This is a genomic window from Collimonas fungivorans, assembly GCF_028292705.1.
In the GTDB taxonomy this organism is placed as follows: domain Bacteria; phylum Pseudomonadota; class Gammaproteobacteria; order Burkholderiales; family Burkholderiaceae_D; genus Collimonas; species Collimonas fungivorans_B.
The window spans coordinates 1-47,706 of the sequence record NZ_JAQGLV010000083.1 but is presented as its reverse complement, the minus strand read 5'-3'; the positions used below and the strand labels follow the sequence as shown (position 1 = coordinate 47,706).

The following is a 47,706-nucleotide window of genomic DNA, read 5'->3' as shown; positions in this document are numbered from 1 at the left end:
CGCATACGCGCGCCCAGATCAAGGCCGGCTGGAGCGAACCTTACGGCGACCGGCATCAGGAAATCGTGTTCATCGGACAGGACATGGACCAGGATGAAATCCGCAGGAAGCTGCAAGCCTGCCTGCTGGATGCGGCGGAAACCGGCCTCGGCATGGCTGCCTGGCGCCGCTTCGACGATCCGTTTCCGGGCTGGCAAAGAACCGCCGCGGAAGGGCATTGAGCATGGCCGCCGCTCCCACCATGCTGGCTCGTTCGGCATGGATACGCCTGTTGCTGGTGCTGCCGGTATGCCTGTTGTTCTGGCTTGGGGTCTGGTGGGCGCTGGCTGGAGATATCGGATGAAACCGGCCGTCGCAGTTCACGAGTTGAGTGTCGCCTATCGCCGGCATCCGGCCTTGCATTGCATCAGCGGCAGTTTTGCGCGCGGCTCCCTGACGGCTGTGGTTGGACCCAACGGCGCCGGCAAAAGCACCTTGCTGAAGAGCTTGCTGGGCCTGGTGCCGGTCGATAGCGGCCAGGTCGCGCTGCATGTGGCGCGCAAGCGCATCGCCTATCTGCCGCAGCAAGCCGAGATCGACCGCAGTTTTCCGATTTCGGTGCTGGATTGCATTTGCCTGGGTTACTGGCAACGGCTTGGCATTTTCGGCGGCGTCGGTCCGGCGCTGGCCGAGCGGGCAACAGACGCGTTGCTGGCGGTTGGTTTGCAGGGATTTGCACAGCGCTCTGTCGGCAGCCTGTCGGCCGGGCAGATGCAGCGGGTACTGTTTGCGCGCATCCTGGTCCAGGACGCCGACCTGATCTTGCTGGACGAACCGTTCAATGCAGTGGACGCCAAGACCACCGAGGACCTGCTGGCGATTATCCATGCCTGGCATGCGCAGCAGCGTACCGTCATCGCCGTGCTGCACGATCATGAACAAGTACGCCGCCACTTCCCGCAGGCAGTCCTGCTGGCGCGGCGTCTGGTGGCCTGGGGCGCTACCGAGCAAGTGCTGAGCGAGCCGCATCTGCATCTGGCCAAGCACATGCCGGACACAAACGCAGCGGAGGCTGCGGCGTGACGCCGGCAGCGTGGCTGGGCGGCGCGCAGCAGCTTGCATGGGCCCCATTTTCCGAGTTCGCTTTCATGCGGCGCGCCTTGATCGGCGCCTTGGCGCTGGCGCTCAGCAGCGCACCGCTGGGTGTATTGCTGACCTTGCGGCGCATGAGCTTGTTCGGCGATGCGCTCAGCCATGCGGTATTGCCGGGCGTCGCCATCGGATTCATCTTGTTCGGCCTGTCGCTGCCGGCGTTGAGCATCGGCGGCTTCCTGGCCGGCGTGATCGTGGTGGCGATTGCCGCCCGCATCAGCCGGACTACCGGCCTGAAGGAAGACGCCAGCCTGGCCTCCATTTACCTGACCGCGCTCGCCCTGGGCGTGATGCTGATCTCTATGAATGGCTCCAAGCTGGATTTGCTGCATATCTTGTTCGGCAATGTGCTTGGAGTCGACCGGCCTGGCCTGTTGCTGGTGGCGGGAGTCAGCACGTTCAGCTTGCTGGCGGGCGCGCTGGCCTATCGCGGCCTGCTGCTGGAAAGTTTCGATCCTTCCTACCTGGCGGCAAGCGGCAGGCGGGCAGGATTGTTCCAGCAGCTGTTCCTGATGCTGGTGGTGCTCAACCTGGTCGCCTCGTTCCAGACCCTGGGCACGCTGATGGCAGTGGGCCTGATGATGCTGCCCGCGGTCTCGGCCCGGCTGTGGCATGAAAGCTTGCCGGCGCAACTCTTGAACAGCGCCTTGCAGGCCGCGTTGGCAGCTTATGCCGGTTTGCTGCTGTCTTACTACACCGCAGCCCCTTCCGGTCCGACCATCATCGTTTGCGCGACCGCCTGTTACCTGGTCTCGCTGCTGATTGCGCCGCGCGGCTGGCTGCCGCGGGTTTTACGGCGACAGCAGGGATGACGGCAGTTTCATGCATCTCAATTTCTGATCTTCGAGGAGCAAGTGTGAAAAGTTTTGGCAAATTATTATTGGCGGCGGTTTTACTGTCAGCCTGCAGCGCGGCGACGGCGGCCGCAAAAATCCCGGTGGTCGCCAGCTTCAGCATTCTCGGCGATATTGTTGGCGCGGTCGGCGGCGATCGGGTGGCTGTGGTGACGCTGGTTGGCCCGGACCAGGATGCGCATGTGTTCGAACCGACGCCGGCCGACGTCAAGGCGATAGCCAGTGCGAAGCTGGTGGTGACCAACGGCTTGGGGTTCGAGGGCTGGATGGAAAGACTGACCGCAGCCGCCAGTTACACAGGGACCCTGGTGGTCGCCAGCGATGGCATCCAGGCCAGGCAGCGTGCCGGTAAAGGCCCTGGTGCGGCATCGCGGCCCGATCCGCATGCATGGCAAGACCCGCTCAATGTGATGACCTATACCCGCAATATAGTGGCGGCGCTGGGCCAGGTCGATCCGGCTGGCGAGATGTATTACAAGGCGAATGGTGAACGTTATCTGCATGCCCTGGCAGAGCTGGACAGGTGGGCGCAGGCGCAGTTTGCGCAGATTCCCGGCAGCCAGCGCACCGTGATCACCTCGCACGATGCGTTTGCTTATTTCGGCGCCCATTACGGCGTGCGCTTCCTGGCAGCGCAGGGCGTATCGACCGAAAGCGAGCCAAGCGCGCGCGATGTCGCAGCGCTGATCCGGCAAATGAAGCAGCAGGATAGCAAGGCAGTTTTTTTCGAGAACATGAGCAATCCGCAACTGCTGCTGCAGATCAGCAGGGAGGCGGGCATCATGCCGGGCGGCAAATTGTATGCGGATGCATTGTCGGCGCCGGCAGGCGATGCGCCGACGTACCTGCGCATGATGCGCTACAACATCATGCAGATACTGGAGCGCCTGCGCCGGCCTTGATTGCACGCCGGGACGGCGATGGCGGCATCTGCAATATGCCCCGCTTTCAAGGGTGTGGATTGGACACTGATTGTTAACTTGATGCCCATGGGTGCCTGAAGTTGTCAGCGGCTTCGCATGAAACCGGCTGGCAATAAAGATTGACCAAGAGAAATAGTTAAATCAACTTTGTTTTCTGTGGGAAATAATAGGTGTGCATTTAACGTCATTGGACGGTTAAATATTGTTAATTTGTGTCAACGATAGTTAAAGATTGAGTTTTTTAGTGGTTTCAGAAGCCTCTTGCTTTTACTCTTTGCTTGCGTGCTGCCGCCGGATTTAACAAACCGGTGAATGTATAGCGCAGGGTTAACCGACTGGATCTGGACAAGCGATTTCCAAAAGAAAAAAGATTTGCCAAGAGGCAATTCGATGCGCTTGCTCCATGTCCAACAATCAAAGAGTAAACAGATGCAGAAAATTGATGGCGTTCTTCGAGATGATCAGTGGGAGAAACTGGAACCTCTGCTGGTCGGGCGGCCAGGAGATTCCGGGATGTGCGGCCGCGACAATCGTCTGTTCATGGAGGCGGTGTTATGGGTTGCGCTGAAATCCGGCTCATGGAGCAATCTGTCGCCCGAATTCGGCCGCTGGAGAACCAGCTACATGCGGTTCCGGCGCTGGACCAAGGCCGACGTCTGGCGGCGCCTGGCTGAAAACCTGGTCGACGACCAGGAGCTGCAAGTCATGCTGGGAGCGATTGTCGACCTTGGCGACGAACATACCCGCCTGAACACGGAAAGATCGATCCGGCGCACCAATGTGAAAATCTATGGGCGGGCCCTGGCTTCCGCCGCGGGCGCCAACGCAAAACCGGTGCGTGCCGACGAATTGTCTTCGTCGTGGGTGTGGCTGGTCACCAATGACAGCCCGACCGGCTGATCTTCAATAGCAAACTGCCGGTTGCTGGCGCCCTCCGCGCAACGTTCTCATGCAACCGGTATCGTCCGGCGCCCGCAGCTTATGCTGGAGTGTGTTGGTATTGTGCAATCTTTCCCTCCCCCAAGTTACATAGAGACACAATAGGGTTCCTGCTCTAAAGCCGTGCCTCATCGCACTATCGCCGTGCGGTATCAGGTATTATCGGCAACCATAGGGACAGTGTTTGATAGGAAACTTTCTGAGCGATACGCCACACGGCTGCCGCTGCGCCTCCTCTATACATAACAAAGAATGGCCCTTGCTAAGGGGCTGAGACAAGTCTGGACAGGAATATGCCAAAGCCGCTGGCGGCTCGGGCAATGGTTTGGGCGATTAACATTCGATTAAAAGTACGATTTTGATGAATTTCATTCTGTATTCGGATATTGGCGAAAGCACGATCGATAAAAGCCTTGGTTTGCCAGAGTACAGCTACTACTTTGTCTTAAAAGCTTTTCGCACCGTTTTGGCCGAGCTCGGCACGGTCACATTGGTGCGGCACCCGGAAACCGAAGTCGACCCGCTGTTTGAAGAATGCCGGCAGCGCGGCGAAGAATGCGTGTTCCTTTCCTTTTCCCCGCCGAACAAGACCCAGATCGACCTCAAGTGCCCGACGGTGTCGGTGTTCGCCTGGGAGTACAGCAATATTCCCGACGAGGTGTGGGACGACGATATCCGCAACGACTGGCGCGTGGTGTTTGCCCGCCATGGCCGGGCGATCACCTTGTCCAGCTATACCGCGGGCGTCGTCAAAGAGGCGATGGGCGCGGCATTCCCGGTGCTGGCGGCGCCAGCGCCTTTGTGGGAACAGTTTGCCGGTGCCCGCTCGCGGTTTGGCGCTAAATTGCCGCCCCGAGAAAGCGTGCTGCAGTTGCGCGGCACCGTGATCGACAGCCATCTGCTGGGTTTGTCGGCAGACGGCTTGATCGCTCACATCACCTTCCCCGAGGCGGAGGATGATGAAGAGCTGCCATTGCCGCCGCCCGCGCCTGCACCGGAACCTGTACCCGAACCAGCATTCGAGCTGCAGCCGCAGTTGACACCCGAACCGCAGGCCCAGCCTGAACCCGTAGCGCCAGTCAAAAACCTGCGTTATCGGCTGGCGGTGACCAAACGCCATCTGCTGACCTGGTATCGCGAAGCATTGCGCGACCTGCTGCCTTTATGGCTGGCCAGGGCAGTGGCGGTCAGCGGACGCAGCGGGAACGCCATGGCGCGCGCCATGATGGGTTATGAACGCCGCACAGCTCCGCAGCTGGAGTTGCCGGTCGAGCCGTCGCAACCGCCAGAACTGCCGCTGCAACCGTCGGAGCCGCTGCCGGTGCAGGCAACTGAGCCCGCTCCAGTGCTCGAGCCTGAAGCGGTGGTCAAACTGGATGGAGTGGTTTATACCTCTATCCTCAGCCCCAAGGATGGCCGCAAGAACTGGTTCGACATGGTGACCGCATTCTGCTGGACTTTCCGCGATATCGAAGACGCGACGCTGGTGCTGAAGATGAACGAGCGCGACCTGTCGCGTTATCACAATACCTTGCTGACCCTGCTGTCGCAGCTGGCGCCGTTCAAGTGCCGGGTCCTTACTTTGCATGCCTACCTGGACGACCCGACCTACGAAGAGCTGATCGGCGCCACCAGTTATTACGTCAACACCTCCCTGTGCGAAGGCCTGTGCTTGCCGCTGATGGAGTTCATGTGCTGCGGCAAGCCGGTAATCGCACCGCGGCACACGGCGATGGAAGACTATATAGACGATCGCGCCGCCTTCGTCATCAAGTCCGGCCTCGAACACAATGTCTGGCCGAATGATCCGCGCGACCTGTTCCGCACCTTGCGCTACCGTCTCGACTGGGAGTCAATCTGTACGGCATATAAAGACAGCTATCGGATAGCAAAACAGCAGCCCGAGAAATACCTGGAAATGAGCAGGCACGCCATGGCGCGCCTGGAGTCCTTCAGCTCGGGTGCAGTCGTGAAAGAACAGTTGCGCAGTTTCTTTCAGCAGGCAGGGGCCGCCAGATGATTATCATTATTTATTCCGAAACCAACGCCGGCTCGATTGCTTCCAATCTCGGCTTGCCCGAATACAGTTACTACTTCGTCCTGAAAGAATTCAGGCCGGTGCTGGAACAGCTTGGCATCGTGGTCGCCGTCAGCGACCCTGCGCGCGAAGTGGATGAAATCTACAGGAATGCCCTGGCGCATGGCGAGTCCTGCGTTTTCCTGTCGTTTTCGCCGCCGCACAAAACCGTGGTCGACCTGGCCTGTCCGACTATCCCGGTATTTGCCTGGGAATTTAGCACGCTGCCCAATGAAACCTGGTTTGGCGAGCCGCGGCATGACTGGCGTTATGTGTTCGATAAAGTCGGTGGCGCGATTACGCACTCGGTATTTACCGCCGATTCGGTGCGGCAGGCGATGACGCCGGAATTCCCTGTAGCGTCTATCCCGGCGCCGGTCTGGGACAGGTTTGCCGCGATACGTAAAAGACTGTCGATTGCCAATCATCCAGACGGTGTCGACCTGCACGTCGCCGGCACCGTGATCGATAGCCGCACAGTCGATCTTTCTCCTTACAGCGTACCGCGCCGGCGCGATCCCAAGCCGAACCTGGTGCGGCCGCCGGCGCTGGCCCGGCGCGAGCCGGTCAAGGTCCATATCGGCGGCGTGGTGTATACCTCGGTCTTCAATCCGTATGACGGACGCAAGAACTGGTACGACATGGTCAGCGCCTTCTGCTGGGCGTTCCGAGATACCGAAGACGCCACGCTGGTGTTGAAACTGACCCACCACGATGTCCGCATCGGCATCGACAACCTGCTCGAGAACGTCTATAAGCTGACGCCGTTCAAGTGCCGGATCCTGCTGATCCACGGCTACCTGAGCGATGCCGACTACGAGAGCCTGGTGTCTGCGACGACCTACATCCTGAATACTTCGCATGGCGAAGGCCAGTGCCTGCCTTTGATGGAGTTCATGTCCTGCGGCAAGCCGGCTATTGCGCCGCGCAACACCGCGATGGCCGACTATATCGATAACGAGAATGCTTTTGTGCTGGACTCCAGCACGGAGCCCAGCCATTGGCCGCATGATCCGCGCCAGGCATACCGCACCCTGCGTTACCGCATAGACTGGGGCACTCTGCTTACCGCCTATAAGGACAGTTATCGCGTCGCCAAGCAGGATCCGGACAGATATTGGCAAATGGCGGAACACGCAGTACGGCGCTTGCAGCGGCATTGCTCGCATGCAGTGACCAGAGAGCGCTTGCTTGCTTTCTTTGCGAACCATCCGCGGATGAATGGCAACGGCGTTGCCAAGATGGTGGAAAAGGTCGGCGTATGAAGAAAATCCTTGTCGGCCGGCTGTGCCCAGCTGACCGCTGGCAGCAAGATCATGCGCCTGGCGATCATCGCCCGCAAACTGGACCGTAGCTATCGGGAGCCGATCGCATATGAACCATCGGATTAAAGACATCGAATTATTGCGCGGAATCGCCGTGCTTTTTGTGTTGTTCCAGCATATGCGATTCAACTTGATGGGACAACCGAGCGACTTCCTTGACTATATCTATCGCCATTTCGGATTCTGGACCGGAGTTGACCTGTTTTTTGCGATTTCCGGTTTTGTCATTGCCAGGGACCTGATTCCGCGGCTTGGCCAGAGCCAGGACCAGCAGGGTTTTTTTGCCGTGGCGGCCAAGTTCTGGGTCAGGCGCGCCTGGCGTTTGTGGCCTTCCGCATGGCTCTGGCTGGCGCTGCTGTTGCTGGCGGCGGTGGTTTTCAGGAAATCCGGCATATTCGGCTCGCTGCAGGCAAACCTGGATGGCAGCCTTGCGGGGATTTTCAACTATGCAAATTTTCGCCTGGTTTTCAAGTTCGGCCATGACGAACTTGGTCCGGCTTTTCCGTATTGGAGCCTGTCGCTGGAAGAGCAGTTTTACCTGTTGCTGCCGATTGTCGTCTTCCTCTGCCGCCGCTGGCTTTCGGGTGTGTTGATTGTGCTGGTGGCGCTGCAGTTTTTTGCATCTCGACATCAGTCATTGCTGTTGATGATGACGCGATCCGATGCGCTTTTGCTAGGCGTGCTGCTGGCAATCTGGAGCACGCGCGACAGCTATCGCAGGCTGGAACCGGTTTTTCTCAAAAAGCGCCACTGGATGCGTTTTGTCATCCTCGCAGTCCTGGCGGGCGGCCTGATTGTGATCGGCTCGGAGCAGTATCAGGATTTTCGTTATTGGGTTGGTATCGTCGCCTTGCTCTCCGTCGCGCTGGTATGGATCGCCTCCTACGACGCGGATTACCTGATGCCAGGCAATCCCTTGAAACGTGTGCTGCTTTGGGTGGGAAGCCGTTCCTATGCGCTGTATCTGATACACATGCCGGCCTATCTCATGAGCCGCCAGATCTGGTACTGGATCGCCCCCGTGGATACCGTTTTTGACCAAACCTACAATGCCAGGCTGGTATTTACGGCCTTGGTGCTGCTGCTGGCATTGAGCGAACTTAATTATCGTTTTATTGAAATCCCCCTGCGTGCGCGCGGTAAAAGAATTGCCGACCAGATGAGCAAGCCCCGGCTCCAGTTCCAGACGTAGTTCACTTGCATCAGGAAGCGTCCATCGATAACAGTGAAAGCAAAATAGTATGCGAGACATGTTCAAAAAGTTTTTTGGCGTTCGAAAAACGGAAACGGTAGTTCCGGTGACGCCGGCCCCGGCCCCGGCAGTATCGGTTCCGGCGCCTGCCGCCGCGATCGATTCCTTTCATATAGGCTTGCGCGATGCCTTGGCGAGCGGCTGGTACCTGCATAAAAGCAGCGAGCTGTATCGCGGATTTTTTATCAGCGCTGAAGATGTGGTGCTCGATATCGGCTGCGGCGACGGCGGCAATTCGCTGTTCTGCGCGAACCACGGTGCGCATGTGATCGTGGCCGACATCGATGCGGACAAGGTGGAATCCACCATACAGCGTCTGGCGCAAACGCCGGCGCGGCTGGTGCAAGGGCTGGTGGGCGACGCCAATCCCTTGTTGCTGGAAGACGGCGTAGCGACCACGGTGATCTGTATGGAAGTGCTGGAGCACGTCGACGATACCGCACAGTTTTTGAGTGAACTGGCCAGGGTTGGAAAATCTGGCGCGCAATACCTGCTGTCGGTGCCGGATCCGGTACAGGAGACTTTGCAGAAGGGCGTGGCTCCGGCTTCGTATTTCGAGAAGCCGAACCATATCCGCATTATCCAGCGCGACGAATTTGAAAAGATGGTGACAGATGCCGGCCTGGTGATCGAACGGCATGAATACTACGGCTTCTACTGGTCAGTCTGGTGGCTGTTTTTCTGGATATGCAAGGTAGACCTGAACAATGCCAGCCATCCCTTGCTGGATAACTGGGCAAAAACGTGGGAAGCGCTGATGGACACGCCAAATGGCGAACAGGTGAGGCAGGCATTGAACGATTTCATGCCGAAAAGCCAGGTCATCATTGCACGCAAGCCATGATTGTTAGCGCGGCGTGGCATTGAGCAGACAGCAAAGGAGCGGTTGCATATGAAACGACTATTTGTTACCGGGCAATCAGGGTTTGTCGGCCTTGCCTTTGAACGCATGCGCGGACATATCGCCGCTGCGCATGGCTGGGAGCTGGTATCGGCCGACAGTCCTTATGACTTGCTGGAGCCGGCGGCTTTGGACCTGGTAATCCAGCAGGCGCGTCCGGATGCCGTGGTCCATCTTGCCGGACAAACCTTTATCCCGGAAGCGTTCCGCGATCCGGCGCATACCCTGGACGTCAATCTGAAAGGAACGCTGCACCTGCTGCAGGCACTGCAGCGCAACGGTTTCAACGGTACTTTCCTTTACGTCAGTTCGGGCGACGTATATGGCAAGGTGAATCCTGAGTTATTGCCGATCAGCGAGCAGTTGCCGGTGCGTCCGCAAAATCCTTATGCGGTCAGCAAAGCGGCGGCCGAACTGCTTTGTTATCAATGGAGCTGCAACCAGCCATGGTGCATTCTGGTGGCGCGGCCGTTCAACCATATCGGCCCGGGACAGCGCGAAGATTTCGTGATCTCCAGCGTTGCACGGCAGCTGGCGCGCATCCGCCAGGGCCTGCAGGAGCCGCGCATACTGGTGGGCGACGTTGATGTCAGCCGCGACTTCCTGGATGTCGAAGACGTCATTTCCGCCTACCTGGCATTGCTGGAAAATGGCCTGAACGGAGAAACCTACAACGTCTGCTCAGGCAAGGAATATCTGATCCGCGACCTGATCGCCAGCATGCTCTACCTGACCGAGATCGATGCGCAAATCGAACAGGATCCGGCACGGCTGCGGCCTTCGGATTTGCGCAGGGTAAAGGGCAGCAATCAAAAAATCGCGCAGGCAACGGCATGGCAACCGGGCATTCCCATGCAGCAGACTTTGCTGAATGTCCTGTCGGACTGGGAGAGCAGGGTAGCAGCGGAGACTGCAGCTCAACTTCATCCGCGCGCGTGACGGAAAAAATAAGCGGAAAAATCAGAACAGACACATGGAGATAGAGGCAATGACAAAAACAGCATTGATTACCGGCGTGACCGGGCAAGACGGCGCCTATCTTGCCAAGCTGCTGCTTGACAAGGGCTACAAGGTGTACGGCCTGCTGGCGCGGCGCAGCAGCGACACCCTATGGCGCCTGCGCGAACTGGGCATCCTGGAAAAATTGCAGTTTGTCGAGGGTGACCTGGCCGACGCAACTTCCGCCATCCGCGCCGTGTGCCAGTCGCGGCCGGACGAAATCTATAACCTGGGAGCGCAGAGTTTTGTCGGCACTTCCTGGAACCAGCCGGTAGTGACCGGCATGGTGGATGGCCTGGGCGTCACGCACATGCTGGAAGCGATCCGTCAGTTCAGTCCCGAAGCGCGGTTCTACCAGGCATCCACCAGCGAGATGTTCGGCCTGATCCAGGCCGAACATCAGGACGAAAATACCCCGTTCTATCCGCGCAGCCCATATGGGGTGGCGAAGCTCTACGGTCATTGGATTACCGTCAATTATCGCGAGAGTTTTGGCTTGCATGCCTCCAGCGGCATCCTGTTCAACCATGAATCGCCTTTGCGCGGAATCGAGTTCGTTACGCGCAAAGTGACTGATGCAGCGGCGCGGATCAAGCTCGGCAAGCAGCAGGAACTGCGGCTGGGAAATATCGACGCCAAGCGCGACTGGGGATTTGCCGGCGACTACGTCGAAGCGATGTGGCTGATGCTGCAGCAAGAGCGGGCCGACGACTACGTGATCGCCACCGGCGTTACCACCAGCGTGCGTGAAATGTGCCGCATCGCCTTTTCTCATCTTGACCTGAATTATGAAGACTACCTGGTGATCGATCCGCAGCTGTTCCGGCCGGCCGAAGTGGATGTGTTGCTCGGCAACCCGGCGAAAGCGCACGACAAGCTGGGTTGGAAGCCAAGAACCAATCTGGTGCAGCTGATGCAGCAAATGGTCGATGCAGACATGCGTCGCGTAGCTAAAGAATAAGAGGGAGATGAAGATGCTTACGCCAGAACCCGGCATTCCATTGACAGCAACGGCAGTCATCGTTCCGGTGGTGCTTTCGGGCGGCGCCGGCACGCGCTTGTGGCCGGTGTCGCGGGAAGGACACCCGAAACCCTTCATCAAACTCCCGGATGGCAAAAGCCTGCTGCAAAAGACTTACCAGCGGGTAGCCCAGCTTGGCATCCGCGGCGATATCCTGAGCGTGACGAACCGGGACTATTATTTCCAGAGCAAGGACGAATTCGTGTCGGCCGACCTGGGCACGCATTATCGCCCGCATTTCATCCTCGAACCTTCCGGCCGCAATACCGCGCCGGCAATTGCGGTCGCTGCGCTGTCGTTGCGTGCCCTGCATGGCGACAACACCATCATGGTGGTGATGCCGGCCGACCATCTGATCAAGGATGTCGAGTGTTTTACCGAAGCCGTGCATCATGCGGTGGAAGTCGCCAAGCAAGGTTACCTGGTGACGTTCGGGGTCCGCCCATTGACGCCGGAAACCGGTTTCGGCTACATCGAATGCGGCGCTCAGATCGATAGCGCCGGAGCGGCGCAGGTAAGCCGTTTCATAGAAAAGCCGGATGCCGAACGCGCCGCCGGTTTTGTCGAAAGCGGGCGGCACCTGTGGAACGCCGGCATATTCTGTTTCTCGGTGTCGACCTTTTTAAGCGAACTGGAAAGGCATGCGCCAGAAATCCTGGCGCTGGCTACCGCATGCATCGAGGCCAGCCCGGCCGCCGCGTCGGCCGGCGTTTTGCTGCAGGAGCTGGACAGCGACAGCTTCATGGCGATGCAAGACATCTCAATCGACTATGCGGTGCTGGAGCGTTCCGACCGGGTGGCGGTGATACCGGCCGATTTCGACTGGAACGATATCGGTTCCTGGGGCGCTCTGCGGCAGTTGGTGGAACCTGACGAACAGGAAAATCGCGTGCTCGGCGAAGCCGTGCTGATCGACAGCCGAAACAACTACATCTATTCCGAACAGCGCCTGGTGGCGACAGTCGGCGTCAACAACCTGATCGTGGTGGATACGCCTGACGCGCTGTTGATCGCGCATCCGGACCATGTGCAGAACGTGAAGAAAGTCGTGCATCAGCTCAAGAGCACGGAGCACGCCACTTATAAACTGCATCGCACCGTGTTCCGGCCATGGGGCAGTTATACCCTGCTGGAGCAAGGACCGAATTTCAAGATCAAGCGCATCGTCGTCAAGCAAGGCGCATCGCTCTCGCTGCAGATGCATCATCATCGCAGCGAACACTGGGTGGTGGTGCATGGCATGGCCAAGGTGGTCAACGGCGAGCAGGAAATGTACATCAACACCAACGAATCGACTTACATCCCTGCCGGCACCAAACATCGCCTGGAAAACCCGGGTTTGCTGGAACTGGTGATGATCGAGGTGCAGAGCGGCGCCTATCTGGGCGAAGACGACATCGTGCGTTTTGACGATAAATATGGCAGGTGCAAGCCATGTTGAAAATGCAGATGCAGACAAAAAACCAAACCATGCTGCGCTCGCTGTGGCATTACCGCGGCTTCATGCTCGGCAGCGTCAAGCGCGAATTCCAGTCGCGTTATCGCAATTCGATGCTGGGCGCGCTATGGATGGTGCTCAATCCGTTGGCGATGATTGTGGTCTATACGGTGATTTTCTCGCAGCTGATGCATGCGCGCCTGCCTAACGCCAGCAGCCAGTTTGCCTACGGGATTTATCTGTGCGCCGGTTTGCTGACCTGGGGATTCTTTACTGAAACCGTATCGCGCATGCAGAACGTGTTCCTGGAAAACGGCAACATGATCAAGAAGCTGAACTTTCCGCGCATCTGCCTGCCGATCATCACGGTGCTGAATGCGGGCGTGAATTTTGCCATCATTTTCGGCCTGTTCCTGGGGTTCCTGCTTGTCTCCGGAAATTTTCCCGGCTGGGCATTCCTTGGCGTGCTGCCGCTGCTGCTGATACAGATTCTGTTTTCTATCGGCCTCGGCATTGTGCTCGGCGTGCTCAACGTTTTTTTCCGCGACGTCGGCCAGCTGTTCGGCATCGTGCTGCAGTTCTGGTTCTGGTTTACCCCGATTGTCTATACGGTCTCGACCCTGCCTGAGGGAGTGCGGGGCATGCTCAGATTTAATCCGATGACTGCGCTGATGGTTGCCTACCAGGGGATTTTCGTCAGCGGCGCATGGCCGCTATGGAGCGACCTGTGGGCAGTGATGCTGCTGAGCGTGGCGCTGTGTGTCATCGGTTTGCAGCTGTTTCGCCGGCATGTCGGCGAAATGGTGGATGAACTATGATGGGCAAGATTACAGTTAAGGGTCTGGGCAAGGCCTACAAGACATACGACGGGCGCTGGGCGCGCCTGGCGGAATGGGTGTTGCCTTTTTCCCGGCAGCGGCACCAGCTGCACTGGGTCTTGCAGGATATCGATTTCCAGCTGGCGGCTGGCGAGGCTGTCGGCATTGTCGGCGTCAATGGCGCCGGCAAGAGCACACTGCTGAAAATGATCGCGGGGACTACCCAGAGCACCACCGGCAGCATCGACATCCAGGGACGGGTGGCGGCGCTGCTGGAACTCGGCATGGGTTTTCATCCGGATTTTACCGGCAGGCAGAACGCCATCATGGCTGGCCAGCTGCAGGGCCTGAGAGCAGAAGAAATCGAAGCGCTGATGCCGGCTATCGAGGCCTTCGCCGAAATCGGCGAATACATAGACCAGCCGGTGCGGACTTATTCCAGCGGGATGCAGATGCGGCTGGCGTTCAGCGTTGCGACCGCCAGCCGGCCGGATGTGCTGATTGTCGATGAAGCCCTATCCGTCGGCGATGCTTATTTCCAGCACAAGAGTTTTGAACGGATCCGGGAATTTCGGCGCGCCGGCACTACCTTGCTGATTGTGTCGCACGATCGCTACGCCATCCAGACCATTTGCGACCGCGCCATATTGCTCAATCGCGGGCGGCTGGAAATGCAAGGCAATCCGGTGGAGGTGATGGACTTCTACAATGCCATGATGGCTGAGCGCGACCGCAGCACTGTCAGGCAAGAGCGCCTGGCCGACGGAAAATTGCGGACCATCTCCGGAACCGGCCAGGCCAGCGTTGCCGAGGTCAGGCTGCTGGACGACGAGGGCAGGGAAGTCGACGTGGTTGAAGTCGGCGCGCAGGTTACGCTGGAAGTCCGGGTTGCGATCAACTCCGAAGTGCCGCGGCTGGTGATGGGCTACCTGATCACGGACAAGCTCGGGCATGCCGTATTCGGCATCAATACCCATCGCCTCAACAAGCCGCAGACCGATTTGCGGGCGGGGGAAGACCTGGTTTATCGCTGGCGCTTTGCGATGGACCTCGGCAAGGGGAATTATGCGATTTCGATTTCCCTGTCGCGGGTCGATTCCCATCTTGACACCAACTATGAATGGCGCGACTACAGCGTCATTTTCCACGTGGTCAATACGCATCGCCCCGATTTTGTCGGCTGCGCATTCCTGGAACCTGAAGTAGCCATAGTGCGGTCGCTCGGCAGCGCCAGCAAGGACGGCATAGCAGCATGACCAGACTCCTGATCGAATGTACTTATGTCTTCCATCATCCCGAAATGAATTCCGGGATACAGCGCGTCGTGCGCAATATCATCAATCATTTGCCGCGGGTGCAGGACGAGGCGGTTTGCATTCCCGTCATATTCAAGGATGGCAAGATACTTGAAGTCAGGCAGCTGGCACCGAAACATACCGATGAGTGGCGCAGCCGGCTGCAGCAGAAACTGGAAAAGCTGGCGCAGAAGCTGGTGCAGGTGCGTAATCGTTACTGGCTGGTCCACTCGCGCTTACTGCGGTTTTGGCCATGGAGCGCCTCGCATAATATAAAGCGGGTGACGTACGTGCTATGCCGCCTGGCCAGTTTTTCGTTCACGGTGCCCTTGTATCTGACCGAGCGGCTCCTGGAAAAAATCGAAGTGCAGCCGCGCGCCTTTGAAATGACATGTCGCCCCGACGATATCCTGGTGTTGCTGGATTCATCCTGGCACGCCGATTTTTTCCCCGTAGCCGAGAAGCTGCAGCGGCAGGGTGTATCCATCGTGTCGGTGATCTACGATCTGATTCCGTTGACCCATCCCCAGTTTTGTGACGGTCCGCTGGTGCAGGTGTTCGACCGCTGGTTCGAATGGATTGCAAATACGGCGGACGGTTTCATTGCCATATCGGGCACCATTCGTGATGAAGTCAACAGCGAGGTAAGGCGTCGGCTTGGCAGCGAGCGTGCCGACCGCCGCTGGTTTGATTTCTTCCATCTGGGATCGGAACTTGACCAGGTCCATACCGATAAATCGGTGCGCTCCTCCGTGGAAAAATTGTTCGGCTCCGGCCTTTCCATTTACCTGATGGTCAGCACCATCGAGCCGCGCAAGAACCATGCTTACTTGCTGGATGCCTTTGAGCAGCTGTGGCGGGACGGCAGCGATGTCGTATTGTGTTTTATCGGCCGCATAGGCTGGAAGAACGAGCGCCTGATCGAGCGTGTAAAAAATCACCCGCAGCTGAAGCGGCGCCTGTTCATGTTCAACGACCTCTGCGACGTCGAACTGGAATATTGTTATAGCCATGCCAAATCGCTGGTTTTCCCATCATTTGTAGAAGGTTTCGGTTTGCCGCTGGTGGAAGCCATGCAGCGCGGTTTGCCGGTGATGGCGAGTGATATCCCCGTATTTCACGAGATCGGCGGTGAATTTGTCAGCTATTTTGACCTGGACCAGCCAGCATCGCTGGCCCAGAAGATACTGCAATTTGAAGACAGCGGCGTTTTCCCGGCGGCGCGGCACATGACGCACTGGTCCTGGCTCAACTGGGAAGATTCGGCGCGCCAGCTGGTAGAGCGGGTCGTGCGCCAGGTACAAACGCAAAAGCATACGCAAAGTGAATTTCATGAAATTGAACATTGCCCTGAATAGCAAGATCCTGCTGGCGCCCCGCACCGGCATCGGCAACTATGTTGCCGAGCTGGCGCAGGCCCTGCAGCAAACGCCTGACATTGGAATGCAATATTTCAACGGCTTGCGCTGGCAGGATGAGTTGGTGAGCGAGCCGATGCCGGACTATTCGCGCTGGGCCGGCATGGCCAAGCGCTTGCCTGGCGCCTATGTTTTTCGCCGGATGCTTGAGCAGCGGCGCTTTAACCATGGCGCGCATACGCTGCGTCCGGATGTGTACCACGAACCCAGCTTGTGGCCGCTCAATTTCAACGGACCGACGGTGATGACCGTGCACGATCTGACGCATGTTCATTTTCCGCAAACACAGCCTAAAGATCGCCTGAGAGAAATCGAACGCAGGCTGCCGTCGGCACTGGCGCGCGTCAGCCGGATCCTGGTGGATTCCGAGTTCATCGGACGGGAAATCAAGAAACATTTCGGCGTGCCGGATCAAAAAGTGGTGGTGGCACCGCTTGCCAGCTCTGCCGTCTTCCAGCCGAGGGTGGAGCAGCAGCTGTCGGTTCGTCTCAATAATCTGGGTTTGGCTTATCGCGGTTTTATCCTGTCGGTCGGTACCCTGGAGCCGCGCAAAAACCTGCTGCTGACGCTCAAGGCGCATGCGCGTTTGCCTGCGCCTTTGCGCGAGCGTTTCCCTTTGCTGGTGGTGGGCATGCCAGGCTGGCAGGCGCAAGAATTGGACGGCGTGCTGGCGCAGGCGGTCAGCGCCGGCCATGTGCGCCTGGCAGGTTACCTGGACCAGGCGGACCTTGCATGCGTCACGGCGGCGGCCAAGATCATGGTGTTCCCTTCTTTGTATGAAGGATTCGGTTTGCCGGTACTGGAAGCAATGGCCAGCGGCACGCCGGTGATTGCGTCAGATTGCGCCAGCCTGCCGGAGGTGGCGGGGGCTGCTGCTGCCTATGTCGACCCGCGGGACGAGGATGGGCTGACAGAGCAGATGCGCCGCTTGCTGGAAGACGACAAAGCCTGGATGGGACAGCGCATAGCGGGTCTGGAGCGGTCCGTGCAATTTTCCTGGCGAAAATGCGCAGCCATTACTGCTGAAGTTTACCGGCAGGCGGCGAATGGCTAAGTAATATCGGTTGTTGTTGGCGCAGGCAGTCCGCGCCGATAAAAAATGGCTTTTCACTTCTGGTTGCAAAGGAAGATGGGGCAGATTACGAGAGGAGTAGACAATGCGGGTTCTTCATTTTTACAAGACCTATCAGTCGGAATCGTACGGCGGGATCGAGCAAACCATTTATCAGCTGTGCAAATGTTCGCCGGCCAGCGGGATCGAGAGCGAAGTGCTGACGCTGAGCGATAATCCCGATCCGGCGGAATTGATGTACGACGGTCACAAGGTGCACAGGGTCAAGCTTGACCTGCAGATCGCTTCGACCGGCTTTTCGTTGTCCGCGCTGAAGCGTTTCTCGCAGCTTGCTGAGGAAGTCGATATCGTGCACTACCATTTTCCGTGGCCGTTCATGGACCTGGCCCACTTTGTCACGCGCATGAACAAGCCGAGCGTGGTGACCTATCATTCCGACATCATGCGCCACAAGACGCTGTTGCAGTTGTACCGGCCGCTGATGCACCGCTTCCTGAGCAGTGTCGACGCGATCGTCGCCACCTCTCCGAATTACCTGCAGACCAGTTCGGTGCTTGCGGGATACAAGGACAAGACGCAGGTCATCCCCATCGGCCTCGACAAGAGCAACTATCCGACGCCATCGGCGGCCGTGACGGAGAAATGGCAAAAGGAGATCGGCGGGCGTTTCTTCCTGTTCGTGGGTGCTATCCGCTATTACAAAGGTTTGCATATCCTGCTGGACGCAGCGCGCGGCACTGATTATCCGATCGTGATCGTGGGCGCCGGGCCGATTGAACAGGAACTGAAGCAGCGGGTCGAGGAGCAGGGCTTGCGCAATGTGATCTTCCTCGGCATTGTCAACGATGAAGACAAGGTCGCGTTGCTGCAGCTGTGCTACGCCATTGTGTTCCCGTCGCACCTGCGTTCGGAAGCGTTCGGCATCTCCCTGCTGGAGGGAGCGATGTACGGCAAGCCCATGATTTCCAGCGAGATCGGCACCGGCACCAGTTATATCAACAACCATCGCGAAACTGGCCTGGTGGTTCCCCCTAGCGACCCGGATGCCTTCCGGCTGGCGATGCAGCAGTTATGGGATGACCCTGAACTGGCGCGGACCATGGGTGCGCGGGCGCAAGCGCGTTATCAGAAACTGTTTACGGCCAGGGTGATGGGGGAGAGTTATGCCGGTCTCTACCGCGACGTGCTGCAGATGCACGGGCAGGCGGAAACGCAGATAAGCGTGGAGGCCTGAACAGCCCGGCAAGTTGTGGTTTTTGCGAGGTGTGATACGATCATTTAATGAATAATCTATTTAAATTTCGTTTTAAATAGATTGTAACTATTAAAAACAATGTATTACATTCCCGTCGGGGCGTATGTTATTTCGTATGTCGCTCAATCGCTTGTTCTGGCTGATTTCGATCTTGCTGATGCTGCTTTTCCTGGTCCTGATCGGCCGGATCGTTAGCAGCGAATGGGCCGTATACGAACGCAGCACAAAAAGCATGCCCTCCATCAGGAATCTGCAGCTGGCACTGCTGGTGGAAGAAAAGCTGGCGGCCGAGCGCGGCCCCGGCAATTCGCTGCTGCTGCAAGAACCGGACGCTGCCGCCAGGGAATTTGCAGGACTGGACCAGGCCCGCTTTGCGAGCGATCGGGCGCTGGCAAGCTTGCGCCGCGCCTTGCAACTGCAGGCGATCCCACAGCTGGCGCCGGTGATAGCGCATGTTGCGTCGACCGAGCAGATACTGGCGGCGATGCGCAAAGAGATGGACTTGCTGCTGGCTCTGCCGCAACGGCAGCGCGACATGGCCGCCGTCGGCGCCGTGCTGCAGATGATGACCCGTGCGGACAGCGGTTTTGCCCCGGTAATCGTTGCTCTGGCCGATGTCGCCGTCAGTTCCGATCCGCAGCTTAGCGATGGCCTGGAAGGCGCACTGCTGGCTTCCAGCTTGCGCAATATCGCTGGCCGGATTGGCACTGTCTTTACTGCTCCGGTGATCGCTCAGCGGCCTTTGACCTCCCAGGAAATCTACGCATTTTCCAGACTGTCGGGACAGATCGAGCAGTTGTATTCCGGGATTGAACTGCAATTGCGCCCTTACCAGGATAATCCGGTTTTGAAAGCTGCCCTGGATACGATGCGCGATCGTTATCTTGGCGCCGGCCTGGGTTTCCTGAACGAGTTGTTTGCAATCGGACGCAGTTCCGGAGACTACGGTCTGAGCGCCCGCGAAATGGTGGTTCGCTATGTGCCGACAATGGCTGCAATTCCGCATCTGCGCGACCTGGTCCTGGCGGAAATGCTGCAGCAGGCCAGGCGCCAGAATAGGCAGGCCGCTTTTTTCCTGGTGGCGGTAACCGGCCTGGGCGTGGTTGCTCTCGCTATTTTCGTGCTGCTCATGCAAGTGATACGGTTGCGTGTCTTGCGTCCTATCCTTGACGCCACCGATCTGTTCGTATCGCTGGCCGACGAACGGTTCGATACGGTAATCCCGATGCCGCGCCATGACGATGAAATCGGCATCATGATGCGGGCAATCCATGTGCTAAAGGCGCACAGCCTGGCCAAGGTCGGGCTGGAAAAACAGCGCGAAGAAATGATCGCGCAATTGCGGACTTCGTCTGATACGGATTTCCTGACCGGCCTGCTGAATCGCCGCGCTTTTTTCGCGCAAGGCGAACAGCAATTCGGCATTGCCCAGCGCTACCGGCGGCAATTGACGCTGATCTTGATGGACGTCGATCATTTCAAGGCCGTCAATGATCGCCACGGACACCTGGCTGGCGACCAGGTATTGCGCGTAGTAGCGGACCTGTGCCGGCGGCATCATCGCAAGGTCGACCTGCTGGCGCGTTACGGCGGCGAGGAATTCCTCCTGATGCTGCCCGAAATCGACTTGTCTCAAGGGTTTGCCGCGGCTGAAAAATTGCGCTGCGCTATCGACGCCTGCCATTTCCAGCTGGATGGCGGCGAGATGGTCAATGTCACCGCCAGTTTTGGCGTGGTGGCTTTTGAATGCGACAACGACCTTGAAAGCCTGATAGCTCGCGCTGACCAGGCCCTGTATCAAGCCAAGCACAGCGGCCGCAACATGGTGGTGGCAGCGCCGCGCGGTAAATCGGACGAGACGATTGTCATTGCCTGATGCCGCTTTTCAGGCTGAAACTGGGCAGCGGGCAGGGGATTTCCATCAAGAACTTTTTCCTGTTTAGTTTGCTAGAATGGCGAGCTAATCTTCGGAGACATGGATGAATAAATTCCTTTTTCTTTTTAGCCTGCTGCTGGCGCCGCTCGGCCACGCGGCAACACCGCAGCAGCAACTCAATACGCTGTTCGACAGCGACTGGCAATGGAGCATGCGCAATGCGCCCGAATTCGCTACCGCGGTCGGCGACAATCGTTATAACGACCGCCTGTCGGATGCATCGCTGGCCGCCAGCCTGGCTGGCAATACTCACCAGCAGCAGATGCTGCTGCAAGCCGAGCGCATCGACCGCAGCAAGCTGAGCGGCCAGGACCTGCTTTCTTATGAGCTGTTTATCTATGAAAAACAGAGAAGCATCCAGGCTGCGAAGTTTTATCCCTATAACCCGGAGCCGATCTCGCAATTGAGCGGGGTCCAGTTCGACTTTCCGCAACTGGTTGCGCAGACGCCGTTCAATACTGCCAAGGACTATCGCAATTACCTGGGGCGCTTGCGCGCTTTGCCCAAGTTTGTCGACGGCGTGATCTCGCAATTGCAGCAAGGCGTCAAATCCGGCTGGGTAGCGCCCAAAGTCACGATGAGCGTGGTCCCCGGACAACTGCAGGAATTTGTCGCCAAGCTCGACAGCAGTCCCCTGGCTATCCCGTTCAAGGACATGCCGGCCTCGATCCCGGCGGCGCAACGCGCAAGCCTGGCGCGCGAAGGCCAACGTTTGCTGCATCAAGGCGTGGCGCCGGCTTTCCGCAAGCTGGAGGCCTATATCAGCAACAGCTACCTGCCAGCCTGCCGCGACAACATAGCAGCCTCCAGTTTGCCTGGCGGCGCGGCGTATTACGCGTACAAGGTGAAGGAAAATACAACCACCAGCATGACGCCGCAAGAGATCCATGACGTCGGGTTGCAGGAAGTGGCGCGGATCCAGGGTGAGATGAAGCTGGTGATGCAGCAGACCGGCTTCAAGGGAACGTTTGCGGAATTCATCACTTTCCTGAATACCGATCCGCGCTTCTATTACACCAAGCCGGAAGATTTGCTGGCCGGTTACAAGGACATCATCAAAAAATCTTCGGCGCAGCTGCCGCGCTTTTTTGCCAATATTCCGCGCGCTCCGGTCGATGTCAAACCGGTGCCGGAAGTAGGCGCCGAGAACCAGGCCGGCGCTTATTACGAACCGGGAACGCCGGACGGCTCGCGGCCGGGTTATTTCGTCGCCAACCTGTCGAAGCTGGATTCGCGCCCCAAGTGGGAAATGGAAACCCTGACCTTGCATGAATCGGTGCCGGGCCACCACCTGCAAACCGCGCGCGCCCAGGAAATCAAAGGCTTGCCGGAATTCCGGCGCTTTGGCTGGTATGTCGCGTTTGGCGAGGGCTGGGCGCTGTATGCTGAAAGCCTGGGCGGTGAAATGGGTTTCTATACCGATCCCTACTCGAAATTCGGCCATCTCAACGATGAACTGTTCCGCGCCGCCCGCCTGGTGGTGGATACCGGCATGCACGCACTGGGCTGGAGCCGGCAGCAGGCGATCGACTACATGAATGTGAACACCGCCAATCCGCCGCACGACAACCAGGTCGAAATCGATCGCTATATCGTCGATCCGGGCCAGGCCCTGGGTTACAAGATCGGCCAGCTGAAAATCAAGGCCTTGCGGGAAAAAGCGCAGCAGGAGCTGGGCAGCAAGTTCGACCTGCGGCGCTTTAACAATGCCGTCATCGACAATGGCGCTTTGCCGCTGGAGATGCTGGAAACGCAGATAGATCTGTGGATTGCGCAGCAGGCCTCGGCGGCTTAACGCACCATGCCTGGACCGGCCCTGGCCGGTTCAGGCGTAGCGCTCGGCCAGCAGCCTGGCGATCCAGTCGACAAATACCCGCACCCGCGGCGACAGGTGCTTGTTGTGGGCGTACACTACCGATACCGGCAGCGGCGGCGGCTTGAAATCCGGCAGCACTTCTTCCATGGCGCCGCTCGCCAGCAACTGTTCCAGGCCAAAACGCGGTATTTGCGCCAGCCCCAGGCCGGCGATGCAGCTAGCCAGGTAGGCCTCGGAACTGGCCACCGACACCTGGCCCTGAAGCTTCAGGAAACGCGGCTCGCCATCCTCCATATATTCCCAACCAAGGTCGCGTCCGGTGCGGCTGGAAAAATAATTGACCACCGTGTGCTGCTGCAGGTCCTTCAAGGACTGCGGCCGGCCGTGGCGATCCAGGTAAGACTTGGCTGCGCAGTTGATCTGTTCGATGTTGCAGATACGGCGCGCGATCAGGCTTGAATCGCTGAGCGCGCCGACGCGCACCACGCAGTCGACCGCCTCGCCGACCAGGTCGACGAAACGGTCGGTGGCGCTCAGCCTGATCTGCAGGTTCGGATACAGGGCAAAAAAATCCGGCAGTGCAGGAATCACCGCCGTGTGCGCCAGCCGTTCCGGCAGGTCGACCCGGATCACGCCGCGCGGCTGCAGCTGGTCGCGCTGGAACAGGGTGTCTGCATCTTCGAATTCGGCCAGCAGCCGGGTGCAACGCTCCAGGTAGGTGATGCCTTCATCGGTCAGCGTTACCTTGCGCGTGGTCCTTTGCAAGAGGCGCGCGCCAAGGTGTTTCTCCAGCGCCTGGATGGCGTTGGTGACGGTTGCCGGCGGCAGGTTCAGCTGTTCGGCGGCGCGGCTGAAGCTGCCCAGTTCGGCGACGCGCGAGAACACTTCCATCGTCTGGATACGGTCCATGGCTTCCTTGATTATTTGTGATTTTCGAATAAAGAAACCATTTTATTCCCATTTATTAACGGCCGGGCCTGGGCAATACTGTTTCCAAGGCAGCGAGGGTTTCCCTGTAGCTGCGATCGGATAAACCTACCAAGGAAATCATCATGAAAGTGCAACAACTAGGCCGCACCGGCCCGCAAACCTCCATCATCGGTCTCGGCTGCATGGGCATGTCCGATATGTACGGGCCAGCCGATGAAACTGAAAGCATCGCCACGCTGCATGCAGCCATCGATGCTGGCATTACTTTGCTGGACACCGGCGATTTCTACGGGATGGGACATAACGAGATGCTGATCCGGGAAGCGCTGCGCTCGCGCAACCGCGACCAGGTGCAGATCAGCGTCAAATTCGGCGCCATGCGCGACCCGGCCGGCAACTGGCTTGGCATCGACGGCCGGCCTGAGGCAGTGAAAACCTCCCTGGCTTACACCTTGCGCCGGCTCGGCACCGACCATGTCGATATCTACCGCCCGGCGCGCCTCGATCCGGCCGTGCCGATTGAAGACACGGTGGGCGCTATCGCCGACATGGTGAAAGCCGGGGATGTGCGCCATATCGGTTTGTCGGAAGTTGGCGCACAGACCCTGCGCCGGGCGCAGGCGGTGCATCCGATTGCGGATCTGCAGATTGAATATTCGCTGATCTCACGCGGCATCGAAGCCGAGATCTTGCCGGTGTGCCGTGAACTAGGCATCGGCATTACTGCATACGGCGTATTGTCGCGCGGCCTGATCAGCGGCCAGTGGGACAAGGACAAGACATTCTCGCCCGGCGATTTCCGCGGCCGCAGCCCGCGCTTCAGCAGCGACAACCTGGCGCACAACCTGGCTTTGCTGGACGCCTTGCGCGGCATCGCCGCCGACAAGCAGGCGACCATGGCGCAGATTGCCATCGCCTGGGTGATGTCGCGCGGCGCGGATATCGTACCGCTGGTCGGCGCCCGCCGCCGTGACCGCCTGGCTGAATCGCTGGGGGCGCTGGATATCCAGCTGAGCGCAGGCGACCTGGCCAGGATCGAGTCGGCCGTGCCGGCCGATGCAATTGCGGGCGAGCGTTATGCGCCGGTAATGATGGAGCATCTCGATAGCGAACAGCCGCACGCCGGCTGAAGATTGTTCGCGGTGAAAACCGGGGCTAGAGTTTTAGCTGCAGGAAATCGAGGAAGCAGGTGATGCGCCGCGCCAGCTGGGTGTTCCTGTAGTACACCGCGTGGATCTGCTGGCGGTAGCCATTGTTATGGCTTGCCAGGATGTCGATCAGGGTTCCTCGCGCGATATCTTCGCGCACCATGAACGCCGACAGGCAGGTAATGCCCAGGCCGTGCAGCGCCAGCTGGCGTATGGTTTCGCCGCCGGACGCCAGCAGCGTCGGACTGATCGCCAGGTTTTCTTCCTGCTGCTGCCGCAGCGGCCAGGTGTTGAGCGATTCCGGCTGGGTGAAGCCGATCAGCTGGTGCTGCTTCAGTTCTTCCGCACTGGCCGGCGTGCCGTGTTTGCGCAGGTATTCGGGGCTGGCGACGATGTGCTGCAGGCTCGATCCGAGGCGGCGCGCATGCAGCATCGAGTCTTGCAATGCGCCGTGGCGGATGGCGATGTCGGTGCGCTGCTGCAGCAGGTCGATGTTCTGGTCGTTGCTGGTCAGCTCCAGCGTAATGTCCGGGTAGTTGCTGCGGAATTCGGCGATGTGCGGCACTATGCAATGCAGCATGAAGGGCGGCGAAGCGTCCACCCGCAAGCGTCCTGACGGTCTTTGGTGACGCACCTGGATCGCCTCTTCGGCTTCTTCCATCGCCGCGATGATCGTGCGCGCCTTTTCCAGGAAAAGATGGCCTTCTTCCGTCAGCTCCATGCGGCGCGTGGTGCGCGTGAGGAGCGAGGTAGCCAGTTTCTGTTCCAGCCGCGACAAGGCCCGGCTCAGGCCGGACGTGGTCTGGCCCAGTTGTTCGGCGGCGGCGCTGAGTGTGCCGCTGTCGACCACGGCGATAAAAATCCGCAGGTCATCGGAGTGAATATTCATCTTGTCGGTTTAATGGACGCCGCCGCCATGGCTGCCAAGGTTGGCCGGCGCTTCGTCTTCCATATCGGCCAGGCCTTGCAGGATGCCGCAATCCTTGGCGGCTTGCGTTTTCTGGCATTGCTTGCGCAACTGTTTGAGCTGGGTCTGCAATGCCTTCAATTCGCTGATGCGGTCGGCGACGTGCTCGATATGGTGGTCCAGCAAGCTGTTGACTTCGGCGCAATTGTCTTCCGGCAAGTCGCGAAACTGCAATAACCTGCGCACTTCGTCCAGCGTCATGTCCAGCGAGCGGCAATGGCGGATGAACTGCAGGCGCTCGATATGCGCCTGTCCGTACAAGCGGTAGTTGCTTTGCGAACGTGCCGCCAGCGGCAGCAAGCCCTCGCGTTCGTAGTAGCGGATGGTTTCCACCGGACAGCCGGCATGGCTGGCCAACTCTCCGATTTTGAGTGAAATTGCGCTCATGGCAGCTCTTCCCGGGTTATTTCAAGATAAATCCTTGACCTTATAGTAGCTACAGGGTTTTAAATATGCAAGGAGTAATCAATTGCATCCTCAAAACCCGAATCAAGGAGTACGCCATGGGCCGTTGCGAAGATAACCATCGCGACCACAACGATCACCAGCCTGGTCACGAGCATAAGCGCGATCATAAGCATGACCATAAGCATGACCATCAGCACCAGCATGCGCAGGCAGACGCGGGCGCATCCGCCGCCAGCCGCGCGCCGCTGGTTGCAGGGGCGGAACAGGCGGTGTTCCTGATCCAGAAGATGGATTGCCCGACTGAAGAAAAACTGATACGCGACAGGTTCAAGAACATGGCTGGCATCGAGGCCATGCAGTTCAACCTGATCCAGCGCGAACTGACGGTCCAGCATCGCCTGGCTTCGGTGGACGCCATCGTTGCCGCCTTGAAGACGCTGGACCTGGAGCCGGCGCTCAAGTCGGATACGCTGACCGGCGCTGTCGATCTGACCGCCGGCGACGGCGCTTTCAAGATATCCCGCAGGAAGTGGCTGCTGATGGCGCTTTCCGGCATGACCGCGGTAGGCGCCGAGGTGGTGGTCTGGAGCGGCGGCCAGGACAGCTCATGGCTGGTGATCGGCCTGGCGCTGGTGGCGATCCTGAGCGGCGGCCTGGATACCTTGAAAAAGGGCTGGATTGCATTGCGCAATTTTTCCCTCAACATGAACTTCCTGATGTCGCTGGCGGTGATAGGCGCCGCCATCATCGGCCAATGGCCGGAAGCAGCGGTGGTGATTTTCCTGTTCGCGCTGGCGGAAATGATCGAGGCCTTGTCGCTGGACCGGGCCCGCAATGCGATCAAAGGCCTGATGGCGATGGCGCCGGACCTGGCGACGGTGCAAGGCGCCGACGGCGAGTGGCGCGAGGTCGCTACAGGAGAGGTGGCATTGGCGGCGCTGATCCGCGTCAAGCCGGGCGCGCGCGTGCCGCTCGATGGCCTGGTGACCGAAGGCCAGACCACCATCAACCAGGCCGCGATCACCGGCGAGAGCATGCCGGTGGAAAAACAGGCTGGCGACCAGGTGTTTGCCGGCACCATCAACGAGCGTGGCTCCTTTGTCTATCGGGTGACCGCGCTGCAAGCCAATTCGACCCTGGCGCGCATCATCAAGAGCGTGCAGCAGGCGCAGGGCGAGCGTGCGCCGACCCAGCGTTTCGTCGATCAGTTTGCACGCTATTACATCCCGGTAGTGGTGCTGGCAGCGCTGCTGGTCGCCACCTTGCCGCCGCTGCTGATGGGCGCGGCGTTCTATCCATGGCTGTACAAGGCTCTGGTGCTGCTGGTGATCGCCTGTCCGTGCGCGCTGGTGATTTCAACGCCGGTGACGGTGGTGAGCGGGCTGGCGGCAGCGGCCAGGAACGGTGTGCTGGTCAAGGGCGGGGTGTACCTGGAGATGGGGCGCAAGATCAAGGCGCTGGCGCTGGACAAGACCGGCACGCTGACCTTGGGCAAGCCGCGCGTCACCGACGTGCAGCTGGTGCAGCCGGCAGCCGCTGACAGCCTGCTGCCTCAGTTGCTGCACCAGTTGCAGCGCCAGGCCGCGAGCCTGGCCAGCCGTTCCGACCATCCGGTATCGGGCGCGGTAGCGGCGCACTGGCAAACCTTGGACCATGCCGGAAACCTGTTTGAAGTCGGCGCGTTTGAAGCGTTGACCGGGCGCGGCGTGCAGGGCAGTATCGACGGCCGCCAATTCTATCTTGGCAATCATCGCCTGGTGCATGAGATGGATATCTGCAGTCCTGCGCTGGAAGCGCGCCTGTCGGCGCTGGAGAGCGAAGGCAAGACCACTGTGGTGCTGTGTTCGGCGACGCAACCCTTGCTCATCCTGGCGGTAGCCGATACGGTGCGCGACATCGCAGTCGAGGCAATCGCCAGGCTGCATGCGATCGGAGTCGAAGCGGTCATGCTGACCGGCGACAATGCGCATACCGCGCAAGCCATCGCAACCCAGGTCGGCATCAGCGACGCCCGCGGCGACCAGCTGCCGCAAGACAAGCGCGACGCCATCAACGACTTGCGCGCGCGTTACGGCTGCGTCGGCATGGTGGGCGACGGCATCAACGATGCGCCGGCGCTGGCGCAAGCCGATATCGGATTTGCGATGGGAGCGGCAGGCAGCGACACGGCGCTGGAAACCGCCGACGTGGCGCTGATGGATGACGACTTGCGCAAGATCGCGGATTTCATCCGCTTAAGTAAAAAGACGCATACGGTGCTGATGCAGAACATCACCTTGGCGCTCGGCATCAAGGCCATCTTCCTGGTGCTGGCGCTGACCGGCGAAGCCACCCTGTGGATGGCGGTGTTCGCCGACATGGGAGCGAGCCTGCTGGTGGTGTTTAACGGCTTAAGGTTGCTGCGGGCATTGCGCTGATCACGGATGCTCGGCGGATTCCGAGGACTTCGCCAGCCACTCTTTGCCTCTCAGCATCAGCTTCCAGTAAACCCAGGGCAGCAAGGTAGTCTTCAAGAACCAGGCGCTGCGGCGGGCGACGGTCGGGTCGAGCCGGAAGGTCGGCAGCAGCTTGCCGCCATAACCGAACTCGGCCAGTATCACCTTGCCCTTTTCGACCGTCAGCGGGCAAGCGCCATAACCGTCGTAACGCGCGTCCAGCGGTTTGCCGGCGCAGGCGGCGAGCAGGTTGCTTGCCACCACCACCGCTTGTTTGCGGATCGCCGCCACAGTCTTTGCATTGGCGGTCGAGCACACATCTCCCAGTGCGAACACGTTCCTGTATCGGACGTGCCGCAGCGAAGCCGGATCGACTTCGCACCAGCCGTCGACATTGGCCAGCGGGCTGTTGCGCACCGCATCCGGGGCAACCTGCGGCGGCACCGCGTGCAGCATGTCGAACGATTTTTGCTGGCGGCTGCTGCCGCCGGCATTATCCTTGACGTCGAACCACGCCAGCCGGTTTGGGCCGTCGACCTTGACCAGATTCGATTCAAGCACCAGGCGCGCCTGGTATTTTTTGACATAGCGCATCAGCGGCGGCACAAATGCCGCGACGCCGAACAGCGCAGTGCCGGCGTTGTTGAATTCGACCTCTATCTGCTTCAGCACGCCTTTGCGCAGCCAGTGGTCGCACGAGAGGTACATGGCTTTTTGCGGTGCGCCGGCGCATTTGATCGGCATGGCCGGCTGCGAAAACAGCGCCTTGCCCTGTTTTAATTGCGACACCAGTTGCCAGGTATATGGCGCCAGGTCGTGGCGGTAATTCGAGGTCACGCCGTTTTTACCCAAAGTTTGTTCCAGGCCCTCTATCTTCTCCCAGGCCAGCCGCAAGCCGGGGCAGACGATCAGTTGCTGGTAGGCGATCAGGCAGCCGTTGTCGAGCCGGATGCGGTTATGGTCAGGCAAGAATTCAGACACCGCTTGCGGGATCCACTGCGCACCCGCAGGTATCAGCGACGCCATCGGCCGCACGGTTTTTTTGCTGTCGAAAATGCCGCGTCCGACCAGCGTCCAGGCCGGCTGGTAATAATGCTGGCTGCTGGGATCGACGATTGCGATCTGGGCGTTGGGGGCGCGCTTGAGCAAGCTGCTCGCAACCGCAATGCCGGCGGAACCGCCGCCGACGATCACGATTTCATACTGCTTGAGTTTGTCGTTGCCGGCGCCGGCTGCCTGGATCGGCGCGTCGATCAGGTTCGCCAGCCGGAAGATGTTGGTTGAGCGGTTGCCGGTGCGGCAAAAGGCCAGGACCGGGGCCGGCATGTCAGCCAGCAGCAGGCGCAGCGCCGCGCCGTGTTCTTTGCTGAGATGGGTGGCGTCGGCGGGCAGGTAGCTGAAGGCCAGGCCAAGCGCTTCGCAAGCCGCGGCCAGTTCCTTGCTGCCGACGTGGTGGCCGCCGTCTTCGCCGTCAGGGCGATTGCAGATCACCGACTTGTAGCCGGCGGCCAGGATGACGGGCAAGTCTTCCAGTCCGATTTGACTGGCAGTTGAAAATGAGTCGTTATGCTTGAAGAGATTAAAGTTCATAGGTGCTGATTCCATCGTGATGGGCGGGTGGCACTACTTACTTGTTTGAACCTGCCTGAATCTGCTTGTTTCCGGCCGAAACCTGGCGAGCGGATGCGGTTTGTCGGGCGGCGATGGCGGCCTGTTAAAGATGGCAAGGCGGGAAGGCGCGGATAATGATGCTTTGCCGGCGCCTGGGTGGACTGACAGAAGTCAGGGATTGACCTTGGTTTACCAATTCTGTTAACAATATGCGGTCAGGCTCGCGGCCGCGCGATATCTTGTTTTGCTCCAGTGAAATTATCTGTTTAATCCAGGCATTGCCGCTTGCCTGCTACTTGTTTGATTGTTAATAATATAAGATGGATTAGGCATTTGTCAATGTTGTATATATTTATATATAGTTACGTATTGTTAAGTTGAGGATGTAGATAGATGGCAAGTCCACAAATAGAAGTCATTTTTGATGAGAACACCGCGACGTTTACTTACGTGGTTTATGCCGCGGCAGGCAGCGAGTGCGCGATTATCGATTCGGTGCTCGATTACGATCCGGTCGCCGGCCATACCTCAACCGCTGCGGCTGACCGCGTGATTGAATTCGTGCAGAGCAAGGGCTTGAAGGTGCAATGGCTGCTGGAAACCCATGCCCATGCCGACCACATTTCGGCGGCGCCTTACCTGCGCCGGCGCCTGGGCGGTGCAATCGCCATCGGCGACCAGATCCGGGTGGTGCAGGGAGTATTCAAGAAAATCTTCAACCTGCAATCGGAGTTTTTACTGGACGGGACCCAGTTCGACCATTTGTTCGCGCCGGACGAGGTTTTCCATATCGGCAGCCTGCGTGCGCAAGCGCTGCATGTTCCGGGTCATACGCCGGCCGACATGGCTTACATGGTAGGGCAGGACGTCGCGTTTGTCGGCGACACGCTGTTCATGCCGGATCTCGGCACTGCGCGCTGCGATTTTCCCGGCGGCAGCGCCAGCGCTTTGTATCGCTCCGCAGGCAGACTGCTCAGCTTGCCGCCATCGACCCGGCTGTTCGTATGCCACGACTATCCGCCAGACGGCCGGCGCCCGGCCTGCGAGTCGACAGTCGCCGAGCAGCATGCGAACAACATCCATGTGCGCGACGGCATCAGCGAAAGCGAATTCATCGCCATGCGCAACCAGCGCGACGCCACGCTGGCCTTGCCGACCCTGATGCTGCCTTCGATCCAGCTCAACATCTGCGCCGGCGTATTGCCGGCGGCGGAAGAGAATGGCGTGAGTTACCTGAAGATTCCCTTGAACGTCGCTTTGTAAAAGCTGACAGGGTTTTAGAAAGACGATCCGGGTTGCTGCAGGAATTCCAGTTCTGCAGGCGTCGATTGCCGTTGCAGGATCTGGTTGCGGTGCGGGAAACGGCCAAAGCGCGCGATGATGTCGCGATGCCGGATGGCGAACGACAGATAGCCGGCAAAACATTCCTTCTCGCCGGCCGCAACCTGCTCTACCAGTGCTGTGCCAAGCGCCACTGCCTGTTCCTGGTCTGGCAGCAGCTCCGAATGCGTCAGCGGCAAGTGCAGGAAGAGGCGTTCGATCGGGCGCAGCGCCGTATAAAAATCGGTTTGCAGGCCCTTGCGGCAAAAGCCGCGCGCCAGCGTATCGAAGGAGAACGAACGCGGCGTATTGCGGTACATGTTGCGGGGAAATTGATCGGTCAGCAGCACCAGGGCGACTACGCCTTGCGGTGTATTTTCCCAGTCCGCCAGCCGGTTTTTCTCGGCGGCCAGCAAGGTCGTTTCAAAGCGCTGCCTGATCTGCAGATCGATATCGGGGTTTTTGCCCCACCACAGGCCGGCTTGCTGGTTGGCTGCGGTGACATCGTCGGGACTGTCGCCAAACCAGAACTCCCTGATCGCCAGGATATTTTCCATCCGACGGTCAGCCGCCGCTGCGCCGAGGCAGCACGTAGATGAGCAGATCGCCGATGGTGACTTTTTGGCCGGCCTGGATCTTGCAAGTCTTGCGCAGTTCGATCTTGCCGTCGACGGCAACCACGCCGCTGGCGACCAGCGCCTTGCCGGCGCCGCCGCTGTCGCACACGCCGGTCAGCTTGAGCAGTTGATTGAGTTCGACGTAGTCGCTGTTGAGGCGTAGTTCCAGTTGTTGCATAGTATTCCGATGAAATAAATAAATGTCAGGCGCTGGCCGTGCGGCTCAGCGCCAGCTGCGCCTGGTCCAGCCAGACGTGCAGGTGGTCCAGCAAATCCTGCTGGCTGAACGAGCAGCTTTCTTCGGTGAACAGGCTGCTGGCTTCCAGCCGTCCGAGAAAATTTTCCGCGACTTCGGCAAACCGCGGCGGCAGCGCCGACAGCAGCGCGGTTTGCGCACGCCAGGCCTGACACAGGGTTGCCACGGTGCTGCCCTTGTTCTGCAATGCGCTCAAGGCTTCGCGCAGCTGTTGGATAGTGTCTTGCTGCTGCATGATATAACTTTTAATGCGTCAGTCCGGCCAGCACGAACAAGCCGATCGCGGACAGGAATGCAATGGCCCACACGGCCGAACGCAGGCTCGGACGGTCAGTCAGGTACAAGACAGTGTAGACGACGCGGGCGACGATAAATAACACCGCCAGCAGATTGATCATGTTTTGCGCCGCATGCACTTGCTGCGCAATGATCACGCCGGCGGCAAAAAACGGGAAAGCCTCGAAATGATTGCGGTGGGCATAATCGGCGCGGCGCCGCAGTCCCGACTGTTTCTCCATCCAGGCGCGCGGTTCAGAGTTGTCAAAGTCAGGGCGGCCGCGCTTGGCGAAGACGACCGTAAACAGCGGCATCAATCCGGCGATCAGTACGCACCAGTAGGCAATCGTCATGGAATTTTCTTGGTCCAGTTATAGGGTGATTTTAGGGTGATATGCGGCCGCTAAAGCGTTTTGACTTCAAACGTATTGCAGGATTTGACTTCGCCGCTGCTGACGCCCTGCTTGAACCAGCGTACCCGTTGCGCCGAAGTGCCGTGGGTGAACGAATCGGGCACCACATATCCCTGCTCCTGTTTTTGCAGGGCATCGTCGCCGATCGCGGTGGCCGCGTTCAGGGCGCCTTCGACATCGCCTTGTTCCAGGATGCTGCGCGCCTGGTTGGCGTGGAAGGCCCAGACGCCGGCCAGGCAGTCGGCTTGCAGCTCAAGCCGCACCGACATGGCGTTTGCCTGTGCTTTCGACATCTGGCGTTCGGCGCTGTTGACCTTGTCCATGATGCCCATCAGGTTCTGCACATGGTGTCCGACTTCATGGGCGATCACGTAAGCCTGGGCAAATTCGCCGGAGACATGGAAGCGCTGCTGCATCAATTGATAAAAGCTGAGGTCGATGTATACCTTGCGGTCGCCGGGGCAATAGAAGGGGCCGGAAGCGGTCTGGCCGGTGCCGCAGGCAGTTTGCGTGGCGCCGGAAAACAGCACCAGGGTCGGCGCCGGATAAGTCTTGCCGTTGGCGCGGAAAATCTGGGTCCAGACGTCTTCGGTGTCGGCCAGCACGGTGCGCACGAACTTGGTCTGGCGGTCTTCGGCTGTCGGCGCGGTGCGGTTGGGAGCTTGCTGCGATTGCGGCTGGCTGACCGGCCCGCCGCTGAGCAGGCTCAGTACGGTGCTCGGGCTGACGCCGAAGAAATACGAAGCCACCAGGGCAATCGCAATAGTGCCGAGGCCGATGGAGCGGCCGCCGCCGAAACCGCCGCCGCCACCGCCGTCGCTGCGGCGGTCTTCGACGTTGTCACTTTCCCGATTGCCTTCCCATTTCATGGCTGCTTCCCCTGTTGACTTTAGTAAGCAATTCTAACGGAATGGCTACGGATATAGACGCAAAACTACTGTGAGATATTGTAAAAAATCTACTTGAAGTCCCACTTCATCTGCTCGGCAATCGGGATATGTTTTGCCGACTCGACGCAGAGCGCAATGTAATCGGTGAACAGCGGGGCAGGATGGATTTCCTCGGCCAACAGGTTTTCATTATCAAATACATAATTCAGGCCGGCGAAAGCTCCATACAGCTTGAGCGCGCGCAACAGCAGGCGGTCATTGCATTCAGGCACGCATTCGCGCATGCGCGGCAACAACGTGGCGATGGCGTCCGGCGTGATTTGCTTGTAGGTAGCGCCAATCGGTTCGATGCCGCGCGCCGCCGCCAGCGCCAGGTCGATTTCGCGGAACGATACGCTGGAGCCGAGGCCGGCCGAGATATGGAAAACGTTATGCGTCAGCGTTTCTTTCTGGGCCAGGTCGATGATGGCCTGGGCGCACCAGTCGACCGGCACCACGTCGACTTTTTCGTCGAGGGAGGTAGTCAGTGCGCCCAGCAGTTGCCAGACCATGAAGACCCAGAAGATGCTTTGCGAAGGGGCGCAGCCCAGAACGGTATGGCCGACAATGATCGACGGCCGGACATACACCACCGGCAGGTCCGGATATGTGTCGCGCAATTTTTTTTCGCCCATGGCCTTGGAGCGGGTATAGGCCACCAGGTGTTCGTCGCCGAGCGGCAGGTCGATCCGTTCTTTCACCACTGCATTGATGCCGGCGCCTTCGCCGCAAGCCATGGCGGTGCCGATATACATGAAGCGTTTCAGGGCCGGCCGCCGGTGCATCAGCTTGCCGAGCGCCAAAGTGCCGCCGACATTGATTGTTTCGAGCAAAGGATGGTTCGAGAAAGTCGCCAGGGCGGCTGAATGGATCACCACCGATACCTGGTCCAGGCGCGGGTCGTCGCTGACCTTGTCGAGTTCCGACAAGTCGCAGCAGAGGATTTGCTCGACGCTGATTTGCGCAACGTCGGCCGCGCTCGCGCCCAGCAACTGCAGGTTTTCGATAACCCTGGCGTGCGCTGCGGCCGGGGTTTCCGCCCTTGCCAGCAGCAGCAGATTCTTGCCTAGGCCACGATGAATTGCCTCCACTGCATTGGCGCCACCTAAAAAGCCGGTCGCACCGGTCATCAACATTAAATTATTCATGAAAGGCGTGTGCTCTTGTAACTTGTCTGATATGGGTTGATGGCTGCTTGCTGGCTTGGGCTGGCGACGAGGTGTCCATGACGGCGAGGAGTTATTGGTTGTTATGTTCGGCGGCCTGGTTTTTGTGGGTTTTTCTTCTATGGCGCGCAGGTTTACAAGCAACGTAACGCGCGATTGTATAGTAAGGTTGACAAACGGATACAAAGATTTACAAAGGCTTTCGTATTACGAATATGACATCTCTTATTTATTGTCAAATATTTACATTAAATAATTTTTGTATAACATTTAAATTTGCTTTTCGTGAACTTTCCTTAGCCAAAAAGTGACCAAAGGTTAAAGAATTACCGGGTCGCCGGGTCGCCGAGCCTTTTATCAGGCAAGGTTTTTGCCTGCGCTGCCCGTTCCACATAAAGTCCTGCCCCTGTCTTCATGATTGCGAGCGCGTCCTGCCTCGGTTGTGGCCAAGACGCGTTGCACGATGAACCGCCAAATTGGGAGTCAACATGTTCTATTGGATCGCAGCGCTGCTGGTCGGCGCTATGGCATTAATGCAGTTGCGCGCGAGCGCCTGGGTCTGGCTGCTTGCCATTCTGCTCTGGATCGGGGGCGGTTTCCGGTTTGCCGGGATCGGCGCGCTGGCGGCGATACTGCTGTTGCTGCTGCTGGTGATCCCGACCTTGATTGTCGCTGTCAAGCCGCTGCGCTACGCCTTGCTCAGCCGCCCGATACTGAAAATATTCCAGCGCATCCTGCCGCGCATGTCGCAGACCGAGCGCGACGCCATCGAAGCCGGCACCACCTGGTGGGACGCCGAACTGTTTTCCGGCAAGCCGGCCTGGGACAAGCTGCTGCAACTGCCGGCGCCGCAACTGACGATTGAAGAGCAGGATTTTTTCGACAACGAAGTCGAGCAGCTGTGCGGCCTGATCAGCGACTGGGAAAGCACCGAGGTGTGGCAGGACCTGTCGCCGCAAGCCTGGCAGTTCGTCAAGGAAAAAGGGTTTCTCGGCATGATCATTCCCAAGCAGTATGGCGGCAAGGAATTCTCCGCCTACATGCACTCGCAGGTGATCATGAAGTTGTCGTCGCACTGTTCGGCCGCGGCGATTTCGGTAATGGTGCCGAACTCGCTGGGCCCGGCCGAGCTGCTGCTGCAATACGGCACTGAAGTGCAAAAGGATTATTTCCTGCCGCGGCTGGCCGCCGGCGAGGAGATCCCTTGTTTTGCCTTGACCAGTCCTTACGCCGGTTCCGATGCGGCGGCGATCCCGGATATCGGCGTGGTGTGCACGGGCAGCTACGACGGCCAGGAAATGCTGGGTTTCCGTATTACCTGGGACAAGCGCTACATCACGCTGGGGCCGGTAGCGACGGTGCTGGGCCTGGCGTTCCGGGTGCACGATCCGGACCATTTGCTGACGACCGACGGCACAACCGACCTCGGCATCACCTGTGCGCTGATCCCGACCAACCATCCCGGCGTGGTCACCGGCCGCCGCCATTGGCCCTTGAATGCGGTGTTCCAGAACGGCCCGACTTCCGGCAAGGATGTGTTCATTCCGCTGGACTGGGTGATCGGCGGCCGCGACATGATCGGCAAGGGCTGGCGCATGCTGATGGAATGCCTGGCTGCCGGCCGGGCGATCTCCTTGCCGTCGTCGACGGTCGGTTTTTCCAAGCTGGCGGTGCGCGGCACCAGCGCTTACGTAGCGATGCGCCACCAGTTCAAGATCCCGATCGGCAAGTTCGAAGGCATCCACGAGATGCTGGCGCGCATGGGCGGCAACCTGTACCTGATGGATGCGGTGCGGCGGCTGTCGGCGCTGGCGGTGGATGCCGGCGAAAAACCTTCGGTGATTTCCGCCATCTCGAAATACCATGTGACCGAGCGCGGCCGGGTGCTGGTCAATGCCGGCATGGATGTATTGGGCGGCAAGGGCATTTGCATGGGGCCGAACAATTTCCTGGCGCGCAGCTATCAGCAGATGCCGATCGCGATTACGGTGGAAGGTGCGAATATCCTGACGCGCTGCCTGATCATTTTCGGCCAGGGTGCGATCCGTTGCCATCCTTATGTGCTGAAGGAAATGGCGGCTGCCGGCGAGGCCGACCAGGACAAGGCCCTGGCCGATTTCGACCAGGCGTTCTTCGCGCATGTCAGTTTTGTGTTCGCCAATTTTTCACGGACTTTGCTGGCCGGACTGTCCAGCGGCAGTCTGCCAGCCGCGCCGAGCGCGGCGCCGCGGGAGCTGCGGCATTTTTACCGCGCGGTCAACCGCATGTCGGCCGCGTTCGCGCTGCTGAGCGACATGTCGATGTTTGTCATCGGCGGTTCGCTGAAATTCCGCGAGCGAATTTCTGGCCGCCTGGGCGACATCCTGTCGCAGCTGTACCTGGTGTCCAGCGTCCTCAAGCGCTACGAGGACGACGGCCGGCCGCAGGAAGATTTGCCCTATGTGCATTGGGCGATCCAGGATTCGCTGCACCAGGCGCAGGAGGCTTACCTGGGCGTGCTGGAGAATTTCCCGAACCGTGTGCTGGCAGTCGTGCTGCGTTTTGTCGCCTTTCCTTTCGGACGGCCTTACCAGCTGCCGTCGGATGCGCTGGACAGCACGGTAGCCCGGATCATGCAAACCGACGGCGACAGCCGCGACCGCCTGACCGCCGGCATGCACATGCCGAACGCGGAGCAATCGCCGCATGCCTTCGGCGAGCTGGCGTTCCAGCTGATCCCGCAGGTGAATGCGATTGAAGCGCGGCTCAAGCCGGCGATCCAGGCCGGCACGCTGCCGCCTTTGCCGCAAAGCCTGATCGAGATGCAGTACTGGGTAGCGGCAGCAGCGGCCAGCGGCGACATCACGGAAGCCGAGCAGCAGGTCTTGCACGATTTTGCGCGCTTTGGCGATATCAGCGTGCAGGTGGACGATTTCCCGCAGGATTTCAACCTGCTGGAAGCGGCGCAAAAACGCGCGCAGTCTTGAACCACAACCATGGAATTTTGTAACCCCAGGACTTGCGCAAAACCGTCCCGGCAACGAGCTTGCCAAACCCTGACGACGAAGACAGTACTGCGTACGGCTAGGTGGAGTAACGCCGCCGGGGCAGTTTTGCGTAAGTCCTCTAAGAAAGAAAACCAATGACTACCCTAGTGCAACCGGGCCTGAAACTGCGGCCCCTAGAGCGTAACGACCTGCACTTTGTGCATCAGCTCGACAATAACAGCCACATCATGCGTTATTGGTTCGAAGAGCCCTACGAAGCTTATGTCGAACTGGTGCAACTGTATGACCAGCACGTCCACGACCAAAGCGAACGGCGCTTCATCCTGGAAAGCGACAACGGCGAGATGGTGGGGCTGGTGGAGCTGGTCGAGATTACCCATATCCACCGGCGTGCGGAATTCCAGATCATTGTCGCGCCTGGGGCCCAGGGCAAGGGTTATGCCGAGCGCGCCACCCGGCTGGCGATTGAATATGCTTTCTGCGTGCTCAACCTGTACAAGCTCTACCTGTATGTCGACAAGGAAAACCACAAGGCCATCCATATTTACCAGAAATGCGGATTCGACCTGGAAAGCGAGCTGAAAAGCGAGTTTTTCATCAACGGTGTGTATCGCGACGCCATCCGCATGTGCATGTTCCAGCCTGAATATCTGGCTAAACGCGGGCGCTGAAGATTTCGCAAGATACGCCCGGGGCATTAAATTTCCTTGACTTAGCAATTTCTAAGATATATCTTAGTATCTCATTCAATGAGATAAGGAAGAAACATGTTTGGACATAGAAGAGGCTGCGACCACAGCCGTATGCATCAAGGTCATGAACGGCAGCATCGCGGCGGCGGCCTGTTTGAACGCGGCGGCCGGCGCGAGGGCGGGCGCGGCGGACGGATGTTTGAGCAGGGTAGTTTGCGCTTGGTCATTCTCAAGCTGTTGCAAGAAAAGCCACGCCATGGCTACGAAGTCATCAAGGCGATCGAAGAACTGGTCGGCGGCGATTACAGCCCGAGCCCGGGCGTGATCTATCCGACTCTGACATTGCTGGAAGAACTGGGTTACACGGCTATCGAAGCGGAAACCGGCGGCAAGAAACTGTATCGCATCACAGCGGAAGGCAGCGCGTTCCTGGCTGAAAACAGCGAAGCCCTGGCCCTGGCCCTGCAACGCCTGGAAACTGCGCAGCGCGCATCGGGCAGTTCGGCGCCGGAACTGCGGCGAGCGATCCAGAATTTTCGGATGGCATTGCATACAAGGCTGGAAAAAGGCGAACTCAGCCAGGATCAGATCCACGCCATCGTCGACGCCATCGACCTGGCAGCCGTGAAAATCGAACGTATCTGAAACAGGCCATCATCGCCGCAACAGGCAATAGCAAGTCGTTTGAAAGAAGGAGTAGCCATGCGTGAACACCGTTACCGCATCACCCTGGAGCATCTGGCAACGCCAAAGCAAGGCGAGCCGACCCATACCGCGATCAGTTTTGAAACCGGCAACCACGACGACCTGTTCACGATCGTCGACAAGGTACGCAGCAAAAACCAGTTTGACGCTGACACCGCAGCCTCGCTGGCGCTGGGTTTGAAGCTGTTCACCGAAGTGATGCTGAAAAATCGCAGCAACCCGTTGTTCGCTGACATCAACCAGCCCATGCGCGATTTTATCCAGAAGCTGAAAGCGCAACCGCAGGTGACAGAAGCAGAGAATTGACAAGAGACCCGAGCGGGACGCCGCCCGGGAGATGAAGATACGCGGGGCCAGGATAATTTTCGTGCGAGTGAAAATTATCCTGGCCCCGCTTTGTATGTATAACCCTGGCGGAACAAGCCAGCGGCAAATCTCTATTCGCGCGCCGGCGCGATCATCTCTGCATAGTCATACAGGGCGCCGAGGATTTCTTCGCCGCGCTCATCGGCCGTTTCCGACAGATTGTCTATCTCTTCAAACAGCATGTCGACCGTGCGCGCCTTGCCTTCGCCGTCGAACAGGCGGGCGGCGCGGTGTTCTTCCCAACGTTCCTGTTCCTCTGGGGTCAGGGTGTCGGGGAAATTGCGGGCGCGGTAGCGGAAGGCCAACTCTTCTAGTCGTTGGTCGTCAAAACTGATGCGCGCCGCCGCCAGCTTTTGCGGCGTCATGGCGCGCAAGTCATTCAGCTTGCGCCTGTCGTTGTTGCCGACAAAACCACCGTACAAGTCTTCGTCGACATCACTTGCGCCTTCGTCCGGACGTTGGAATACCTGGCGCCACAGGCCGCTGAGATCGGGCGCTTGTGCTGCGATTTCAGCGTGCTTCAGGGCCAGTGGAATATCGATGCCCCATTGCGCTGCCTTGTCGGCCTTCAGGGTTTGCAGCTTGTTGATCACCATCGGCGATTTGTTCAGGTGTATCGATTTCAAGGGCAGCCGTGTCACGCCTTCCGGCAGGTCGGCCGATTTGCTGAACAGGCGGGTGCGAACTGTATCCGCATCGAGCGAATACAGTTCGCTCGGATCGTAGGCCAGATCCCAGGCCAGGATTTCATTCTTGTTGGTCGGATGCACGCCGAGCGGCCACATGACGGCAAGGCAGCCGTGTTCAGCCGGGAACATGCCGGAAATATGCAGGAATGGCCGCGGCGCAGGCAAACCGATTTCGGCGCCGGCGCGGTCTTTCTTGTGCAGCGCCAGGCAAAAATCGAATAGTTTCGGCTGGTGTTGCCGGATCAGGCGCGCCAGCGCAATCGTCGCCCGCACGTCGGACAGCGCATCATGCGCCGCTTCGTGGCTGAGGCCGTTGGCCTTGGTCAGCAGTTCAAGGCGGAAACTGGGCCGTCCCTCGTCGTTGACTGGCCATTGGATGCCCTCCGGCCGCAAGGCATAGGCGGTGCGCACCACGTCCAGGATATCCCAGCGGCCGCACTGGTTCTGCCATTCGCGCGCATAGGGATCGATCAGGTTGCGCCAGAACAGGAAACGGGTGACCTCGTCGTCGAAGCGGATTGTGTTGTAGCCGACGCCTATGGTGCCGGCTTCGGAAAACGCTTTTTCGATCTGCGCCGCGAACTGGTATTCGGGGACCCCGCGTTCCAGGCACTGCTGCGGCGTGATGCCGGTGATCAGGCAGGATTGCGGATCCGGCAGAAAGTCATTTGCTGGTTGGCAATACAACATGATCGGCTCGCCGATCTCGTTCAGTTCGGCATCCGTGCGGATCGCCGCAAATTGGGCCGGGCGGTCGCGCCGCGGCTGGACGCCGAAAGTTTCGTAGTCGTGCCAGAGGAATGTATGCGTGGACATTGGGGATCAGTTGCTTGCTTAGGTGCGTGGTTAAGTGCTGAATAAGGACAGGAGGTGCAGCAGTTTACAGTCATCTTTCCAAGCCTGTATAGCAGTTTTACAACGCTTTAGGCCAAATCGTAAGTTAGCTTCAAATAGGGCTTTTAGCCCCTTAAATTCACAAAACTGATAACAGCTATTGGCAATCGAAATTGGATAATTGATGGGGAAAGGCTATTCTGATTGTGCGACGCAACAATTGGCTTGCGGTGAACGCAAAACGAAAGAGGAATACATCATGTCTACAATGACCATCAGCAACAGTACTAGCATTTCCCGTCCAGCAGCTTCGGTACAAACTGCCGGCGTCCTGACCAGCATCGCCGCTTTTTTCAAGCGTGTCGGCAATGCCTACGAGCGTTCGGAAGCAGCACGCAAGGAAGCTTACCTGGCAGAAGCCGTCGACCTGTACGACCTGGAATACCGCATGCAACGCCTGGACCGTGAAAGCGCCCAGACTGCAGCATGGATCAAGGGTTTCTAAGCATCGCGTCGAGTATTACGGCAGTTCAATGCCGGCAGCAGGCTGCAAGTATTTGCAGCAATAAGTAGTTTCAGTATCCTGCAGTAGTTCGTCTATATCGCTGCGTAGCAGTCGGGCATCCCGCCGGCATTGGCCGTCAGAACGGGTTGCCCTGCTGCTCACACAGTGCATGTCTTGTCACCTATCCCAGCTACGAATTCAGCGCTTTAGTGAGATTGCGTCAACAGCGTGAAATGCTCGACGGTTGGCGCCACGGCAAAAAACGGCCCGACCAGCGCACGCCATTCGGCAAATGCCGGCGATTCGCGAAAATCCACCGTGTGGTTTTCCAGCGTTTCCCAGGAAATCGTTAGCACATAACGTTCCGGCGACTCAATTCCCTTGTGTATCTTGAAACCGGCAAATCCTTTGGCCTTGCTGATGACTTGTTCGATGCCGCGCTGGATGGCGGCGTCGAATTCTTGTTGTTTACCTGGCTGGATGCGGATATCGGCTAATTCGAGAATCATGGTGGTTCCATCGTTGTTGGTTGGCAGAAGGGGAATTGTCGCATTTTTAGACAAATCAGGCGCCAATCAACCTTTGTGGATTCCGCGCTCATTGACTATGCTGAGTGTATACACAGTCACAGGAGGCCATCATGTTGGGTAGACAACGACTTTATTTCATGTTGCCGGACGTTTCCAGTGCACGCAGCACGCTCGACGAGTTGCTGCTGGCCAGGGTGGGGATTCGGAACATTCACTTCTGGGCTGCCGATGGCAAACTGCCGGCGGATATGCCTGAGGCCAATGTGTTCCATAAAACCGACCTTGCCAACGGCGCTGAGATCGGTCTGCTGGCAGGCGGCTTGATAGGTTTGTTGCTGGGCATGTGGCTGGTGTATTTTCCGCCCGAGTGGGTGCACCTGAACTGGCTGGCGCTGGTAGCGCTGACGCTGGCCGGCGCGGTGCTCGGCAGCTGGATGTCGGGCATGGCGGCGGCAGCGCTGCCCAATTCCCGCCTGAAAGCTTTCCATGCCGGGATCGACGAGGGCAAGATACTGCTGCTGGTCGATGTGCCTTTCAAACGGGTGCCGGCGATAGAGGAGTTGATTGAAAAGCGTCACCCGGAAGCGGCTTTCTCTGGCGTCGAAAAGCATCTTCCCGTCTTCCCGTAACTGCATCGGACTAGCGACAAAAAAACACCGGCCATCGCGCCGGTGTTTTTTTATGCGACGTTTTATGTGGATCTTTATGTAAACCGCAATACATTTCTTCCTCGCCGCGATTGTTATTTTGCGGCGGGCTTCGTACACTAGCTTCCGGTAAAAAAACAAAACCAATCAGAGAGGAAATTCATGGCGGCTTCTTATTTTCCCAAATGGCGCCTGCGCGCCAGCACTGCGGACGGGCAGGGCCAGGTCATCGCAGCCGACGAGCGTTTGCCGTGGCCGCAGACTTTCGCCATGGGGGTGCAGCACGTTGTGGCGATGTTCGGTTCGACCGTGCTGGCGCCGCTGCTCATGGGTTTCGATCCGAACCTGGCGATTTTCATGTCGGGCATCGGCACCTTGCTGTTCTTCGTGCTGGTCGGCGGCCGGGTGCCGAGCTATCTCGGCTCCAGCTTTTCGTTCATCGGCCTGGTCATCGCTGTCAGCGCTTACGGCGGCCACGGCCTTAATCCCAACCTCGGTGTGGCGCTGGGCGGCATCATTGCCTGTGGCGTGCTGTACGCGCTGATCGGCCTGCTGGTGATGGCGATCGGCACACGCTGGATCGAAACCCTGATGCCGCCGGTAGTCACCGGCGCGGTGGTGGCGGTGATCGGCTTGAACCTGGCGCCGATTGCGATCAAGGGCGTCAGCGGCAACAACTTCGATGCCTGGATGGCGCTGGGGACGGTGTTGTGCGTAGGCGGCGTTGCCGTGTTTGCGCGCGGCATGTTGCAGCGCCTGCTGATCCTGGTCGGCCTGATGCTGGCCTATGTGATTTATGCGGTGCTGACCAATGGCGCCGGCCTTGGCAAGCCGATTGATTTCGGCATGGTTGCGCAAGCTGCCTGGTTCGGCATCCCGCATTTCTCCGCGCCGGTATTCAAGGCCGATGCGATGGCTTTGCTGGCGCCGGTTGCGATCATCCTGGTGGCGGAAAACCTCGGCCATATCAAGGCGGTAGCCGCCATGACCGGGCAGAACCTCGACAAGTACATGGGCCGCGCTTTCGTCGGCGATGGCCTGGCGACCATCGTATCGGGCAGCGTCGGCGGCACCGGTGTCACCACTTACGCTGAGAATATCGGCGTGATGGCGGTCACCAAGATTTATTCGACGCTGGTGTTTGTGGTGGCGGCTTGCCTGGCGATCATCCTTGGTTTCTCGCCGAAGTTCGGCGCCGTGATCCAGACCATTCCTGGCGCGGTGCTGGGCGGCGTATCGATCGTCGTGTTCGGCCTGATCGCGGTATCTGGCGCACGCATCTGGGTTGAAAACAAGGTCGACTTTTCCAACAACCGCAACCTGATCGTTGCCGCCGTGACGCTGGTGCTGGGCGCCGGCGACTTTACCTTGAAGCTTGGCCAGTTCTCACTGGGCGGCATCGGCACCGCGACTTTCGGTGCGATCATCCTGCACGCTTTGCTGAGGGAGAGGAAAGCCTGAGTCCGGGCTCAGCCATAAAAAAAGCTGCGCAGTGCGCAGCTTTTTTGCTTTTACTAAGCTTGTTTGGCGACCTTTGCCGTAGTTTTCACTGTAGCAACGGGTTTGAATTCCGCCCGTAGACTCTTCATCAGGCAAACCATATACAGCACCAGCACCGCCGAAAACGGCAGCGACGCCAGCACGATCGTGGTTTGAATCGCGCTGATGTTATCCGCAAACATCAGGCCGACCGTCACCGCCATGATCAGCGCCGACCAGAAAATCCGCAGCCAGTGCGGTGCGTCGGCATCGCTGTCACTGCGGCTGCCGCGCACCGACAGGTTGGCCAGCATCACGGCGCCGGAGTCGGCCGGCGTCAGGAACAGCACGAAGCCGACGAAAATCGCCACGCCTGACATGGCCGAGCCAAACGGGTAGTGCGCCAGCAGCTTGTACATGGTCATTGCCGGCTGCTCCAGCGCGGTGCGGCTCAGTTCGGTGGCGCCGTGGTTGATCAGCAGGTCGAGGGCACTGTTGCCGAACACCGACAGCCATACCAGGGTGAACGCCAGCGGCAGCAGCAATACGCCGGTCACCACTTCGCGGATGGTGCGGCCGCGCGAGATGCGGGCAATGAAGAGGCCGACGAATGGCGCCCAGGAGATCCACCAGGCCCAGTAGAACAGGGTCCATTTGCCAAGCCAGTCGCTAGGCCGGTCGTAGGCATACAGGTCAAAAGTCTTGCCGATGAAGTTGCCGATGTAGTCGCCCAGGTTCTGGATCATGGCGTTCAGCAGATGCAGCGTCGGTCCCATCGACAGCGCAAAAATCAGCAGGCCGGCAAACAGCGCGACATTCAGGTTCGACAGGCGGCGGATGCCGACTTCGACGCCGGAGATCGCCGCCAGCGTCGCCACTATCGTCATCACGATGATCACCGCCAGCAGCGTGCTGTGGCTGTTTTGCAAGCCGAACAGGTGTTCCAGGCCGGCGCTGATCTGCAGCGATCCTATGCCGAGGTTGCTGACCAGGCCCAGCACGGTCACCACGATGCCGAAACAATCGACCACGTGGCCGGCGGCGCCGTGGACACGCTCGCCGAGCAGCGGGTAGAGGGCGGTGCGCAAAGCCAGCGGCTGCTTGTGGCGGTAGGCGAAGTAGCCCAGCGCGACGGCGATCAAGGCATAGATGGCCCAGCCGTGCAGGCCCCAGTGCAGGAAGGTCAGCGTCATCGCCTGGCTGGCCGCCGCCGGCGTCGCCGCTGCGCCTTGCGGCGGATACAGGTAATGCGTCAGGGGTTCCGAGGCGCCGAAGTACAGCAAGGAAATGCCGATGCCGGACGAGAACAGCATGCCGGCCCAGGCGCCGTAGCTGAAGGCCGGTTGTTCGTCGTCCGCCCCCAGTTTTATCTTGCCGTAAGGCGATATCGCCAGCCAGATGATGAAGCCGAGGTAAGCGGCCACTACCAGCATGTAGTACCAGCCGAAGCTGTTGGCCAGGGTCACCTGCGCGCTCGACAGCCAGGCGGTCGATGCCTGCGGGAAGGCGATGATGACGATGGTGAAGGCAATGATCAGCAGCGCTGACGAGAAAAAGACCGGGCGGTTGAGTCTGGTCGCGTTCGCCGGCTGGGCGGCGACGGTGGCAGGGGCGCTCATTTGATCTGCCCGCAGTGCATCGGGATGGTTGAATGGGCTGACTGTCTCATTATTTCTACACGTGTTTGATGTTGCATTTAAATAAACCTCATTCCGATTCTATTGCCGGGTTCTGACTTGATGTTGTTTTTAAAAAGAAAACATTTATTGCTGCCGAGAGCCTAAACTTAAATTGATTGAACGTCCAATCAATTTAAATTATACTGAATTTAGGCAGCGGATGGGCAGGCCGCTTTCCGCGAACGTTTTGGGAGAGTGTGTTGAGGAAAAGAAACGAGATGCTGCCGCTGCGCCGCAAGCAGCTGATCCAGGCCACGCTGGAAGTGATAGACCGGGTCGGCCTGGCGGATGCAACCATCGCCCTGATCGCCAAACAAGCCGGTTTGTCGACCGGCATCATCAGCCATTATTTTGGCGACAAGAGCGGTTTGCTGGAAGCCACCATGCGCCAGATCCTGCGCGATTTGCGGGAAGACACCATGCGTCGTCGTGGCGAATTGGCTAAGGACACGGCTGCCGCCCATCTGCGCGCCATCGTCGACGCCAACTTCAACGACAGCCAGGTCAGCGGCCCTGTCATGAAAACCTGGCTGGCATTCTGGTCGTCCAGCATGCACCAGGAATCGCTGCGCAGGCTGCAGCACGTGAATGACCAGCGCCTGCGCTCCAACCTGTGCTGCCAGTTCCTGCGCGAACTGCCGCTGCCACAGGCACGCCAGGCTGCGCGCGGCTTGGCCGCGATGATTGACGGCTTGTGGCTGCGCGGCTCCTTGTCCGGCACTGCCTTCGATGCCGACGCCGCCCGGCAGCTGGCCTATGAATACCTGGATTACCAACTGGCGAAGAAAAGCGACGCCGCTGCCAATATCGCAGCGGCCTGATCTTTGACCTATCTGACAGCAACCCATTGAGGAGAATCACCATGCCCGTTTTCACGCAACAACAACTGTATATCGGCGGCCGCCGGGTCGATGCCAGCGGCAGCGATACTTTCCAGACCATCAATCCTGCCAATGGCGAAGTGCTGGCGGAAGTCCAGCGCGCCACCAAGGCTGACGTTGACCGCGCCGTCGCCAGCGCGCAACAAGGGCAGCGCATATGGGCCGCGCAAACCGCCATGCAGCGCTCGCGCGTATTGCGCCGTGCGGTAGCCATCCTGCGTGAACGCAACGATGAACTGGCCGAACTGGAAACCCTGGATACCGGCAAGGCGCTGTCGGAAACGCGCGCGGTCGACATCGTCACCGGCGCCGATGTGCTGGAATACTATGCTGGCCTGGTGCCGTCGATCGAAGGCACACAGATTCCCTTGCGCGAAAGCTCGTTTGTCTACACCCGCCGCGAGCCGCTGGGCGTAGTGGCCGGCATCGGCGCCTGGAACTATCCGATCCAGATCGCCTTGTGGAAATCGGCGCCGGCGCTGGCGGCTGGCAACGCGATGATTTTCAAGCCGAGCGAAGTGACGCCGCTGAGCACGCTCAAACTGGCAGAGATATACACCGAGGCAGGTTTGCCGGACGGTGTCTTCAATGTGCTGACCGGCAGCGGCCGCGAAGTCGGCACCTGGCTGACCGAACATGCCGGCATCGAAAAGATTTCGTTCACCGGCGGCACCGCCACCGGCAAGAAAGTCATGGCCAGCGCCTCCAGCTCGACCTTGAAGGACGTGACCATGGAACTGGGCGGCAAGTCGCCGCTGATCGTGTT

Annotated in this window: 44 protein-coding genes; 31 read left to right on the top strand and 13 right to left on the bottom strand. The window is 59.0% G+C overall.

Features of this window, described 5'->3' with window-relative positions; all coding sequences use genetic code 11:
- From JWQ61_RS04300 to JWQ61_RS04210, 19 genes are all read left to right on the top strand, one after another.
- Positions 1–221, top strand: a 221-nt coding sequence (locus tag JWQ61_RS04300) for a GTP-binding protein (RefSeq protein ID WP_304359424.1), incomplete at its 5' end; no start/stop codon positions are given.
- Positions 222–339: 118 nt separating this feature from the next.
- Positions 340–1,062 carry a metal ABC transporter ATP-binding protein gene (locus JWQ61_RS04295; RefSeq protein WP_304359423.1) on the top strand — a complete coding sequence of 241 codons (723 nt, stop codon included), beginning with the start codon at positions 340–342 and terminating at the stop codon, positions 1,060–1,062.
- Positions 1,063–1,127: 65 nt separating this feature from the next.
- Positions 1,128–1,943, top strand: coding sequence for a metal ABC transporter permease (locus tag JWQ61_RS04290; protein ID WP_304359428.1), 816 nt, complete (start codon positions 1,128–1,130; stop codon positions 1,941–1,943).
- Between the two features lie 44 nt (positions 1,944–1,987).
- Positions 1,988–2,887, top strand: coding sequence for a metal ABC transporter solute-binding protein, Zn/Mn family (locus JWQ61_RS04285; protein ID WP_304359422.1), 900 nt, complete (start codon positions 1,988–1,990; stop codon positions 2,885–2,887).
- Between the two features lie 450 nt (positions 2,888–3,337).
- Entirely contained in the window at positions 3,338–3,808 is a 471-nt protein-coding gene (locus tag JWQ61_RS04280; RefSeq protein WP_304359421.1) for a transposase, read from the top strand.
- A gap of 400 nt (positions 3,809–4,208) precedes the next feature.
- Complete coding sequence (locus JWQ61_RS04275) at positions 4,209–5,867, top strand: glycosyltransferase (protein WP_304359420.1); 1,659 nt, start codon at positions 4,209–4,211, stop codon at positions 5,865–5,867.
- On the top strand, positions 5,864–7,189 hold the full coding sequence (locus tag JWQ61_RS04270) for a glycosyltransferase (protein ID WP_304359419.1): 1,326 nt from the start codon (positions 5,864–5,866) through the stop codon (positions 7,187–7,189). The genes JWQ61_RS04275 and JWQ61_RS04270 overlap by 4 nt, the downstream gene beginning before the upstream one ends.
- Before the next feature lie 109 nt (positions 7,190–7,298).
- Positions 7,299–8,441 (top strand): acyltransferase, encoded by a 1,143-nt coding sequence (locus tag JWQ61_RS04265; RefSeq protein ID WP_304359418.1) that lies wholly within the window; start codon positions 7,299–7,301, stop codon positions 8,439–8,441.
- Positions 8,442–8,547: 106 nt separating this feature from the next.
- A complete protein-coding gene (locus JWQ61_RS04260; protein ID WP_304359417.1) occupies positions 8,548–9,345 on the top strand; it encodes a bifunctional 2-polyprenyl-6-hydroxyphenol methylase/3-demethylubiquinol 3-O-methyltransferase UbiG in 798 nt (265 codons plus the stop codon).
- A 48-nt stretch (positions 9,346–9,393) separates the two neighbouring features.
- Positions 9,394–10,341, top strand: a complete 948-nt coding sequence (locus JWQ61_RS04255; RefSeq protein WP_304359416.1) for a GDP-mannose 4,6-dehydratase — start codon at positions 9,394–9,396, stop codon at positions 10,339–10,341.
- A 49-nt stretch (positions 10,342–10,390) separates the two neighbouring features.
- A complete protein-coding gene (locus tag JWQ61_RS04250; RefSeq protein ID WP_304359415.1) occupies positions 10,391–11,362 on the top strand; it encodes a GDP-mannose 4,6-dehydratase in 972 nt (323 codons plus the stop codon).
- 7 nt (positions 11,363–11,369) lie between these two features.
- Positions 11,370–12,863 (top strand): mannose-1-phosphate guanylyltransferase/mannose-6-phosphate isomerase, encoded by a 1,494-nt coding sequence (locus tag JWQ61_RS04245; protein WP_304359414.1) that lies wholly within the window; start codon positions 11,370–11,372, stop codon positions 12,861–12,863.
- 8 nt (positions 12,864–12,871) lie between these two features.
- Positions 12,872–13,678 (top strand): ABC transporter permease, encoded by an 807-nt coding sequence (locus tag JWQ61_RS04240; RefSeq protein ID WP_304359413.1) that lies wholly within the window; start codon positions 12,872–12,874, stop codon positions 13,676–13,678.
- On the top strand, positions 13,678–14,934 hold the full coding sequence (locus tag JWQ61_RS04235; RefSeq protein WP_304359427.1) for an ABC transporter ATP-binding protein: 1,257 nt from the start codon (positions 13,678–13,680) through the stop codon (positions 14,932–14,934). The genes JWQ61_RS04240 and JWQ61_RS04235 overlap by 1 nt, the downstream gene beginning before the upstream one ends.
- Positions 14,931–16,331, top strand: a complete 1,401-nt coding sequence (locus JWQ61_RS04230; RefSeq protein WP_304359412.1) for a glycosyltransferase family 1 protein — start codon at positions 14,931–14,933, stop codon at positions 16,329–16,331. Before JWQ61_RS04235 ends, JWQ61_RS04230 begins: the two co-directional genes overlap by 4 nt.
- On the top strand, positions 16,306–17,445 hold the full coding sequence (locus JWQ61_RS04225) for a glycosyltransferase family 1 protein (RefSeq protein WP_304359411.1): 1,140 nt from the start codon (positions 16,306–16,308) through the stop codon (positions 17,443–17,445). Before JWQ61_RS04230 ends, JWQ61_RS04225 begins: the two co-directional genes overlap by 26 nt.
- Positions 17,446–17,548: 103 nt before the next feature.
- Positions 17,549–18,697 carry a glycosyltransferase family 4 protein gene (locus JWQ61_RS04220; RefSeq protein ID WP_304359410.1) on the top strand — a complete coding sequence of 383 codons (1,149 nt, stop codon included), beginning with the start codon at positions 17,549–17,551 and terminating at the stop codon, positions 18,695–18,697.
- A 136-nt stretch (positions 18,698–18,833) separates the two neighbouring features.
- Complete coding sequence (locus tag JWQ61_RS04215) at positions 18,834–20,594, top strand: GGDEF domain-containing protein (RefSeq protein ID WP_304359409.1); 1,761 nt, start codon at positions 18,834–18,836, stop codon at positions 20,592–20,594.
- A 103-nt stretch (positions 20,595–20,697) separates the two neighbouring features.
- Positions 20,698–22,449 carry a DUF885 family protein gene (locus tag JWQ61_RS04210; RefSeq protein ID WP_304359408.1) on the top strand — a complete coding sequence of 584 codons (1,752 nt, stop codon included), beginning with the start codon at positions 20,698–20,700 and terminating at the stop codon, positions 22,447–22,449.
- A 30-nt stretch (positions 22,450–22,479) separates the two neighbouring features.
- Here the strand turns inward: JWQ61_RS04210 and JWQ61_RS04205 are convergent, their stop codons facing one another.
- Complete coding sequence (locus tag JWQ61_RS04205) at positions 22,480–23,379, bottom strand: LysR family transcriptional regulator (protein WP_304359407.1); 900 nt, start codon at positions 23,377–23,379, stop codon at positions 22,480–22,482.
- A 143-nt stretch (positions 23,380–23,522) separates the two neighbouring features.
- On the opposite strand from JWQ61_RS04205, the gene JWQ61_RS04200 reads away from it, so the two are divergent.
- Positions 23,523–24,530: an aldo/keto reductase gene (locus tag JWQ61_RS04200; protein ID WP_304359406.1), complete on the top strand. Its 1,008-nt coding sequence runs from the start codon at positions 23,523–23,525 to the stop codon at positions 24,528–24,530.
- A 25-nt stretch (positions 24,531–24,555) separates the two neighbouring features.
- Here the strand turns inward: JWQ61_RS04200 and JWQ61_RS04195 are convergent, their stop codons facing one another.
- Positions 24,556–25,437, bottom strand: a complete 882-nt coding sequence (locus JWQ61_RS04195) for a LysR family transcriptional regulator (RefSeq protein WP_304359405.1) — start codon at positions 25,435–25,437, stop codon at positions 24,556–24,558.
- Positions 25,438–25,446: 9 nt separating this feature from the next.
- The gene (gene cadR, locus JWQ61_RS04190) at positions 25,447–25,902 is read right to left on the bottom strand and encodes a Cd(II)/Pb(II)-responsive transcriptional regulator (RefSeq protein ID WP_304359404.1); all 456 of its coding nucleotides are present in this window, start codon (positions 25,900–25,902) and stop codon (positions 25,447–25,449) included.
- A 116-nt stretch (positions 25,903–26,018) separates the two neighbouring features.
- Between cadR and JWQ61_RS04185 the strand changes: the two genes are divergently transcribed.
- Positions 26,019–28,340: a heavy metal translocating P-type ATPase gene (locus tag JWQ61_RS04185; RefSeq protein WP_304359403.1), complete on the top strand. Its 2,322-nt coding sequence runs from the start codon at positions 26,019–26,021 to the stop codon at positions 28,338–28,340.
- Here the strand turns inward: JWQ61_RS04185 and JWQ61_RS04180 are convergent, their stop codons facing one another.
- Positions 28,341–29,948, bottom strand: a complete 1,608-nt coding sequence (locus tag JWQ61_RS04180; RefSeq protein ID WP_304359402.1) for a bifunctional protein tyrosine phosphatase family protein/NAD(P)/FAD-dependent oxidoreductase — start codon at positions 29,946–29,948, stop codon at positions 28,341–28,343. It abuts the gene before it with no gap.
- Positions 29,949–30,362: 414 nt separating this feature from the next.
- Between JWQ61_RS04180 and JWQ61_RS04175 the strand changes: the two genes are divergently transcribed.
- Complete coding sequence (locus JWQ61_RS04175) at positions 30,363–31,232, top strand: MBL fold metallo-hydrolase (protein WP_304359401.1); 870 nt, start codon at positions 30,363–30,365, stop codon at positions 31,230–31,232.
- A 14-nt stretch (positions 31,233–31,246) separates the two neighbouring features.
- Here JWQ61_RS04175 and JWQ61_RS04170 read toward each other — a convergent pair whose 3' ends face one another.
- From JWQ61_RS04170 to JWQ61_RS04145, 6 genes are all read right to left on the bottom strand, one after another.
- On the bottom strand, positions 31,247–31,846 hold the full coding sequence (locus JWQ61_RS04170; protein ID WP_304359400.1) for a DUF924 family protein: 600 nt from the start codon (positions 31,844–31,846) through the stop codon (positions 31,247–31,249).
- A 7-nt stretch (positions 31,847–31,853) separates the two neighbouring features.
- Positions 31,854–32,084, bottom strand: a complete 231-nt coding sequence (locus tag JWQ61_RS04165; RefSeq protein ID WP_014005118.1) for an RNA-binding S4 domain-containing protein — start codon at positions 32,082–32,084, stop codon at positions 31,854–31,856.
- 25 nt (positions 32,085–32,109) lie between these two features.
- Complete coding sequence (locus JWQ61_RS04160) at positions 32,110–32,397, bottom strand: hypothetical protein (RefSeq protein ID WP_304359399.1); 288 nt, start codon at positions 32,395–32,397, stop codon at positions 32,110–32,112.
- A 10-nt stretch (positions 32,398–32,407) separates the two neighbouring features.
- A complete protein-coding gene (locus tag JWQ61_RS04155; RefSeq protein WP_304359398.1) occupies positions 32,408–32,791 on the bottom strand; it encodes an MAPEG family protein in 384 nt (127 codons plus the stop codon).
- A gap of 50 nt (positions 32,792–32,841) precedes the next feature.
- Positions 32,842–33,720, bottom strand: coding sequence for a neutral zinc metallopeptidase (locus JWQ61_RS04150; protein ID WP_304359397.1), 879 nt, complete (start codon positions 33,718–33,720; stop codon positions 32,842–32,844).
- An 89-nt stretch (positions 33,721–33,809) separates the two neighbouring features.
- Positions 33,810–34,928 carry an SDR family oxidoreductase gene (locus JWQ61_RS04145; RefSeq protein ID WP_304359396.1) on the bottom strand — a complete coding sequence of 373 codons (1,119 nt, stop codon included), beginning with the start codon at positions 34,926–34,928 and terminating at the stop codon, positions 33,810–33,812.
- 506 nt (positions 34,929–35,434) lie between these two features.
- On the opposite strand from JWQ61_RS04145, the gene JWQ61_RS04140 reads away from it, so the two are divergent.
- From JWQ61_RS04140 to JWQ61_RS04125, 4 genes are all read left to right on the top strand, one after another.
- Entirely contained in the window at positions 35,435–37,912 is a 2,478-nt protein-coding gene (locus JWQ61_RS04140; protein ID WP_304359395.1) for an acyl-CoA dehydrogenase, read from the top strand.
- A gap of 155 nt (positions 37,913–38,067) precedes the next feature.
- On the top strand, positions 38,068–38,604 hold the full coding sequence (gene speG / locus JWQ61_RS04135; RefSeq protein WP_304359394.1) for a spermidine N1-acetyltransferase: 537 nt from the start codon (positions 38,068–38,070) through the stop codon (positions 38,602–38,604).
- A gap of 132 nt (positions 38,605–38,736) precedes the next feature.
- A complete protein-coding gene (locus JWQ61_RS04130; RefSeq protein WP_304359393.1) occupies positions 38,737–39,270 on the top strand; it encodes a PadR family transcriptional regulator in 534 nt (177 codons plus the stop codon).
- Positions 39,271–39,327: 57 nt separating this feature from the next.
- Positions 39,328–39,636: a DUF3861 domain-containing protein gene (locus JWQ61_RS04125; RefSeq protein WP_304359392.1), complete on the top strand. Its 309-nt coding sequence runs from the start codon at positions 39,328–39,330 to the stop codon at positions 39,634–39,636.
- A gap of 131 nt (positions 39,637–39,767) precedes the next feature.
- Here JWQ61_RS04125 and sbcB read toward each other — a convergent pair whose 3' ends face one another.
- Positions 39,768–41,201 carry an exodeoxyribonuclease I gene (gene sbcB, locus JWQ61_RS04120; RefSeq protein ID WP_304359391.1) on the bottom strand — a complete coding sequence of 478 codons (1,434 nt, stop codon included), beginning with the start codon at positions 41,199–41,201 and terminating at the stop codon, positions 39,768–39,770.
- A 202-nt stretch (positions 41,202–41,403) separates the two neighbouring features.
- Between sbcB and JWQ61_RS04115 the strand changes: the two genes are divergently transcribed.
- On the top strand, positions 41,404–41,724 hold the full coding sequence (locus tag JWQ61_RS04115; RefSeq protein WP_369684877.1) for a DUF3563 family protein: 321 nt from the start codon (positions 41,404–41,406) through the stop codon (positions 41,722–41,724).
- Positions 41,725–41,930: 206 nt separating this feature from the next.
- Here the strand turns inward: JWQ61_RS04115 and JWQ61_RS04110 are convergent, their stop codons facing one another.
- Entirely contained in the window at positions 41,931–42,233 is a 303-nt protein-coding gene (locus JWQ61_RS04110; protein ID WP_041741376.1) for an antibiotic biosynthesis monooxygenase, read from the bottom strand.
- Between the two features lie 131 nt (positions 42,234–42,364).
- On the opposite strand from JWQ61_RS04110, the gene JWQ61_RS04105 reads away from it, so the two are divergent.
- Complete coding sequence (locus tag JWQ61_RS04105; protein WP_304359390.1) at positions 42,365–42,883, top strand: DUF1269 domain-containing protein; 519 nt, start codon at positions 42,365–42,367, stop codon at positions 42,881–42,883.
- 180 nt (positions 42,884–43,063) lie between these two features.
- Positions 43,064–44,362 (top strand): solute carrier family 23 protein, encoded by a 1,299-nt coding sequence (locus JWQ61_RS04100; RefSeq protein ID WP_014005131.1) that lies wholly within the window; start codon positions 43,064–43,066, stop codon positions 44,360–44,362.
- Between the two features lie 53 nt (positions 44,363–44,415).
- Here JWQ61_RS04100 and JWQ61_RS04095 read toward each other — a convergent pair whose 3' ends face one another.
- On the bottom strand, positions 44,416–45,999 hold the full coding sequence (locus tag JWQ61_RS04095; RefSeq protein WP_304359389.1) for a BCCT family transporter: 1,584 nt from the start codon (positions 45,997–45,999) through the stop codon (positions 44,416–44,418).
- Between the two features lie 278 nt (positions 46,000–46,277).
- On the opposite strand from JWQ61_RS04095, the gene betI reads away from it, so the two are divergent.
- Together betI and JWQ61_RS04085 are read left to right on the top strand one after the other, a co-directional pair.
- Positions 46,278–46,880 carry a transcriptional regulator BetI gene (gene betI, locus JWQ61_RS04090; RefSeq protein ID WP_304359425.1) on the top strand — a complete coding sequence of 201 codons (603 nt, stop codon included), beginning with the start codon at positions 46,278–46,280 and terminating at the stop codon, positions 46,878–46,880.
- 41 nt (positions 46,881–46,921) lie between these two features.
- Positions 46,922–47,706, top strand: a 785-nt coding sequence (locus tag JWQ61_RS04085; protein WP_304359388.1) for an aldehyde dehydrogenase family protein, incomplete at its 3' end; no start/stop codon positions are given.

Excerpts from the sequence above, each read along its gene's own strand:
- JWQ61_RS04280 (WP_304359421.1), top strand. The coding sequence starts at position 3,338 with ATGCAGAAAATTGATGGCGTTCTTCGAGATGATCAGTGGGAGAAACTG.
- JWQ61_RS04145 (WP_304359396.1), bottom strand. The coding sequence starts at position 34,928 with ATGAATAATTTAATGTTGATGACCGGTGCGACCGGCTTTTTAGGTGGC.
- JWQ61_RS04290 (WP_304359428.1), top strand. The coding sequence starts at position 1,128 with ATGCGGCGCGCCTTGATCGGCGCCTTGGCGCTGGCGCTCAGCAGCGCA.
- JWQ61_RS04235 (WP_304359427.1), top strand. The coding sequence starts at position 13,678 with ATGGGCAAGATTACAGTTAAGGGTCTGGGCAAGGCCTACAAGACATAC.
- JWQ61_RS04100 (WP_014005131.1), top strand. The coding sequence starts at position 43,064 with ATGGCGGCTTCTTATTTTCCCAAATGGCGCCTGCGCGCCAGCACTGCG.
- JWQ61_RS04180 (WP_304359402.1), bottom strand. The coding sequence starts at position 29,948 with ATGAACTTTAATCTCTTCAAGCATAACGACTCATTTTCAACTGCCAGT.
- JWQ61_RS04170 (WP_304359400.1), bottom strand. The coding sequence starts at position 31,846 with ATGGAAAATATCCTGGCGATCAGGGAGTTCTGGTTTGGCGACAGTCCC.
- cadR (WP_304359404.1), bottom strand. The coding sequence starts at position 25,902 with ATGAGCGCAATTTCACTCAAAATCGGAGAGTTGGCCAGCCATGCCGGC.
- JWQ61_RS04255 (WP_304359416.1), top strand. The coding sequence starts at position 9,394 with ATGAAACGACTATTTGTTACCGGGCAATCAGGGTTTGTCGGCCTTGCC.
- JWQ61_RS04195 (WP_304359405.1), bottom strand. The coding sequence starts at position 25,437 with ATGAATATTCACTCCGATGACCTGCGGATTTTTATCGCCGTGGTCGAC.
- betI (WP_304359425.1), top strand. The coding sequence starts at position 46,278 with ATGCTGCCGCTGCGCCGCAAGCAGCTGATCCAGGCCACGCTGGAAGTG.
- JWQ61_RS04175 (WP_304359401.1), top strand. The coding sequence starts at position 30,363 with ATGGCAAGTCCACAAATAGAAGTCATTTTTGATGAGAACACCGCGACG.
- JWQ61_RS04110 (WP_041741376.1), bottom strand. The coding sequence starts at position 42,233 with ATGATTCTCGAATTAGCCGATATCCGCATCCAGCCAGGTAAACAACAA.
- speG (WP_304359394.1), top strand. The coding sequence starts at position 38,068 with ATGACTACCCTAGTGCAACCGGGCCTGAAACTGCGGCCCCTAGAGCGT.
- JWQ61_RS04210 (WP_304359408.1), top strand. The coding sequence starts at position 20,698 with ATGAATAAATTCCTTTTTCTTTTTAGCCTGCTGCTGGCGCCGCTCGGC.
- JWQ61_RS04200 (WP_304359406.1), top strand. The coding sequence starts at position 23,523 with ATGAAAGTGCAACAACTAGGCCGCACCGGCCCGCAAACCTCCATCATC.
- JWQ61_RS04165 (WP_014005118.1), bottom strand. The coding sequence starts at position 32,084 with ATGCAACAACTGGAACTACGCCTCAACAGCGACTACGTCGAACTCAAT.
- JWQ61_RS04250 (WP_304359415.1), top strand. The coding sequence starts at position 10,391 with ATGACAAAAACAGCATTGATTACCGGCGTGACCGGGCAAGACGGCGCC.
- JWQ61_RS04270 (WP_304359419.1), top strand. The coding sequence starts at position 5,864 with ATGATTATCATTATTTATTCCGAAACCAACGCCGGCTCGATTGCTTCC.
- JWQ61_RS04240 (WP_304359413.1), top strand. The coding sequence starts at position 12,872 with ATGCAGACAAAAAACCAAACCATGCTGCGCTCGCTGTGGCATTACCGC.
- JWQ61_RS04295 (WP_304359423.1), top strand. The coding sequence starts at position 340 with ATGAAACCGGCCGTCGCAGTTCACGAGTTGAGTGTCGCCTATCGCCGG.
- JWQ61_RS04095 (WP_304359389.1), bottom strand. The coding sequence starts at position 45,999 with ATGAGCGCCCCTGCCACCGTCGCCGCCCAGCCGGCGAACGCGACCAGA.
- JWQ61_RS04130 (WP_304359393.1), top strand. The coding sequence starts at position 38,737 with ATGCATCAAGGTCATGAACGGCAGCATCGCGGCGGCGGCCTGTTTGAA.
- JWQ61_RS04275 (WP_304359420.1), top strand. The coding sequence starts at position 4,209 with ATGAATTTCATTCTGTATTCGGATATTGGCGAAAGCACGATCGATAAA.
- JWQ61_RS04265 (WP_304359418.1), top strand. The coding sequence starts at position 7,299 with ATGAACCATCGGATTAAAGACATCGAATTATTGCGCGGAATCGCCGTG.
- JWQ61_RS04115 (WP_369684877.1), top strand. The coding sequence starts at position 41,404 with ATGGGGAAAGGCTATTCTGATTGTGCGACGCAACAATTGGCTTGCGGT.
- JWQ61_RS04215 (WP_304359409.1), top strand. The coding sequence starts at position 18,834 with ATGTCGCTCAATCGCTTGTTCTGGCTGATTTCGATCTTGCTGATGCTG.
- JWQ61_RS04150 (WP_304359397.1), bottom strand. The coding sequence starts at position 33,720 with ATGAAATGGGAAGGCAATCGGGAAAGTGACAACGTCGAAGACCGCCGC.
- JWQ61_RS04185 (WP_304359403.1), top strand. The coding sequence starts at position 26,019 with ATGGGCCGTTGCGAAGATAACCATCGCGACCACAACGATCACCAGCCT.
- JWQ61_RS04225 (WP_304359411.1), top strand. The coding sequence starts at position 16,306 with ATGAAATTGAACATTGCCCTGAATAGCAAGATCCTGCTGGCGCCCCGC.
- sbcB (WP_304359391.1), bottom strand. The coding sequence starts at position 41,201 with ATGTCCACGCATACATTCCTCTGGCACGACTACGAAACTTTCGGCGTC.
- JWQ61_RS04245 (WP_304359414.1), top strand. The coding sequence starts at position 11,370 with ATGAAGATGCTTACGCCAGAACCCGGCATTCCATTGACAGCAACGGCA.
- JWQ61_RS04155 (WP_304359398.1), bottom strand. The coding sequence starts at position 32,791 with ATGACGATTGCCTACTGGTGCGTACTGATCGCCGGATTGATGCCGCTG.
- JWQ61_RS04105 (WP_304359390.1), top strand. The coding sequence starts at position 42,365 with ATGTTGGGTAGACAACGACTTTATTTCATGTTGCCGGACGTTTCCAGT.
- JWQ61_RS04205 (WP_304359407.1), bottom strand. The coding sequence starts at position 23,379 with ATGGACCGTATCCAGACGATGGAAGTGTTCTCGCGCGTCGCCGAACTG.
- JWQ61_RS04125 (WP_304359392.1), top strand. The coding sequence starts at position 39,328 with ATGCGTGAACACCGTTACCGCATCACCCTGGAGCATCTGGCAACGCCA.
- JWQ61_RS04230 (WP_304359412.1), top strand. The coding sequence starts at position 14,931 with ATGACCAGACTCCTGATCGAATGTACTTATGTCTTCCATCATCCCGAA.
- JWQ61_RS04220 (WP_304359410.1), top strand. The coding sequence starts at position 17,549 with ATGCGGGTTCTTCATTTTTACAAGACCTATCAGTCGGAATCGTACGGC.
- JWQ61_RS04140 (WP_304359395.1), top strand. The coding sequence starts at position 35,435 with ATGTTCTATTGGATCGCAGCGCTGCTGGTCGGCGCTATGGCATTAATG.
- JWQ61_RS04160 (WP_304359399.1), bottom strand. The coding sequence starts at position 32,397 with ATGCAGCAGCAAGACACTATCCAACAGCTGCGCGAAGCCTTGAGCGCA.